The sequence below is a fragment of the Thalassobacillus cyri genome (genome assembly GCF_900107755.1).
GTDB classification, from domain to species: Bacteria; Bacillota; Bacilli; order Bacillales; family Halobacillaceae; genus Thalassobacillus; species Thalassobacillus cyri.
In genome coordinates this window covers 1-55,610 of record NZ_FNQR01000015.1, presented here as the reverse complement: position 1 = coordinate 55,610, position 55,610 = coordinate 1, and the positions used below count along the sequence as shown (strand labels likewise).

67 protein-coding genes, 1 other RNA gene, 1 pseudogene and 1 riboswitch (1 of these 70 running past the window's edge) are annotated in these 55,610 nt (G+C 40.9%); of the genes and pseudogenes, 30 read left to right on the top strand and 39 right to left on the bottom strand.

All coding sequences use genetic code 11. The features are described from left to right. Both BLV00_RS16090 and BLV00_RS16085 read right to left on the bottom strand, forming a co-directional pair. Positions 1 to 1,065, bottom strand: partial view of a 3-hydroxyacyl-CoA dehydrogenase/enoyl-CoA hydratase family protein gene (locus tag BLV00_RS16090; protein WP_093045992.1) — the beginning only. It extends 1,335 nt beyond the left edge of the window; 1,065 of the gene's 2,400 nt are visible here — the first part of the coding sequence; its start codon is at positions 1,063 to 1,065; its stop codon lies beyond the left edge, outside the window. Positions 1,066 to 1,353: 288 nt separating this feature from the next. Continuing rightward, positions 1,354 to 2,271, bottom strand: a complete 918-nt coding sequence (locus BLV00_RS16085) for a proline dehydrogenase family protein (protein WP_093045991.1) — start codon at positions 2,269 to 2,271, stop codon at positions 1,354 to 1,356. Positions 2,272 to 2,508: 237 nt separating this feature from the next. Here BLV00_RS16085 and BLV00_RS16080 point away from each other — a divergent pair, with 237 nt between their 5' ends. Both BLV00_RS16080 and BLV00_RS16075 read left to right on the top strand, forming a co-directional pair. Next, positions 2,509 to 2,769: a hypothetical protein gene (locus BLV00_RS16080; RefSeq protein ID WP_093045990.1), complete on the top strand. Its 261-nt coding sequence runs from the start codon at positions 2,509 to 2,511 to the stop codon at positions 2,767 to 2,769. 77 nt (positions 2,770 to 2,846) lie between these two features. Further along, entirely contained in the window at positions 2,847 to 3,116 is a 270-nt protein-coding gene (locus BLV00_RS16075; RefSeq protein WP_093046039.1) for a spore coat protein, read from the top strand. A 328-nt stretch (positions 3,117 to 3,444) separates the two neighbouring features. On the opposite strand, the gene copZ is transcribed toward BLV00_RS16075, so the two are convergent. The 4 genes from copZ to BLV00_RS16055 all read right to left on the bottom strand — a co-directional run bounded on the left by copZ (position 3,445) and on the right by BLV00_RS16055 (position 6,873). Beyond that, positions 3,445 to 3,651, bottom strand: a complete 207-nt coding sequence (gene copZ / locus BLV00_RS16070) for a copper chaperone CopZ (protein ID WP_093045989.1) — start codon at positions 3,649 to 3,651, stop codon at positions 3,445 to 3,447. A 32-nt stretch (positions 3,652 to 3,683) separates the two neighbouring features. Further along, positions 3,684 to 6,065 (bottom strand): heavy metal translocating P-type ATPase, encoded by a 2,382-nt coding sequence (locus BLV00_RS16065; protein WP_093045988.1) that lies wholly within the window; start codon positions 6,063 to 6,065, stop codon positions 3,684 to 3,686. A 15-nt stretch (positions 6,066 to 6,080) separates the two neighbouring features. After that, complete coding sequence (locus tag BLV00_RS16060; protein ID WP_093045987.1) at positions 6,081 to 6,395, bottom strand: metal-sensing transcriptional repressor; 315 nt, start codon at positions 6,393 to 6,395, stop codon at positions 6,081 to 6,083. Positions 6,396 to 6,489: 94 nt separating this feature from the next. Next, positions 6,490 to 6,873 carry a DUF302 domain-containing protein gene (locus BLV00_RS16055; protein WP_093045986.1) on the bottom strand — a complete coding sequence of 128 codons (384 nt, stop codon included), beginning with the start codon at positions 6,871 to 6,873 and terminating at the stop codon, positions 6,490 to 6,492. A 275-nt stretch (positions 6,874 to 7,148) separates the two neighbouring features. Here BLV00_RS16055 and BLV00_RS22065 point away from each other — a divergent pair, with 275 nt between their 5' ends. Then, on the top strand, positions 7,149 to 7,307 hold the full coding sequence (locus tag BLV00_RS22065) for a hypothetical protein (protein ID WP_176791645.1): 159 nt from the start codon (positions 7,149 to 7,151) through the stop codon (positions 7,305 to 7,307). Positions 7,308 to 7,368: 61 nt separating this feature from the next. Here BLV00_RS22065 and BLV00_RS16050 read toward each other — a convergent pair whose 3' ends face one another. The 5 genes and pseudogenes from BLV00_RS16050 to BLV00_RS16035 form a co-directional block, all read right to left on the bottom strand. After that, complete coding sequence (locus BLV00_RS16050) at positions 7,369 to 8,130, bottom strand: STAS domain-containing protein (protein ID WP_093045985.1); 762 nt, start codon at positions 8,128 to 8,130, stop codon at positions 7,369 to 7,371. A 128-nt stretch (positions 8,131 to 8,258) separates the two neighbouring features. Then, entirely contained in the window at positions 8,259 to 8,603 is a 345-nt protein-coding gene (locus tag BLV00_RS22405; RefSeq protein ID WP_245728994.1) for a cobalamin B12-binding domain-containing protein, read from the bottom strand. Between the two features lie 18 nt (positions 8,604 to 8,621). After that, positions 8,622 to 8,780 (bottom strand): B12-binding domain-containing protein, encoded by a 159-nt coding sequence (locus tag BLV00_RS22400; protein ID WP_245728993.1) that lies wholly within the window; start codon positions 8,778 to 8,780, stop codon positions 8,622 to 8,624. 15 nt (positions 8,781 to 8,795) lie between these two features. Further along, on the bottom strand, positions 8,796 to 9,158 hold the full coding sequence (locus tag BLV00_RS16040; protein ID WP_093045984.1) for a hypothetical protein: 363 nt from the start codon (positions 9,156 to 9,158) through the stop codon (positions 8,796 to 8,798). After that, a pseudogene (locus tag BLV00_RS16035) lies at positions 9,155 to 9,460 on the bottom strand (antibiotic biosynthesis monooxygenase family protein). Before BLV00_RS16035 ends, BLV00_RS16040 begins: the two are co-directional and overlap by 4 nt. Positions 9,461 to 9,756: 296 nt before the next feature. Between BLV00_RS16035 and BLV00_RS16030 the strand changes: the two are divergent. Next, on the top strand, positions 9,757 to 11,256 hold the full coding sequence (locus BLV00_RS16030) for an AbgT family transporter (protein WP_093045983.1): 1,500 nt from the start codon (positions 9,757 to 9,759) through the stop codon (positions 11,254 to 11,256). A gap of 131 nt (positions 11,257 to 11,387) precedes the next feature. Here BLV00_RS16030 and BLV00_RS16025 read toward each other — a convergent pair whose 3' ends face one another. Both BLV00_RS16025 and BLV00_RS16020 read right to left on the bottom strand, forming a co-directional pair. Then, on the bottom strand, positions 11,388 to 12,194 hold the full coding sequence (locus BLV00_RS16025; RefSeq protein ID WP_093045982.1) for a VLRF1 family aeRF1-type release factor: 807 nt from the start codon (positions 12,192 to 12,194) through the stop codon (positions 11,388 to 11,390). A 704-nt stretch (positions 12,195 to 12,898) separates the two neighbouring features. Then, a complete protein-coding gene (locus BLV00_RS16020) occupies positions 12,899 to 13,801 on the bottom strand; it encodes a glycine betaine ABC transporter substrate-binding protein (RefSeq protein WP_093045981.1) in 903 nt (300 codons plus the stop codon). A 315-nt stretch (positions 13,802 to 14,116) separates the two neighbouring features. Between BLV00_RS16020 and BLV00_RS16015 the strand changes: the two genes are divergently transcribed. Then, positions 14,117 to 15,583: a UDP-N-acetylmuramoyl-L-alanyl-D-glutamate--2,6-diaminopimelate ligase gene (locus BLV00_RS16015; RefSeq protein ID WP_176791642.1), complete on the top strand. Its 1,467-nt coding sequence runs from the start codon at positions 14,117 to 14,119 to the stop codon at positions 15,581 to 15,583. Positions 15,584 to 15,593: 10 nt separating this feature from the next. Here the strand turns inward: BLV00_RS16015 and BLV00_RS16010 are convergent, their stop codons facing one another. Both BLV00_RS16010 and BLV00_RS16000 read right to left on the bottom strand, forming a co-directional pair. Next, on the bottom strand, positions 15,594 to 15,965 hold the full coding sequence (locus BLV00_RS16010; RefSeq protein ID WP_093045979.1) for a VOC family protein: 372 nt from the start codon (positions 15,963 to 15,965) through the stop codon (positions 15,594 to 15,596). Between the two features lie 904 nt (positions 15,966 to 16,869). Further along, a complete protein-coding gene (locus tag BLV00_RS16000; RefSeq protein ID WP_093045977.1) occupies positions 16,870 to 17,052 on the bottom strand; it encodes a YfhD family protein in 183 nt (60 codons plus the stop codon). Between the two features lie 125 nt (positions 17,053 to 17,177). After that, a riboswitch (guanidine-I (ykkC/yxkD leader) is annotated at positions 17,178 to 17,274 on the top strand. Positions 17,275 to 17,322: 48 nt separating this feature from the next. Here BLV00_RS16000 and BLV00_RS15995 point away from each other — a divergent pair. Next, positions 17,323 to 17,664 (top strand): DMT family transporter, encoded by a 342-nt coding sequence (locus BLV00_RS15995; protein WP_093046038.1) that lies wholly within the window; start codon positions 17,323 to 17,325, stop codon positions 17,662 to 17,664. After that, on the top strand, positions 17,661 to 17,975 hold the full coding sequence (locus tag BLV00_RS15990) for a DMT family transporter (protein ID WP_093045976.1): 315 nt from the start codon (positions 17,661 to 17,663) through the stop codon (positions 17,973 to 17,975). Before BLV00_RS15995 ends, BLV00_RS15990 begins: the two co-directional genes overlap by 4 nt. Positions 17,976 to 18,017: 42 nt before the next feature. Here the strand turns inward: BLV00_RS15990 and BLV00_RS15985 are convergent, their stop codons facing one another. After that, complete coding sequence (locus BLV00_RS15985; protein WP_093045975.1) at positions 18,018 to 18,377, bottom strand: Lin0512 family protein; 360 nt, start codon at positions 18,375 to 18,377, stop codon at positions 18,018 to 18,020. Positions 18,378 to 18,699: 322 nt separating this feature from the next. Here BLV00_RS15985 and gvpQ point away from each other — a divergent pair, with 322 nt between their 5' ends. From gvpQ to gvpU, 12 genes are all read left to right on the top strand, one after another. After that, entirely contained in the window at positions 18,700 to 19,305 is a 606-nt protein-coding gene (gene gvpQ / locus BLV00_RS15980) for a gas vesicle protein GvpQ (protein ID WP_245728992.1), read from the top strand. A gap of 27 nt (positions 19,306 to 19,332) precedes the next feature. Further along, positions 19,333 to 19,626, top strand: a complete 294-nt coding sequence (gene gvpA / locus BLV00_RS15975; protein ID WP_093045974.1) for a gas vesicle structural protein GvpA — start codon at positions 19,333 to 19,335, stop codon at positions 19,624 to 19,626. Between the two features lie 83 nt (positions 19,627 to 19,709). Then, positions 19,710 to 19,994, top strand: coding sequence for a gas vesicle protein GvpO (gene gvpO / locus BLV00_RS15970; RefSeq protein WP_176791650.1), 285 nt, complete (start codon positions 19,710 to 19,712; stop codon positions 19,992 to 19,994). A 39-nt stretch (positions 19,995 to 20,033) separates the two neighbouring features. Continuing rightward, positions 20,034 to 20,963: a gas vesicle protein GvpN gene (gene gvpN, locus BLV00_RS15965; RefSeq protein ID WP_093045972.1), complete on the top strand. Its 930-nt coding sequence runs from the start codon at positions 20,034 to 20,036 to the stop codon at positions 20,961 to 20,963. 5 nt (positions 20,964 to 20,968) lie between these two features. Continuing rightward, positions 20,969 to 21,733 carry a GvpL/GvpF family gas vesicle protein gene (locus BLV00_RS15960; RefSeq protein ID WP_093045971.1) on the top strand — a complete coding sequence of 255 codons (765 nt, stop codon included), beginning with the start codon at positions 20,969 to 20,971 and terminating at the stop codon, positions 21,731 to 21,733. Next, a complete protein-coding gene (locus tag BLV00_RS15955) occupies positions 21,730 to 21,981 on the top strand; it encodes a gas vesicle protein GvpG (protein WP_093045970.1) in 252 nt (83 codons plus the stop codon). Before BLV00_RS15960 ends, BLV00_RS15955 begins: the two co-directional genes overlap by 4 nt. A 16-nt stretch (positions 21,982 to 21,997) precedes the next feature. After that, entirely contained in the window at positions 21,998 to 22,801 is an 804-nt protein-coding gene (locus BLV00_RS15950) for a GvpL/GvpF family gas vesicle protein (RefSeq protein ID WP_093045969.1), read from the top strand. A 14-nt stretch (positions 22,802 to 22,815) separates the two neighbouring features. Beyond that, complete coding sequence (locus tag BLV00_RS15945) at positions 22,816 to 23,076, top strand: gas vesicle protein (protein ID WP_093045968.1); 261 nt, start codon at positions 22,816 to 22,818, stop codon at positions 23,074 to 23,076. Next, positions 23,057 to 23,356 carry a gas vesicle protein K gene (locus BLV00_RS15940; RefSeq protein ID WP_245728991.1) on the top strand — a complete coding sequence of 100 codons (300 nt, stop codon included), beginning with the start codon at positions 23,057 to 23,059 and terminating at the stop codon, positions 23,354 to 23,356. Before BLV00_RS15945 ends, BLV00_RS15940 begins: the two co-directional genes overlap by 20 nt. A 32-nt stretch (positions 23,357 to 23,388) precedes the next feature. Further along, complete coding sequence (locus BLV00_RS15935) at positions 23,389 to 23,706, top strand: gas vesicle protein (protein WP_093045966.1); 318 nt, start codon at positions 23,389 to 23,391, stop codon at positions 23,704 to 23,706. A 39-nt stretch (positions 23,707 to 23,745) separates the two neighbouring features. After that, positions 23,746 to 24,348, top strand: coding sequence for a YtxH domain-containing protein (locus BLV00_RS15930; protein ID WP_093045965.1), 603 nt, complete (start codon positions 23,746 to 23,748; stop codon positions 24,346 to 24,348). A gap of 24 nt (positions 24,349 to 24,372) precedes the next feature. Continuing rightward, positions 24,373 to 24,744 (top strand): gas vesicle accessory protein GvpU, encoded by a 372-nt coding sequence (gvpU, locus tag BLV00_RS15925; RefSeq protein WP_093045964.1) that lies wholly within the window; start codon positions 24,373 to 24,375, stop codon positions 24,742 to 24,744. A 39-nt stretch (positions 24,745 to 24,783) separates the two neighbouring features. Here gvpU and BLV00_RS15920 read toward each other — a convergent pair whose 3' ends face one another. The 7 genes from BLV00_RS15920 to BLV00_RS15890 all read right to left on the bottom strand — a co-directional run bounded on the left by BLV00_RS15920 (position 24,784) and on the right by BLV00_RS15890 (position 30,680). After that, positions 24,784 to 25,338, bottom strand: a complete 555-nt coding sequence (locus BLV00_RS15920) for a carbonic anhydrase (RefSeq protein WP_093045963.1) — start codon at positions 25,336 to 25,338, stop codon at positions 24,784 to 24,786. Next, positions 25,328 to 27,007, bottom strand: a complete 1,680-nt coding sequence (locus tag BLV00_RS15915) for a SulP family inorganic anion transporter (protein ID WP_093045962.1) — start codon at positions 27,005 to 27,007, stop codon at positions 25,328 to 25,330. Before BLV00_RS15915 ends, BLV00_RS15920 begins: the two co-directional genes overlap by 11 nt. Further along, entirely contained in the window at positions 27,000 to 27,206 is a 207-nt protein-coding gene (locus BLV00_RS15910) for a hypothetical protein (RefSeq protein ID WP_093045961.1), read from the bottom strand. Before BLV00_RS15910 ends, BLV00_RS15915 begins: the two co-directional genes overlap by 8 nt. Before the next feature lie 76 nt (positions 27,207 to 27,282). Beyond that, positions 27,283 to 28,416 (bottom strand): MBL fold metallo-hydrolase, encoded by a 1,134-nt coding sequence (locus BLV00_RS15905; protein ID WP_093045960.1) that lies wholly within the window; start codon positions 28,414 to 28,416, stop codon positions 27,283 to 27,285. A gap of 115 nt (positions 28,417 to 28,531) precedes the next feature. Beyond that, positions 28,532 to 29,248, bottom strand: a complete 717-nt coding sequence (locus tag BLV00_RS15900) for an amino acid ABC transporter ATP-binding protein (RefSeq protein WP_093045959.1) — start codon at positions 29,246 to 29,248, stop codon at positions 28,532 to 28,534. Next, entirely contained in the window at positions 29,241 to 29,888 is a 648-nt protein-coding gene (locus BLV00_RS15895) for an amino acid ABC transporter permease (protein WP_093045958.1), read from the bottom strand. The genes BLV00_RS15900 and BLV00_RS15895 overlap by 8 nt, the downstream gene beginning before the upstream one ends. Positions 29,889 to 29,909: 21 nt before the next feature. Then, the gene (locus tag BLV00_RS15890; protein ID WP_093045957.1) at positions 29,910 to 30,680 is read right to left on the bottom strand and encodes a transporter substrate-binding domain-containing protein; all 771 of its coding nucleotides are present in this window, start codon (positions 30,678 to 30,680) and stop codon (positions 29,910 to 29,912) included. 189 nt (positions 30,681 to 30,869) lie between these two features. Here BLV00_RS15890 and BLV00_RS15885 point away from each other — a divergent pair, with 189 nt between their 5' ends. After that, entirely contained in the window at positions 30,870 to 31,319 is a 450-nt protein-coding gene (locus BLV00_RS15885; RefSeq protein ID WP_093045956.1) for a hypothetical protein, read from the top strand. Positions 31,320 to 31,360: 41 nt separating this feature from the next. Here the strand turns inward: BLV00_RS15885 and BLV00_RS15880 are convergent, their stop codons facing one another. From BLV00_RS15880 to BLV00_RS15855, 6 genes are all read right to left on the bottom strand, one after another. Then, on the bottom strand, positions 31,361 to 32,020 hold the full coding sequence (locus BLV00_RS15880) for a 3'-5' exonuclease (protein WP_093045955.1): 660 nt from the start codon (positions 32,018 to 32,020) through the stop codon (positions 31,361 to 31,363). 25 nt (positions 32,021 to 32,045) lie between these two features. Beyond that, positions 32,046 to 33,989: a DUF294 nucleotidyltransferase-like domain-containing protein gene (locus BLV00_RS15875; protein ID WP_176791639.1), complete on the bottom strand. Its 1,944-nt coding sequence runs from the start codon at positions 33,987 to 33,989 to the stop codon at positions 32,046 to 32,048. Further along, positions 33,955 to 35,634 (bottom strand): sodium:solute symporter family protein, encoded by a 1,680-nt coding sequence (locus tag BLV00_RS15870; protein WP_093045953.1) that lies wholly within the window; start codon positions 35,632 to 35,634, stop codon positions 33,955 to 33,957. The genes BLV00_RS15875 and BLV00_RS15870 overlap by 35 nt, the downstream gene beginning before the upstream one ends. Positions 35,635 to 35,689: 55 nt before the next feature. Continuing rightward, the gene (locus tag BLV00_RS15865) at positions 35,690 to 35,992 is read right to left on the bottom strand and encodes a DUF4212 domain-containing protein (RefSeq protein ID WP_093045952.1); all 303 of its coding nucleotides are present in this window, start codon (positions 35,990 to 35,992) and stop codon (positions 35,690 to 35,692) included. A 49-nt stretch (positions 35,993 to 36,041) separates the two neighbouring features. Continuing rightward, positions 36,042 to 36,227 (bottom strand): hypothetical protein, encoded by a 186-nt coding sequence (locus tag BLV00_RS15860; RefSeq protein WP_093045951.1) that lies wholly within the window; start codon positions 36,225 to 36,227, stop codon positions 36,042 to 36,044. Positions 36,228 to 36,472: 245 nt separating this feature from the next. Beyond that, positions 36,473 to 36,712, bottom strand: a complete 240-nt coding sequence (locus tag BLV00_RS15855; protein ID WP_093045950.1) for a hypothetical protein — start codon at positions 36,710 to 36,712, stop codon at positions 36,473 to 36,475. A gap of 138 nt (positions 36,713 to 36,850) precedes the next feature. On the opposite strand from BLV00_RS15855, the gene BLV00_RS22060 reads away from it, so the two are divergent. Next, the gene (locus tag BLV00_RS22060; RefSeq protein ID WP_176791636.1) at positions 36,851 to 37,009 is read left to right on the top strand and encodes a hypothetical protein; all 159 of its coding nucleotides are present in this window, start codon (positions 36,851 to 36,853) and stop codon (positions 37,007 to 37,009) included. Between the two features lie 135 nt (positions 37,010 to 37,144). Then, complete coding sequence (sspL, locus tag BLV00_RS15850) at positions 37,145 to 37,285, top strand: small, acid-soluble spore protein L (protein ID WP_093045949.1); 141 nt, start codon at positions 37,145 to 37,147, stop codon at positions 37,283 to 37,285. 48 nt (positions 37,286 to 37,333) lie between these two features. Here sspL and BLV00_RS15845 read toward each other — a convergent pair whose 3' ends face one another. The 3 genes from BLV00_RS15845 to ilvD all read right to left on the bottom strand — a co-directional run bounded on the left by BLV00_RS15845 (position 37,334) and on the right by ilvD (position 40,024). After that, the gene (locus tag BLV00_RS15845) at positions 37,334 to 37,768 is read right to left on the bottom strand and encodes a hypothetical protein (RefSeq protein ID WP_093045948.1); all 435 of its coding nucleotides are present in this window, start codon (positions 37,766 to 37,768) and stop codon (positions 37,334 to 37,336) included. 14 nt (positions 37,769 to 37,782) lie between these two features. Further along, positions 37,783 to 38,232 (bottom strand): DUF2243 domain-containing protein, encoded by a 450-nt coding sequence (locus tag BLV00_RS15840; RefSeq protein ID WP_093045947.1) that lies wholly within the window; start codon positions 38,230 to 38,232, stop codon positions 37,783 to 37,785. Between the two features lie 97 nt (positions 38,233 to 38,329). Beyond that, complete coding sequence (gene ilvD / locus BLV00_RS15835) at positions 38,330 to 40,024, bottom strand: dihydroxy-acid dehydratase (RefSeq protein WP_093045946.1); 1,695 nt, start codon at positions 40,022 to 40,024, stop codon at positions 38,330 to 38,332. 307 nt (positions 40,025 to 40,331) lie between these two features. On the opposite strand from ilvD, the gene murB reads away from it, so the two are divergent. After that, positions 40,332 to 41,252 (top strand): UDP-N-acetylmuramate dehydrogenase, encoded by a 921-nt coding sequence (gene murB / locus BLV00_RS15830; protein ID WP_093045945.1) that lies wholly within the window; start codon positions 40,332 to 40,334, stop codon positions 41,250 to 41,252. Positions 41,253 to 41,847: 595 nt separating this feature from the next. Here murB and BLV00_RS21735 read toward each other — a convergent pair. The 4 genes from BLV00_RS21735 to smpB form a co-directional block, all read right to left on the bottom strand. Then, positions 41,848 to 42,147, bottom strand: coding sequence for a catalase (locus tag BLV00_RS21735; RefSeq protein WP_143030738.1), 300 nt, complete (start codon positions 42,145 to 42,147; stop codon positions 41,848 to 41,850). A gap of 50 nt (positions 42,148 to 42,197) precedes the next feature. Continuing rightward, positions 42,198 to 43,169: a cation diffusion facilitator family transporter gene (locus BLV00_RS15825; protein WP_093045944.1), complete on the bottom strand. Its 972-nt coding sequence runs from the start codon at positions 43,167 to 43,169 to the stop codon at positions 42,198 to 42,200. Between the two features lie 482 nt (positions 43,170 to 43,651). Then, positions 43,652 to 43,992, bottom strand: a transfer-messenger RNA (tmRNA) gene (gene ssrA, locus BLV00_RS15820). Positions 43,993 to 44,118: 126 nt separating this feature from the next. Continuing rightward, positions 44,119 to 44,580: an SsrA-binding protein SmpB gene (smpB, locus tag BLV00_RS15815; RefSeq protein ID WP_093045943.1), complete on the bottom strand. Its 462-nt coding sequence runs from the start codon at positions 44,578 to 44,580 to the stop codon at positions 44,119 to 44,121. 242 nt (positions 44,581 to 44,822) lie between these two features. Here smpB and BLV00_RS15810 point away from each other — a divergent pair, with 242 nt between their 5' ends. Beyond that, positions 44,823 to 45,680: a GNAT family N-acetyltransferase gene (locus tag BLV00_RS15810; RefSeq protein ID WP_245728990.1), complete on the top strand. Its 858-nt coding sequence runs from the start codon at positions 44,823 to 44,825 to the stop codon at positions 45,678 to 45,680. Positions 45,681 to 45,733: 53 nt separating this feature from the next. Here BLV00_RS15810 and rnr read toward each other — a convergent pair whose 3' ends face one another. From rnr to secG, 3 genes are all read right to left on the bottom strand, one after another. Next, positions 45,734 to 48,037, bottom strand: a complete 2,304-nt coding sequence (rnr, locus tag BLV00_RS15805) for a ribonuclease R (RefSeq protein ID WP_245728997.1) — start codon at positions 48,035 to 48,037, stop codon at positions 45,734 to 45,736. A 62-nt stretch (positions 48,038 to 48,099) separates the two neighbouring features. Continuing rightward, positions 48,100 to 48,843, bottom strand: a complete 744-nt coding sequence (locus BLV00_RS15800; protein WP_093045941.1) for an alpha/beta hydrolase — start codon at positions 48,841 to 48,843, stop codon at positions 48,100 to 48,102. A 176-nt stretch (positions 48,844 to 49,019) separates the two neighbouring features. Beyond that, entirely contained in the window at positions 49,020 to 49,253 is a 234-nt protein-coding gene (gene secG, locus BLV00_RS15795) for a preprotein translocase subunit SecG (RefSeq protein ID WP_028783660.1), read from the bottom strand. 302 nt (positions 49,254 to 49,555) lie between these two features. Between secG and BLV00_RS15790 the strand changes: the two genes are divergently transcribed. The 6 genes from BLV00_RS15790 (at position 49,556) to BLV00_RS22580 (ending at position 55,372) form a co-directional block, all read left to right on the top strand. After that, positions 49,556 to 50,305: a DeoR/GlpR family DNA-binding transcription regulator gene (locus tag BLV00_RS15790; protein WP_093045940.1), complete on the top strand. Its 750-nt coding sequence runs from the start codon at positions 49,556 to 49,558 to the stop codon at positions 50,303 to 50,305. Then, complete coding sequence (gene pfkB / locus BLV00_RS15785) at positions 50,302 to 51,216, top strand: 1-phosphofructokinase (RefSeq protein ID WP_093045939.1); 915 nt, start codon at positions 50,302 to 50,304, stop codon at positions 51,214 to 51,216. The genes BLV00_RS15790 and pfkB overlap by 4 nt, the downstream gene beginning before the upstream one ends. Before the next feature lie 13 nt (positions 51,217 to 51,229). Next, the gene (locus BLV00_RS15780) at positions 51,230 to 53,116 is read left to right on the top strand and encodes a PTS fructose transporter subunit IIABC (protein WP_093045938.1); all 1,887 of its coding nucleotides are present in this window, start codon (positions 51,230 to 51,232) and stop codon (positions 53,114 to 53,116) included. 53 nt (positions 53,117 to 53,169) lie between these two features. Beyond that, positions 53,170 to 53,436 carry a phosphocarrier protein HPr gene (locus tag BLV00_RS15775; protein ID WP_093045937.1) on the top strand — a complete coding sequence of 89 codons (267 nt, stop codon included), beginning with the start codon at positions 53,170 to 53,172 and terminating at the stop codon, positions 53,434 to 53,436. Between the two features lie 4 nt (positions 53,437 to 53,440). Then, the gene (gene ptsP, locus BLV00_RS15770) at positions 53,441 to 55,156 is read left to right on the top strand and encodes a phosphoenolpyruvate--protein phosphotransferase (protein WP_093045936.1); all 1,716 of its coding nucleotides are present in this window, start codon (positions 53,441 to 53,443) and stop codon (positions 55,154 to 55,156) included. A gap of 93 nt (positions 55,157 to 55,249) precedes the next feature. Further along, a complete protein-coding gene (locus BLV00_RS22580) occupies positions 55,250 to 55,372 on the top strand; it encodes a hypothetical protein (RefSeq protein ID WP_281243058.1) in 123 nt (40 codons plus the stop codon). Positions 55,373 to 55,610: the final 238 nt, after the last annotated feature.

Genomic DNA, 55,610 nt, shown 5'->3' with positions numbered 1-55,610 from the left:
TGAAACAAGAGCTTTTAACTTTCGTTTCGACTCTTTTTCTTGTTTTGCCATCTCCGTAGATTGGGTCTTTAATTTTTTGCGTTCTTCATACTCAAGCGTTTCTGGATTCAACTCGTATATTTCGCTTCCTTTTTCTCCTTTTTTCTTAAGGAAGAATCCTTGCCCGCTCTTTGATCCCAGCCATCCTTTTTCCTGCATTTTTTTCATGAATTCTGGAACTTCGAATACCTTCTTTTCTTCTCCTTCAACTTTCTCATATACGTTATTCGCTACATGTATGAAAGTATCGAGACCCACTACATCAAGAGTACGGAATGTCGCGCTTTTAGGACGCCCGATCATCGGCCCCGTAACAGAATCAACTTCACCGACAGTGTAACCTTTTTCGAGCATTTCACGGACTGTGATGAGCAACCCATAAGTACCGATTCGGTTAGCAATAAAGTTCGGTGTATCTTTTGCTTCGACTACACCTTTGCCGAGAACATCCTCTCCAAATTTCTTCATGAATGCCACAACATCTGCATCTGTCTTCTTAGTCGGGATTACTTCCAACAATTTCAAATATCTTGGCGGATTGAAGAAATGGGTTCCTAGAAAGTGCTTCTGAAAATCATCCGAACGTCCTTCTGCCATCGCTTCTATAGAAATTCCTGAGGTATTGGAGCTGATGATTGACCCAGGCTTACGAAATTCATCGACTTGTGTATAAACTTTCTTTTTAATATCCAGATTTTCGACAACAACTTCGATTACCCAGTCCACTTCTGATAATTTTTCCATATCGTCTTCCATATTACCGACTTGGATCATATCCAGGTTCTCTTTACTTGTTAATGGGGAAGGTTTCTGTTTCAACAATCCCTGCTTGTTCATTGCTGCAATCCGGTTTCGTACAGCAGTATCTTCTAATGTTAATCCTTGCTTCTTTTCCTTGTCCGTCAGTTCACGTGGCACAATATCCAACATTAAAGTCGGAATTCCTACATTGGCCAAGTGAGCAGCAATACCGGCCCCCATAACACCAGAACCTAATACGGCTGCGCGCTTGATTTTACGATTCATTGAATTTCCCCCTATCTTTTTGAATGAATACTCATTCATTTTAGAGCTAAAAAAATAAGATAGTCACCTATCAACATCTATTCTTACTATAAATTATTTTCAGATATTTCGCAATCGTTTTTATAAAACTGAGGAAAAATTTTCTTTTAAAATTTAACAGGAAGGGCGTGCCACTTTTTGCTTACCTGGTTCTCTTTCGATCATAAGGGGAAACTGGAGAGGAAAACGACCCGCGTGCTGGTGCATGCCTCCCTGCGGGTCTTTCCAAAAAGTCCACTTACTTTCCCGTCATTTCTTCATTATACCTTTCAATACAAAGGCTACGTTGGCAGGCCGTTCAGCAAGACGACGCATATAAAAACCATACCAATCGTTTCCGTAAGGTACATAGACACGCATTTTGTAGCCTTCATCGACTAATTCTTCCTGACGCTCGACCCTTATACCGTACAGCATCTGGAACTCGAATAGGTCATTTGGGATATTATGTTTTTTCACTATCTCTTTTGTGTATTCAATCATAGCCTCATCATGGGTGGCTACTGCGGTATAGTTGCCATTCAATAAATGTTTCTTAATGATTTTTTTGAAGTTGTCATCCACGTCTTTTTTTTCCGGAAAAGCCACCTTAGGAGACTCCTTGTAGGCCCCTTTGACGAGCCGTAAGTTAGGGTTGTATTGATCGAGATCCTCGATATCCTCTACTGTCCGGTATAAATAAGCTTGCAGCACGGTACCGACATTGTCATATTCTTTACGGAGCTCTTTGAATATATCGATTGTTTTTTGGCAGCGCTCGAAATCTTCCATATCTATGGTCACAAAAACATCATGTTCTTTACCCGCCTGGAGAATCCGTCGCATGTTCTCCATTACCAATTCATGGGAGATATCCAACCCCATCGATGTCATTTTCAAAGATACCTGGGAATCCAGCCCGTTGCTGGAGATAGCTTTGATTGCTTCTATACATTCATCCGCAGCAGCTCGTGCTTCTTCCTGACTGTCAATGAATTCTCCTAAATGATCCACGGTGACGGCCATTCCTTTTGCGTTCAATTTTCGTATTGACTCAACCACATCAGCAATAGTCTCTCCTGCAACAAACCTCGCTGCCCCGAATCGTAAACCGTACCTTTTAGCCATTTTAGTGAAGAATTTATTTTTCGATAAAAATAGAAAGAAATTACGCAACAATTGCTCCATGATGTATCCCCCTACACCAGACTTTTTATCTAATTATGTGAAAATTTCAACTTGTAATCGTTATCACATTATTATTCTATCATTTTTCTCAGAAAGTGGGTAATATTTCGCAAAAATAATCGAAAAACTGGAAAAAATATTAGTTAATGTAAATATTACTCGATTTCTCCTTCATTTCCTCATAGTAAAAGCTGATTGGGACAAAATAATCCTGACAACTAACAAGGAGGTAATGTTATGCAACAGCAAAACCAGCCTGGTATGCAGCAGGCACAGCCTATGCCACAGCCGCCTAATATGGTAAGTGGAAAAGATCAACTTTATATTACGGATATGCTCTCCTGGAACTTGAACGCCTGCAAAAAAGCACACTTTTACGCCCAGCAGTGTCAGGATCCTGAACTGCAGGCTGCTTTGGAACAGGCAGGACAGATGCATCAACGTCATTATGATAAGATTTTGCAACATTTGAACGATCAATCCCAACCGTTAAACTAAGAGGAGTGAGATAAAAATTGAATCCACAAAGCCAAAAAGTTCAAAACCCTGAAACAAACGTACCTAAAACACCCCAAATGAATGAACGGGACTACGTCAATGATCAATTATCTACGGAAAAGTACATGACGGCCTCCTATAATGTAGCTTTGAATGAAGCGAGCAACCAAAACCTCTATAACGACTTGGCCACCATTTTCAAAGAAACACAGGATTGTCAGAGGGATATGTATAACCTCATGTTCAAAAAAGGCTGGTATAGTTTAGAAGCTGCTGATCAGCAAAAACTTCAGCAGTCTTATCAGCAGTTCAGCGGGTATAAAAACCAGCTCCCTTATGGAGGGTAGAACGAAAGCGCAAGCACCTTGCTTATCCCCGACAAGCTTAAGCCAACCCTCGCCGTGACGTTTTTTGTACTTTCATTCCAATTAAATTTAATAAAGGTTTAAAGTATAAGTAAAACTATGGCATTGGCATAAACCATTGGCGATAAGCCGAGTTTTCCTAATCACAGAGAGGAGTGGCTTAAGACCTCGAGCGGGTAGGCGCTGGAGCTGGATGCAGCACTAAAAAGGGTTATCGACAACCATCAATTTTTATAATTTCCTTAGACAATATAAAAATAAGGCTATCGTTTGGAGAGAAACCCCCTTCAAACGATAGCCTTTCTGTTCATTAACCAACTACATCGTAACCCTGATCTTCAATAGCATCTTTCATTCTTTCTTTCGTTACGAAAGCTTCATCGTATTTGACGTCTACTTTCCCGGCATCAAGATGGACTTCAACACCGTGTACACCTTCCAATTCTTCCAGTGCACCTTTCACAGCCTTTTCGCAATGGCCGCAAGTCATTCCATTTACTTCTAAAGTCATTTCCATATTCCAACACCTCTCCTCATAAAAACTATGATTTATAATTTAACTCGCTTCAATCGAAGTGAGTTAGAAACAACACTTACAGAACTGAATGCCATTGCCGCTCCTGCAATCCACGGAGCAAGCAAACCAGCAGCTGCAATCGGGATTCCGGCAGAATTATAAGCAAGTGCCCAGAATAGATTTTGACGTATATTTTTCATCGTCTTTTGACTCAACTGGACTGCCTTAGGAATCAATGTTAATTCACCGCCTAATATCGTAAGGTCAGCTGCCTCGATGGCGACATCTGTACCTGTGCCGATAGCAATACCTACATCGGCGATAGCAAGTGCAGGAGCATCATTAATGCCGTCCCCTACCATGGCCACTTTTTTATCCTGCAGCTGCAATTCTTTTACTCGTTCTGCTTTTTCTTCTGGTACTACCTCTGCAATGACCCGGTCAATGCCTAGCTGGCGCGCAATCGCTTGAGCTGTCCTTTCATTATCCCCAGTCAGCATGACCAATTCGATATCAGCTTCCTTCAGCTGTCTTAAAGCTTCCGGTGCCGATTCTTTGATTGTGTCTGCTACGGCAATGACACCTTCTACTTTATTGTCCACTGCTATCAGCATAGCAGTTTTTCCTTCATTCTCCCACTGTTCCATAGTTGCTTCATATGCTTCATATTCCACATCGAGCTTACGAATTAACTTCCTTGTGCCAATTTGTACTTCTCTACCTTCCAAAATGGCTTTGATGCCATGCCCTGGCACAGCTTCGAAGCTGGATGGTTCAATTAATTCAATACCTTGTTGGTCAGCATAAGATACAATTGCATCTGCTAATGGATGTTCGGAGCTTTTTTCAGCACTTGCTACTAATCGTAGGATTTCGGAATTCCCTTCATAATCAGTTACTTCCGGAGTCCCCTTAGTCAACGTGCCGGTTTTATCAAAAACAACGGTATCGATTTTATGCGTATTTTCTAAATGTTCGCCGCCCTTAAACAGGATGCCTTGTTCAGCGCCTTTTCCAGTACCAACCATTATAGAAGTTGGCGTCGCTAAGCCCAGGGCACATGGACATGCGATAACTAATACCGCAATCGATGCCACTAAAGCAGATGCAAAATCACCAGGCGAAACCAGCGTAATCCAAACAATGAATGTCCCTATGGCGATTGCTACAACGATGGGAACAAAATATCCTGAAATGACATCCGCCATCCGCTGTATCGGAGCTTTTGAACCCTGAGCTTCTTCAACAACTTTGATGATACCTGCAAGTGCGGTGTCTTTTCCTACCTTAGTTGCTTTCATTTGAATATTACCATTCTTATTGATGGTTGCTCCAATCAGTTTATCACCAGGGTCTTTCTCTACTGGAATGGATTCCCCGGTAATCATCGACTCATCCACCGATGTATTCCCTTTGATGATTTCTCCATCGACTGGAATTTTTTCACCTGGTTTAACAATTAGAGTATCCCCAACTGTGACACTTTCTAGTGGAACTTTTACTTCTTCACCATTTCGTAACACAGTCGCTTCTTTCGCTTGCAAATTCAACAGACTGGAAATAGCTGCTGTGGTTCGCCCTTTCGCTACAGCTTCAAAATATTTGCCTACAAGAATCAATGTTATAAGGATTGCACTTGTTTCAAAGTAAAGATGTGGTTCCATAGCGGGGTTTCCGAGCGACCGTACCGCTTCAGCAAGACTATAAAAATAAGCAGCACTTGTACCCAATGCAACAAGCACATCCATATTGGCACTTTTATTCCTTAGGCTCTTATAAGCCCCCACATAAAACTGCCAGCCGATGATAAACTGTACTGGAGTAGCTAGAGCAAACTGGAACCAGGGATTCATCAATAAATCCGGTATTGGCAATCCAAGCAGATGATCGAACATAGTCAAAAGCAACGGAAAAGAAAGTATAGCTGAAATGTAAAGTTTGATCCGTTTCTTTTTCAATTCCTCTTCTTTTTGTGAAGCTCTTTCTTCACGATCGGCTCTTAGAGTAGCATCATAGCCGAGCTTCTGAATGCGAGCGATAATGTCGTTTTCATTGATATCCCCGCTATATTCAACCGTAGCAGTTTCATTAGTAAGGTTGACCGTTGCTTGTTGCACGCCTTCCGTTTTGTTCAACACTTTTTCGATTCTTGCAGAACAAGCAGAACAGGTCATACCCGTAATATCAAACTCTGCTTTTTCGGTTTTTACCCCGTATCCAAGTTTTTCGATACGTTGCGAAACATCTTCCGGTGAAACTTTGTCTGGATCATAAGTGATCCTTGCATTTTCCATTGTCAAATTGACATTTGCTTCTACTCCATCCATTTTGTTCAATACTTCCTCAATTCTTGAGGAACAGGCAGAACAGGTCATGCCTGTGATATCAACGGATAAATTTTTATGTTCAGCCATAAGGATGCCTCCTTTCTATTTTGCGAATTGTTTCATCACTTTCATCAGTTCTTCAATAGATTCATCGCCATTACCGTCTTTGATAGCATGGCTGACACAATGCTTGGTATGGCGTTCCATCAATGAGAAACCAACTTGATTCAATGCTTTATCTATAGCTGAAATTTGCACTAATATATCAACACAATACCGATCATCTTCCACCATTTTCTGAATTCCTCTTACTTGGCCTTCTATACGCTTCAGACGATTCAAGACCTTTTGTTTTTCATCTTCTGTTCGTGGCTTGACCGGTTGCTTCCCACTATTCTCAGGTAAAGAGTTAGTCAATTTTTCCACCTCCAACGAGTCATACTTACACTATACCCCCGTATAGTATTTAAGTCAATTAAAAAAGAGCAGCAATTTGCTGCTCTTAGTTTGACTATTTCGCTTCATTGATTGCACTTACCATTCGCTCTTCTATAGCTTGTGCGATTTGATTCAATTCCTCATCTTCAACAAATTCAATCAGTTTCGTAGGTTTCGGCATCCCGATTTTTGTTGTGCCTTCACTTTCATGTACGACGATTTTACATGGAAGGAAATAACTTACCAATTCATTTTTTTCTAAAACTTTTTTTGCTTCAGTCGGGTTGCAAACTTCCAGGATCCGCACAGGTTTTTCAAAATCCAGACCTTTGTTATTCAAAGTCGCTTTGACATCAAAGTCCCAAAGCACTCCAAACTTATCATTTTTCAATTCTGCTTCTAGAGCTTGTACCGCTTCATCGATGCCTTTGTTTGTCTCTACTGTGTAATGGAACAACTTTATTACCTCCTTCAAGTTCTTTTCACTTACACATTATACCCTATTTGGTATAATTAAAACGAGTGATACACTTTCAATGCTGCATACTAATAAAAAAGCAAATAGTTGAAAGCGTGTCTATTGTGACCTAACATGACAGTGTAAAGAGGGGTGAAATGATGCAGATTACAGATGAAGCTAAAACTGATATTATTCAAATTTTAGAAGATAATGACGCTGAAGGGATCCGACTGTTCTTAGCAGGCATTGGCTGAGGTGGCCCACAATTAGGATTGTCCCTGGATGGGGCAGAAAAAGATGATAAGCTGGAAGTGATTAACGAAGTCAACGTTGCCATTGACCCTCATATTAAAGATATGACTGATTCTCTCCGACTGGAAAAGCGGCCCCACGGCCTGGTCTTAGCTGGCATTCCAGCAGGAGATTGTTAAGGAATATCTCTTGCTGGAAATTAAAAAACGTGGTACGTCAACTGGGTGACGACCGCGTTTTTTAATGACAATACTTTTGGACAGCCTGGTGCAGGGAACTGATGAACCGAAGACCAAGTTTTAATTGCAGTTGATTGATTCTTTGAGCATGATTCGGTTTGACACCGATGACTACAATTTCTATCCCCATGTAAGATAACGATTGGACAACATTCTGAAAAACGATCATTCCATCATGTTGGATTTCTCCGACAGCAGTTAAATCCACAAGAATAGTTTCTTTATCAGCCTGTTGCGCGGATTCAAGCAGATATTCACTTACTGTATACATTTTTTCTTCATTGAGATCACCAAACAATGGAACTAACGCAGTAGTTGAAGAGAGTTCAATAAAGGGAGCAGAAAGTCTATTATTTTCATCAATTGCTTCCTGAAGCTTTTCTTTTTCCTCTAACAATTCAAAATTAGTGTTATTCAATCGGGAGCGAAGCTTCCCTAACGATACTGTTATATCTGAAACCCGTTGATCTTTTGGAAGAATCATGAGTTCTGCCTGAAAATCATTTTTCCAATTGACATATAGATCCACTAATAGTGGATCAAGCTTTCGTTCCTGTTGATATATATTGATTTCCATTTTAATTTTATTTTTTGCCGGAACCACTTCTTCCTGAACCTTAGAAATACTTCCTTCGTCTAATAACTCTAAGAAATTCCCTGTTAAAGCAGAGAGTTCTTCCATTTCTTTGGTAAAGAAAAGTATTTCATAGTGTTTGTTTATTACAAGGTATGGAACAGAGAAAAAATTTTCAACTAGTTTCATCCATGACGCCCGCTTTCCCTTTAATATGCAGTTCTTCTAATTCACTCAGACCTTTTATTACATGTGTACGCTCTGTTTCAAAGCTGGATAAATCATATTTTTTAACAATTCTGCCGCCTATGATAATCCTAGGAGCCCAATTTAGTTGAATAAAAGTTTCCGTCATTTTTTTTTACCATTGGTAACCGGTAAGATAATGCGGCAGATATTCCTATTACATCTGGCTTCCACTGAGTGATTTGGCCCAATGCATGATCAATTGGTAAATTGGGCCCGAGATAACGTACGCGCCAACCTCTTTCGCGATAAAAACTGGCAACCATTTTCAGCCCTAAATAATGTTGTTCTTCTTCTACCCCTAATAAGACGACCTTCTTACGTTTTTGTTTTTTTGCTTTATCGACATAAAGCCCTGCATCGAGTCTGGATAGAACGAAGTCGCACACTGCAGTAGCTAGATGCTCATCTGCCACTGTGATTTCGTTTCTCTCCTATAATACCCCGATATGGTACATGGCAGGGGTAATAATATCTTCAAAAAGATATAACCTCGGATAATTAGTCAGGAGTTCATCCCCGAATTCCACTGCCTCATCTTCCTTACCTTGCAGTAAATACGCTGCCAATTCTTCCTCATATTTTTTGTTCATCTTAAGTCACCTCGCTTAGGACGGGGAATTCAGTTCTTTTATACCAGCGTGCAAATATTCCCGGTATACTTCACGCTCATCTGGCTGCTCAAATGAAACTTTTTCCATCCATTTAAGTAGTCTTTGGTAGTTATCTATAATCAGCTGTGTACCTACTCCTCTTGAAGTTAAAACGGTATTCAGCCATTTCGTGTTATCAAGAAAGAACGTGCTATTCCCCATCAGAAATGCCGTATCTAAATGATCCAAATGGTGATGATTATCCTCCAAGGTTCGTAATCTTCCTGATTCCCCGAACCTCTCGATCAGTTCTGGATAAGCCTGATATATATCATCAACTACCAATTCCACTAATTTTTGTTTTTCTGATATTTTCATGTGGCCACCACTTTATACCGTGACACCATTGGTACGATACCAGCCAGTTCTTGGTCAGGGTAGTTCTTTTCTAAATCATGAATGCGCTTAAAGTCTTCACTACGCACCCATTTCTAGTAGGCATCCTTTGTCTCCCATTCCATATGGACGGTAAGCTCTCCGGCACGCTTATCATTTTGCAGCAATTGAAAGGAAAGGAAACCGTCTGCCTGATCGACGGACTTACTTCTATTATTGTAAATTTCTATTAATTCATCAGCTTTATGATCAGGTACTGTTACAGTTGAATCTACGATATACATTACAAAAACGAACACACTTAAAAACTTATTATGGCAATCGTATCATAGTTGCAATCCTCTGTATAACGTAGGGTTTTGCGACTAAAACATACTTAAAAACTTCAGAACATGAAATCGTTATCATTGTTTCTGAATTAATTGAACATTTCTATTTTTTTCAAACATATTTAAATTATTTTTTTATGCTTATATACTAGTATTCGCCAAAAAAATACCAAAAACTGAAAAAACTTTCAGAATTTTGTTTTTTTGTTAAAGAAAGGAGTGTTAAAGATTGGCGACTAAAAGAAAGGGGAATGTTCCAACGATTTTTAGACGGAATCGAGTTTGTTGGTAATAAGCTTCCCCATCCAGTCACCTTATTTGCAATTTTAGCATTAGTAGTCATATTTGTTTCAGCCATCGTTTCCAGCTTCGGGATTAGCGTAGAGCATCCGGGAGAAGAAGGAAAAATGGTAGAAGTAAAAAGCCTGTTGAGTGAAGAAGGTATTCAGTATCTCTTCTCCAGTATGACAGAAAACTTTATCGGCTTTGCACCATTAGGTGTGGTCCTGGTTACTATGCTTGGTATCGGTATTGCTGAACGTACAGGTCTTATCAGTGCCCTGTTACGAGGTTTCGTACTATCCGTGCCGCAACGCTTGATAACATTCGGACTTGTCTTTGCCGGGGTTATGTCCAGTGTCGCTTCCGATGCAGGTTATGTCGTGCTTCCACCGTTAGGAGCCGTTATTTTTGCAGCAATTGGCCGTCATCCTTTAGCAGGTATCGCTACTGCTTTTGCTGGGGTATCAGCAGGTTTTAGTGCCAACTTGTTTTTATCCGCGACCGATGCAATGCTTGGTGAAATGACTTTTGACGCTGCAGCAATCATCGACCCGGGCTATGCGGAAACAATGAATATCGCAATGAACTATTACTTTATTATTGTGTCTGTATTCCTATTGTCCATAGTCGGCGCCTGGGTAACAGAAAAAATTGTGGAGCCGCGCTTAGGCGAATATAAGGGCGAATATCGCGAAGATTTAAAAGGGCTGACCGCCTTAGAAAAGAAGGGGTTGAAGTGGGCTGGTATTTCAGTCATTATCACCATAATTCTGATGGCGTTGCTAATCGTTCCTGCAGGAGCTCCGTTGCGTGGTGAAAATGGACAGGTCATCCAGTCTCCATTCATGAGCTCGTTAGTGCCGATTATTACTATTTTATTCTTCATACCCGGTTTATTTTATGGAATCGCAACAAAAGAAATTCGTAGCGATAAAGAGGTAGCGAACCAACTTTCTGATACGATGGCTGCTATGGGTATGTTTATCGTTCTTGCTTTTACAGCAGGTCAATTCGTGGCTTATTTCTCAGAAACTAACATGGGACTTGTCATTGGTGTATATGGTGCAGAATTCCTGGAAGCAGCCAACTTGTCTGGTATCCCATTAATATTAGGTTTTATCCTGGTTTCTGCTACAATCAATTTGTTCATCGGTAGTGCTTCCGCTAAGTGGGCGATGATGGCTCCTATCTTCGTACCTATTATGATGCAGCTGGGTTATTCACCAGAATTGACTCAGATGGCGTACCGTGTAGCTGATTCAACTACTAATATCATCACACCATTGATGACATACTTTGCAATCATCATTGCATTTGCACAAAAGTATGATAAGAAAATAGGCATTGGTACTATGATCTCTGTCATGTTCCCTTACAGTATCGTCTTCTTGATTTCATGGACAATCATGCTTATCGTGTGGATGATGTTCGGAATCGACCTTGGCCCTGGTTCCCCGATCAAATATTAGAAAGACTTGGCTTTTCTCCAAGTCCTTTGGAGAAAGACTAAGTATTTCCTTTACTTTAACCCTTTAACGAAAAGTAAAACTTTCTTGAAGAATTAAAAAATGCTTGCAGGAAATCCTGCAAGCATTTTTTATTATTGATTTACAACTTCATTGATGACTTTCATCTCTTCATGATCGAGCATGTTTTTATTAACAACATCGGTGATTTCTTTATTCATATTTTCTGTCAGGTCGGCAGCTTCCTCTTTGTCACCGACGACATAGATATACTCCCATTGATTATCCTTCGCAAGCTTGTCCAATTTAGGTGCAAGGCTCTTATACCAACGATAGCGGTTAGCTTCAAAGCGCTCCTGGAATTGTTCCTGCTTGGTACTCTTTCCACCTGACCCCATAGATGGCTGCGCACGGTGCGGACCAGTATGCTGTCTCCAATCTTCCGTATCAAGATCTAATTCGAACATTTGTGTCTCTCTCAAGGTCCCCAGTTCTGTATCCAGGATCTTGATAGCCTCTTTTTGAGTCAAAATAATCCCTGTTTTAGGAAACTGCTCATACATCTTTTTCAACTGATCTACTTTCGCTGTCTCTTCCCAGTGGAATTCAGTTTCGACTGGCATCTGGAAGCGTTCAGCAAACCATACTGTATCATCCGCAGTAGCGAAGATGACCAGACTCTTAGCAAAATTCTGCTCATTTTCGTGGACGTAATTTTCTACTTTTTCTTTTACTTCCCAGAAATTTCGTTTTTCATCGGAATCCCCATCTTCCTTCAAATAGCTCTCGAAATTATTCAAACCATTTTTTAAGTGGATTTTCCACTCTCCACCCTGTTGATCCGGATCAGATGGGTCTGTATTTAAATACATGCTGAACACACGCTGTGGTTTTTCTAAATAAACACTTTCCAGCTTTTTGATTTCTTTATTCATATCCATAAGGCTAAATCTACTCCTTTATTAAATACTGATTATCTATTACGTATGTAACCGCGATAACTTATGCTCAAACCTGCTTACTTAAATTTCACATAAAAAAGCACCACTCGAGATTGAGTGGTAGATAGAGGATACGGACTTACAGCTGGTAAATGTTTCCTCGTCCATCTACATATATCGTTTTAATGATAGAACGATTGAACTTCCCCCATTTCGTGTCTCCCCCTTAACATTAGCAGTTATGTGATAGAACAAGGTGACAGGCCTATTCTACCAAGAACAAGCGCAAGCGCCTTGCTCACCCCCGACAAGCTTAAGTCAAGCCTCGCCGTTACGTTTTTGTACTTTCATTCCAATTAAGTTTAATTAAGGTTTAAAGTATAAGTAAAACTAAGACTTTCGCCATAAAACATCGGCGATAATCCGAGTTTTCCTAATCACAGAGAGGATTTACTTAAGACCTCAAGGGGGTAGGCGCTGGCCGATGAAAACGCCACGTCCTCAAAAAAGACTTTGTCTTTTTCTGCGAAGTACTTTCAAAGAAGTAGTTCTAGTGTGGCGACATCGGCACTAGCACGTCCTGTGCGTCGGAGCTGGGTGCGGCTCACTACAAAATGTTGTCCACAACCATCATTTTTTATAATTTCTTAAACTACCAAAAAAGACCTGCTCCCTTACTCGGGAACAGGTCTTAGGATGGTCAGTTATTCGGTACCGCCAGTCCATTCTTTAATTAAATCGCGATGGTCTTCAATCCATGTCTTTGCGCCTTCTTCAGCGGATTCAGCTTCATTGATTTCTGCCATCAAACTTCCTAACTGATCGTCATTAAGCATAAATGCGTCAAACCATTCAACTACTTGAGGCTGGTCCTCTTCCAAACCTAGACGGGCTGCGTAAGAAATGTTCTCAGAGTCACCATAAATGTTTTTAGGATCCTCTAAAATTTTCAAATCCATTTCAGAAAAGGTCCAGTGGGGCTTCCAAAGCGTCACAACAATAGGCTCTTCATCTTCCATGCTATTTTTTAATTCAGATATCATGGTAGGTTCAGATGATGCCTGTAAAGAATAGTCCAAATCGTATTCCTTGATGACTTGGTCGGTTAAATCCATGATACTGGCTCCTGCATCAATTCCTACAATCCGTGAATCAAACTTCTCTTTATGATCGTTAAGATCTTCAATGGAATTTACTTCTTCTACATAGGATGGAACGACCAATGCTAAATCGGTGCCTTTATACCAGGTTTCTCTCCAATCAATCTCATCTTTGAATTTCTCATAAAAAGGCTTATCCGTGTTCGGAAGCCAAATTTCCATACCGATATCAAGATCACCGGCAGATAAAGCTTCATAAAGTGCCCCTTTTTCCACATTCTTTAATTCCACATCGTATCCTTTTTCTTCCAATATAATTTTCCACATGTTAGAAACTGCCACATTTTCAGCCCAGTTATTCATTCCAATGGTAATAGTGCCTTTTGCTTCTCCTTCACCGCTGGTATCTCCACCGTTTTCGCCACCCGATTCATTCCCACCGCAAGCAGCTAATATAAGTACAAGTGACAATAATAAAACAGATAAGTATTTACGCAGATTCTTCATATTTTTTCCTCCTTTTAATGTTATTGTGATATAAATCTTCTAAAATAAACCAACTAACAAATTTTTCATCTAATGTTTCACACGGTTATTGATTGTAACACAAAATTCATACAGTTTAAACAATATAAAGTGTACAGAACGCAAAAAGGATTACAGTAATATTTCTTTGACTAAATTTTTATTACAATTGCTGATGAAATCAATATAAAGAGATAAAATAAGGAGAGGAATCAAATGTAGGAGTTTGAAGGGTGAAGAATTTGTCTATACAATAGTAATACATCCACCCACGAACCATGAAGGAGATACATGCGCATGAAAGCTGCTGAACTAATTACTAACATCGAACATCATATTGCAACCAGCTCATCAGCAATGTCTATAGACATTGTTGATATTTCCTGCGATTCACGTAAAGTAGGACCAGGAACGTTATTCGTAGCGATACCCGGTCATAATACCGATGGCCATAATTACATAAAAAGTGCTGTAGATGGAGGCGCATCACTCGTAATTGGTGAAAAAGAAATTACGGACGCTTCTATTCCTTATATTAAGGTTAAAAATAGCAGAAAAGTATTGGCTCAGGTAGCTAAAAGCTTCTATATGAAAGACAAGCCTTTCCCTAAACTGATTGGGATAACTGGTACGAACGGAAAAACAACCACCACTTATATGTTGAAAAGTATTTTTGAACAGGCTGGATACTCGTGTGCTACATTTGGGACAGTCTCTTATATTGTAAATAGTGAAGCCCATGAATCAGCTAATTCAACACCTGATCCCTTGACGTTTTATAAACTTCTATCACAAAGTAAAGATGACGTCGCTATTCTGGAAGTATCTTCACATGGAATTAGACAGGGGAGGGTTCATGGTCTCTTCTTCGATCATTTAGTATTTACAAATTTGGCACATGACCATCTGGATTACCATGCAAGCATGGAAGATTATTTTGAAACAAAAGCCAGTTTATTCCAGCAAATGAAATCTGACGGGACGGCAGTCATCTATACCGGGCAAGAATGGGGAAAAAAACTGGCCGCAAGATTGAAACATCAGGGAAAGCAAGTTTATACAGTGGATTCATCGGAATCGGATGATATGATCATAGAGCCTGAAAGGGGACAACTGATTCATGATGATAAGCGAATATCCCTTACTCTTCAAATGCCGGGTGTGCATAACTTCCATAATGCATCTTTTGCAGCTTTTACTTCCTATTTAGCAGGAATAGCGTGGGATTCCATCACTGAGACATTAGCACTGAAACTGCATGTTCCAGGACGATTTGAGGAATATAAACATCCAAACGGTGCAACCATTATCGTCGATTATGCTCATACAGCTGACGCGCTGGAAAATATTTTTCATACAGCTGAAAAGGAAGGTGCACGGCGTATCATCCATGTATTCGGATTCCGGGGCGGGAGAGATCGGACCAAGCGTAAAGAAATGTTGAGTATCAGTGCTTCGACCGCTACACGGTATATATTGACCGGAGATGATTTATACGGCGAAAAACCTGAAGCGATGGAAAAAGAATTAAAAGATTTGCATCACACCCATGGCACTACGTCAGGGAAGGTCATTTACGATCGCACCAAAGCAATTAAACACGCTTGGGATAATGCCAAACCCGGTGATTGGATCATTATCACCGGGAAAGGACATGAAGCCTACGAACAAGCTTATAAATATCCAGTTGATTCTGATATCCATTGTGTTGAGTTCCTCGATAGGTTTTCAAGGAATCCTCAAAAGAAACTAATACAGAGTTGACTTTGTTTCGTCAACTCTGCCATTCCAATATTTCTATCCTGTTACCGAAAGGGTCTTCTAAGTAAATACGTTTTGCATTTGGCAGCTTATCATCTTTTTGATACGCTGCCTCCTTTTTGCTCAAGTGACTCATCAGTTGATCGATATTTTTAACAACTAAGGCTGGATGAGCTTTTTTGGCAGGGCTAAAATCTTTTTCTATTCCAATATGTATCTGCTGAATTCCACACTGGAACCAGACTCCTCCTCTTTTCTTTAATGCTTCGGGCTTTTCAACCTCCTCCATCCCCAATAATTCTGCAAAAAACTTCCTAGCCTGATTTTCACTTCCCTCAGGAGCTGCTAGTTGGACATGGTCGACTCCTTCAAAAACAAATGGCATATTAAATCACCTCATTTCCTTAGGTTCTGTTAAACGTGGTTGTTTATTTTTCATAAAACGCTTATTCCATTATAGGGCCGAAAAGTCGAAGACTTGATTTCGAGATATTGGAGGAGATTAGGGTCCTTGGGGAAGGATTCGCTTTCTAGATCCATCACCTAGACACTCGCGACATAAGCAGTCCATCAACGGGAAGAAAGAACCCTTCCCTTTTGCTGTTCTGCTTATGCGTGTCGTTTCTCCCAAGGTGATTACGCATTAATTTCTTTCCGCGGGGAAGACGGCAAGCCTCCTCGAGCTAAAGCTCTGCGGGGTCTTGCCAGTCTATCCTTTCCCGCAGGAGTCTCACCCTTCCCCCATGCCCCTTGCCACATAAGATAATCGAAATCGCCTTTAATGTACAATTTAATCTCGGAAAAAACCCTGTCATAATGCTGAATTTATTGTATTTTCTGCTTCAATAGCACATCATTCTTGGCAGCCAGTTTCGAGATACTAAACTCTGTATGGTGGTTGGGAAAACGGTGAGACTCCTCGGAAATGCTACGCATTTCCTTCGTGCGGTGTGTATTCAAGATGTTTATTCAAAGTCCTGTGGGATGAATATGATTGGTAAGATCCCACAAGGCGAAGCCTGAGGAAGCTCACCACATGCCACGGAAAGCGATCCGTTTTCCAAGCCACCATAACCGCAACCTAAAGTCTCGAAACTGAGTCTTCAAAAAAAGGAGCTTTACTGTAAAATCAGCACAAAGGTTTAACAGAACCTTACCTTTTAACTTCTTAATTCTTATTTCGTTATCGATAAGGATAAATCCTTCTTCCCAGCCAGACACAGGAAAAGGTCCGATCTCCTCCCTATCCATAGACAGGTGTTGAAGAGATCGGACCTATTGACTATTTATTATTTCTTGTCCATACGATTATCTGCTGCCCGTGCGCGTGCTTGTGCCTCTTTGTCTTCGTGGTCAGCGAATTCTTCTGAAAAATCAACATCACTTGCATGAGCTTTCTTCGCATACTTCGGCGTCTGCGGAAGTGAGGAATCATTTTTCCCATTCGCTTTACGATGATCATCTCTACCCATTATTTCCACCCCATTTCCTTTTTCATTAGAGTTATTATGTGTAGGATACAACAAAATAGTCGGATGCCATATTTCTCTTTACATCGTTAGCCTTGAAATTCACTTACATATTAGTGATAATTATAATAATTGCTCTCTAGGGTTCCGCATGCTTAAATTGGTCAGGTCCGAGAGGGAGCACACAGCTAAGCTGTGACACGGAGGGACAAAAGCCCGGGAGATATCCACAGAGGTATCTCTCTTTTTTTTATGAAGAAATGGGGAATGAAAATGACGGGAACATGGTTGAAAATAGTTCTGGCTGCCGGATTTGAAGTTGGCTGGGTCATCGGGCTGAAACATGCTGATAGTATATTGGAATGGACAGCTACAGTGATAGCTATGGTTGTCAGCTTTTATTACTTAGTTACTGCCGGACGGACTCTTCCGGTGGCAACAGTTTATGCAGTATTTGTAGGGTTGGGGACAGCGGGTACTGTACTGTCAGAAATCTTGTTCTTTGGTGTTCCTTTTCAACTTTCTAAAATTTTATGGATCGTCCTATTGCTTGTCGGTATCATAGGATTAAAGACCGTGACGGCAGATACAGCTGAGGAAGGTAGAAAGCAATGAGTTGGATTTACTTAATTATTGCAGGTGCATTTGAAATGAGTGGGGTTGTAATGATCAATAAAGTTAACCGTGATCGGAAGTTGACTACCCTATTATTCATGCTTCTTTTGATGGCCTCCAGTTTTTTGTTCCTGAAACTTGCCATGCAAAAACTTCCGATGGGGACAGCTTATGCAGTATGGACAGGAATCGGCACGGTTGGCAGTACCATTCTGGGGATGGTCTTCTATCAGGAACCAAGGGATTGGAAACGTGTTTTCTTTATTACTGTCATTATCATAGCGACAATCGGATTAAGGATGGTTTCATAGAAAAGGCTGCCCCAGTGTGAGGCAGCCTTTTTGAATCCTTCATCAATATCCTACTTCGATGGATGCGTTCACCATGTACATAAGATCGTTATTGTCATTTTTATCCTCTAAAATGATTCCACTGGTGGTAGCCATTCCGCCATCCACCACCTCGACGGAAACACTTCCGTAGGGAATCGCTTTTTTTACTTCATCTTCATTTAATTTCTCCTGGTCGCGAGGGATGGCCAGTTTGACGTTCACCTTCATATTGTCCATAGATTTTTCTGGCAAAGCCTCTTCGATACCTGGCATAGAGTTGAAGTTGATGGCATCCTGAATCGCTCTTAAAGACGCTTTTGTTACGTTCTGTCCGTGCACATCGATACCCATACCTGTCTGGATGAAGAGAATTTTATCCATAATTTCATACTCCTTTCGATTCATTATTATTCTTTTGAACTAGCTATATTTGTCACATATCCGTTATCCGGGATGATAAACCTCTTCACAGTCAAAATAATACTTTTGTAATATCTGTAACAATACATTCCTTACACCTAATTTATAGCCTATATTGGCTGTTATCCTCTTATTTTTCCTTTAATAATAAAGGATAATATATCCAACAAAAATATAACACTAAATTTGACCTAGTTTTTATCCATATAGATGGGGTATCAACAACAATATGGGTCATCCACAATTTCATCATTTTGGGAAAACTTCCAAAAGGAGGTCGTGTATGAGCAAAACGGATAAAGTGAAAGAAAACGCAGGAACAACCAGCTTAGCTGGGGGGCTTACCCTTGCTGCTTCTTCCTTTCTGCTTCCCAAAGTAAGGAAGAAGATGAAAAAAGGGGTAAAGCGATCCACTGAAGTTGTGGAAGATAAACTCCCGAGAGTAGCCAGAATCGTAGATCGAGCTGATGACCCTACAGAATTAAAAGAAGAAACACAAAAAGAAGTAAAAAGTGAAATTGCCGATCAAATGAAAGAGAATTTCAAGGAAAACATGCAGGATAAAGTAAACGAAGCTTCAGAGAATTTACAGGAAGCGAAAGAAGAAAACGCTGAAAAAGTGCATTCCAACGCTGAAACTGTACAGGAAAAAGCACAAAACGCGTTGTTAAAGTTTAAAGATAAACTTGCCGGGGTAAAAGAAGCTGGTGAAGATTTTCAAGAGGAAATGAAAGAAAAAACTAATGGAAAATCAGGTAACAAGATAAAAGGGGTAAGTGATATCAAAGGCGCAAACGATATCAAAAGTGCAATAGACATTAAGAGTTCTACTGACATCAAAAGCGCTAATGATATTAAGCACCCTTCAAATACAAAAACTTCCAGTTAGTATTAAAAAAGAAAGGGGTAATTGAAAATGGCAGTACAAAAATCAACAGATAGCAGTAGCTTGGCAGAGGTTATTGACCGAATTTTAGACAAAGGGATCGTCATTGATGCCTTTGCACGAGTCTCAGTCGTAGGTATTGAATTAATTACCGTAGAAGCACGTGTTGTAATTGCAAGTGTGGATACTTGGTTGCGTTATGCGGAAGCGGTTGGACTTCTACGCGATGAGGTAGAAGAAGAAGGTTTATCAGACCGTCTCTCTTCCCGAACAGACAGTCCATCCAATTCTCAAAATAATGAGCGTAGTGAATTCAGTATTTAATGGTTCGGAGTCAGAGCATACCTCTGACTCCATCCTATGTTATTAACTATTATTAAATAAAGGTGAGGGTGATTGTGAGTCTTATGAAAGTAATGGATGAAGTTAACCAATTTTTCACTGAAAATATAGCACCTCCCCATAAAATAATCTCTGTCCGCAAACATAAGGAAGAGGACAGAGAAGAAAAACAAGAAGGCTGGAAAGCAATGGTCGAAGTCATTGAAGAAAAAGAATATATGAAAAAGTATGCCAATGATCAAATGATTGGCCTCTATGAAGTGTTTTTAGATAAAGATGCAGAAATCACGGGGTTTTCCAGAATAAGTTTACGATATCGCAGTGACTTGGAAGAGCAGCAGTCATCATGATAGTCGCCTGGATCTCCGATGTTCTTAGGAGGATGACGAATGACCGTATTGAAAGAAGCGAAACAACAGCCCCATATCAATAATGAAGTATATAAACACTCTGCTTATTATCAGGGGCTGATCAAACGATCACTAAGGTATCTTTCTTCCGGTTATCCGGTGCATTTCACAGGACCATCAGGAATCGGAAAAACAACACTGGCTCTTTTTATCGCCAAACAACGTAAACGCCCTGTCATGCTTATAAATGGAAATAAGGAGTTATCAAATGAGGATCTGATCGGGGCTTTTACTGGGTACCAAAGCAGTAAAGTAAAAGATAATTTCATTAGAACTGTTTACAAAACAGAAGAAAACGTAACAGAATCCTGGACAGATGGAAAGCTGCTCGAAGCTGTAAAAAATGGATATACTCTGGTATATGACGAATTCACCAGGTCACAACCTGAAGCTAATAATATTTTCCTTTCTATATTAGAAGAGAGAATACTCCCTTTGTATGGAACTAAAAGAAAAGACGCCTTTATCAGGGTTCACCCTGATTTTTCGGTAATTTTCACAAGTAATCCAGCTGAGTATGCAGGGGTATTCCAATCTCAGGATGCTTTATTGGATCGAATGATCACATTACCATTGGATCACATGGATCATCAAGCGGAAGTAACTGCAGTTACCAGTAAAACGAGTTTGTCTCAAAAAGCAGCTGAAAAGATTGTAAATTTCGTAGTTACAGCAAGGGAACTATGTGAGAGTAATGATCAGCTCCAAGGGCCGAGTCTTCGTGCTTCCATCATGATTGCAGAAATGGCAGAAAAGCATGACATTTCTATTGATGGTGAAGATGAAGAGTTCCAGGAGCTTTGCCTTGATATTACTTGGTTTCCATTACAAACTTGTACACCAAAGGATCAACAGCCAGAAATGAGAGAAAAGCTTTTAGAAGCTTGTAAAAAAATCAAGGTTGGGTGATATGAATGGAAAACGAAAAAGGAATTTATATATTTTGTGCCATACAAACGAATGAAGAACATGACTTTGGAACGATCGATTTCGAGGGTGACACACGAAAGGTTTATACTATTCACTACAAAGATGCAGCTATGGTCGCAGCGGAAATGCCAATGAAAATCTATCACCCCAGTAAAGAGAATTTAATGATGCACCAAAACGTCATTTCCGATGTAATGAAAAAAATGGATACAGTTGTTCCAATCAGTTTTGGAAATGTTTTTAACTCTAAAGAGGATGTCATCGCTTTATCAGAAAGCTTATACCCTCAATTCGAGGAGCTATTTCCGAAAATAAAAGGTAAAATTGAATTAGGCTTGAAAGTCATTGGTAAAAAAGAATGGCTTCAAAAAGAGATCAATAAGGATCCTGAGGTTACGAAGCAAAAACAAACGGTCAATAAGAAAACCGAAGCAGCAGGGTATTTTGATCGAATCGAGCTTGGTGAAATGGCATCGAAGTTTTTCCAAACCCTTCAAAAGGATATCGAAAAAGAAATTCACGAAGAGTTAAAAAATATCGCTGTAGCTGCTGTAGTAAATGAACCCATCGGTGAAAAAATGTTATTGAATGGTGCCTATCTAATAGATAGTAACCAGGAAGAAAAGTTTGATGAAAAGGTTAATGAATTACACGATAAGTGGAAAGATAAGGTCGATTTCAAATATACGGGGCCTTGGCCAGCATACAACTTTATCAATATAAAATTAAAAGTGGAGGAAAACGCATGATTCACAAGTTATTCACTTCCCCATTGAATCTGGTTGTTAAGGTCGGAGAGAAGGTAAAAGAAGAAGTGGATAAAGAACTTTACGATTTAGATACCATCCAAAAAAAGTTAGTACACCTTCAGATGATGTATGAACTGGATGAGATTTCTGAAGAGGCATATAAAGTACAGGAAGATGACCTTTTAATTAGGTATGAAGAAGCAAAAAGACGCGAAATGGAACAATGGAATGAATTGACTAAGCGTTGAAAGTGAGGAAGCACTAATGGCAGAACTAATTTATTTATACGGAATCATACCAACAAACGAAAAATCAACTACACCTCTTCCCTCTTTCAAAGGTTTAGATGACGAGCATGATGTACACACCCTCTCCTTTGATGGAATTGATGCAGTCGTATGTAACTTGGAAGAAAGTGAATATAACCAATCTGCATTGGAAGAAAAAACATCAGATGTAGAGTGGCTTCATGAAAAGGCATTCCACCACCATGAAGCAGTCACCAAACTGCATGAAAAATATACCATTATCCCTATGAAGTTTAGTACGATTTATTCAGGGTATGAGAGTTTAGAGAGCACAATAAAAGAACATCACAAAAAAATGTCTGATTTACTGGCATGGCTTTCAGATAAAGAAGAATGGAACTTGAAAATATATTGTGATAATGAGGCGCTCCGGGAGCGTACATCTGCTCACAATTTGACTATAGAAGAAAAGAAAAAAGAAATTGACCAAATGTCACCTGGAAGACAATATTTAGAAAAACGCAAGCTGGATCATCTTATCGATCAGGAGTTGGAGAAGGATAAAGAAACCTACTCCTCCCGCATCCATGATCAGTTGGCTTCTTATAGTGAAAAAACGGATATAAAGAAAAACTGGAGTAAAGATGTTACAGGAAGATCAGATGAAATGTGCTGGAACAGCGTCTATTTGCTTAAGGAAGCGAATGTAGAGGATTTCTTAAGCCAGGTGAAGCACCTGCAAGAGGTATGGAAAGAAACTGGGTTCCAATTTGAGCTTACCGGACCTTGGCCCGCTTATCATTTCGCCAAACTGACATAAAGTGAGGGGGATTCATGGCACAGAGAAAAGAGTTTGAAAATAAAGATGTTGCACTTATTGATATTTTAGATGTGGTTTTGGACAAGGGTGTAGCCATCAAAGGAGACATTATTATATCTATTGCTGGTATCGACTTAGTTTATCTTGACCTGAAGCTCTTGATTTCTTCAGTAGAAACACTTGTCCATTCGAAACTTGACTCAGATGGCCTATTATCCTCCAAACAATTTGATAAAGAAAAGGAGGAATTGGATCGTGTCACAAACGAAACTTGATCATCGTCCTGAAAAAAGTGGCAGAATCAACTTGGATCCACAAGGCGCCGAACAAGGACTGGCACAACTTGTCCTGACAGTCATCGAACTGCTCCGGCAACTGGTCGAACGTCAGGCTATCCGGAGAGTTGATGGAGGTACACTAACTGAGGAAGAAATTGAAAGGCTTGGAGTGGCTCTTATGAATTTGGAAGTGAAAATGGATGAACTTAAGGAAATTTTCGAGCTTCAGGATGAAGATTTAAATATCGATTTAGGTCCTCTTGGCAATTTACTTTAACTACTAAGAGCACTTTCAAGGAGGTGTCGAACATGGCAATAGAACAATCCACCCAATCTAGTAATCTGGTAGATGTACTGGAAACCGTATTGGATAAAGGTGTTGTCATTGCAGGAGATATCCGTGTAGGTATCGCAGATGTGGAACTCTTATCAATCAAGATTCGATTGATTGTAGCCTCTGTCGATAAAGCGAAAGAAATCGGTATGGATTGGTGGGAAACAGACCCATACCTTAATTCCAAAGCAGCAAATAAAGAGGATGAAAAATTGAAAGAAGAAAATGATCAACTGCAAAAACGAATTGATGCGCTGGAAAAGAAAATGGCGCAAGACAATCGTTTAGTATAAATTAATAAATATTTTATTATATTCAAGGAGGAATTAATCATGGCAGAACAAAAAACACAACTCAAGGAAGAAGCAAAGAATCAGACTGAGAAAGCAAAGAATGAAGCAAAAAACCAAACTGAAAAAGCAAAGCAGTCGATGCGAAGAAAAGATGTTATGACTGGCACACTAGTAGGCAGCGTTATCGGAGCAGCAACCAGTCTGCTTTTCGCTCCAAAAACGGGTAAGGAATTACGAAATGATATTTCTACCCAGACAGGTAATGTAGTAGACAAAAGCAAGCAATTTGGAAACTCTACTAAAACCAAATTTAATGACTTGAAAACCAGCACAACAGAAAAGTCTCAGCAGTTGACAAGTAAATTCAAAAAGAACAAAGATGAAGAATCAAATGAAGAAGAAAACCAAGATCAGACTGCAGATGGTCAGAATGAAGCTGCTGCTACTACAGAAACAGCATCTCCTCAAAAACAGCAAACGGAAGAAAACAATCAAGAACAAGACGGAGATAATCAAGAAAGCAATAGTGCAGAGAATAAACAAAAAAACAATAAGAAAAACACTACTCAATCTAAGAATAATAATAAACAGCAAAACGAAGGTGAAACTACCCTAAAGTCAAACGACGATACAGCAAAATAAACCAGTCGTGAGGAGGTAGAAGGTATGAGTGATGATGTGCTGGCCATGTATGTTAAAGCTGCAAATAAACATGATTTCTCATTAGCTATTACGCTTAATGTAAATGGTGCACTTGTAACAGGAACTACTATTTCCGCCCAGAGTTATTTCAAAAAAGTAAGCGAAAACTTTCAGGATGGAAATGACGTGGCTCAATCATTAAGCGAACAACTACAGGGTGCCAGTGAAAGTGCAGCTAAAAGCAGTGATGAGGAAGCTAACTTCATTCACTTGGAAGAAGCACAAGTTTATTGCGGTGACAGCAACCCAACACCCTCTAAAGGAAAATTCTTATGGCGAGGAAAGCTGTCTGAAGTAGAGGGCTTCTTTCTCGGAACCATTGCAAAAGATAAATAAATAAAAAGGATGAACCGTAATTAGGTTCATCCTTTTTTGTTACGTGTTCAATTCTTCTAATTTCCCAGTTTCCAGGTGGAACAAGTACCCTGCCAATTCCGTATCTTTTCCATATTTCTTATAAACAGGATGTTGCTTCATCTTTTCTATCTGTTCTCTGATATTTGCTTTTACAAGCTCATTTAATTCGTCTTGTGGCGAACGGTTTTGTGACTGAAACCCTTGCCTGATTCCCTTAATCCAATCCTTCAAAAAAGGTTCCTCATTTCCATCCTTAGCAGCGGCTACCCCGCCACATCCAGTATGACCTTGAATGATGATCTTTTTTACATTCAAATGAACCAGTGCATAATAAAGGCTGGCAGCTAAACTTTCATCATTTACGTTCACTTGATTAGCGATATTGCGATGAACGAACATTGTCCCTAATGGTGTTTCAGAAATGACCGAGGGACTGACACGGGAATCGCTACATGCCACGACAAAAAAATCTGGTGCCTGTCCTTCCTTCAACTTATCGAAATAAGCCGGGTCCTCTTTCAATAGCTTATCCATAAAAGTTTCGTTGCCCTTGACTAATTGATCAGGAGACATGGAATGACCCCCTTGAAGGCTGTAATGCCTGGTGAAGTGTCAAATACTCTATTTTTTCTCCATATTTTTCTTTCCACCCGGCCCGTTTCAATAAATCCATCACTGGACCTTTCACATGTGCCAAATGAAACTCTATCCCGGCTTCTTTATACTCATCGATTAACTTTTCCAATTCATCGATAGCTACTGCATCAATCGCGTTTACGCCTGAGAAATCAAGCACAACACGGTTGACAGCATCTTTATCGCTGATTTCTTTCCGTAACCGCTCTTCCAGGAAAGCTAAATTAGCAAAATATAAGGAAGCATCAATACGGAAAACCAGCGTATCTTTGAACATCTTTGCATTTTCATATCGATCCACGTTCTTGAATATATCTTCTTCTTCAATATACCCAAGCTCTGCTGTGTGCGGGTAAGCACTGCGCCAAATAAATAACAATAGCGACGCACCTGCCCCAATTAAAATTCCGGCCTCGATGCTGGTAAGCAATGTGGCAAAGAACGTTATGACCAGCACCCATCCATCGGATTGTTTAATGCGGAAGAGGTGTTTTGCTTCCTTTACATCAATCAGACCGAAAACTGCTACCATGATGATAGCCGCTAAAACGGCATTAGGCAGATAATAGAATAAATCGGTGAAGAACAGTAGCGTAAGCATGATCAATAATGCCGTGATTATCGACGCAAGGCCGGATTTTGCACCAGCCTGGTAGTTGACGGCTGTACGTGAAAATCCCCCAGTAACCGGTGAAGCGGAAAAGAAGGAACCGACAATATTGGCAGCCCCTAAACCAGTCAGTTCCTGGTTTGAGTCTACTTTATATTTTTCTTTAGATGCAATTGTTTTAGCTACAGCTATCGACTCCATAAACCCGACAAATGAAATTGTCAAGGCAATCGGTAATAAGGCCGTTATAGAGTCTACACTGAAAGCGGGCAGACTGAAGGCTGGCAATCCACCTGGAACTTCACGGATGATACTGACCCCACGCTCTTCCAGGTTAAAGAAATAAACCACTAATGTGCTTCCTACAACAACCAACAGTGGAGCAGGGAACTTAGGAAATTTCTTTTTAAAGTAGATTAAAACAATAATACTTCCAATTCCTATCGCGAATGTAATCCAATTGATGATACCAATTTTTTGGAACGCATCAAATAAAAGCAGGAACACATTCTTTCCACCTTCAAGCTTGATGCCCAACAGGTGTTTCAACTGGCTGAAACCAATAATTAAAGCGGCTGCGGAAGTAAATCCACTTATCACGGCATGGGAAAGAAAATTCACGATAAACCCTAACCGAAACAATCCCATACTCAACTGAATGGCCCCTACCATCAAAGACAGTAAGAGAGCATATGCGATGAATTGATCCGAGCCAGGCTCAGCTAACGTTGACACACCTGAGAACACAAGCAACGAAACCATTGCCACCGGCCCTACTGCCAGTTGACGGGATGACCCTAATAGAGCATATATAATCAATGGAATGGTTGAAGCATACAACCCAATGACAGGTGGTAGTCCTGCCAGCATAGAATAGGCCATGGCTTGCGGAATCAGCATGATCGCTACAATCAATCCAGCTGAAAAGTCACTTTTCAAAAAATCTTTATTATAATGGGCTATCCAATGGTCATTGGGCATTAAGTTTTTAAGCATCTAATCCCACCCCCCTTTCATTCGATTTATCATTATCCTTATAATATTCAAAGGTTGTCCCTAGCAAAGGGTGGTTTTCTTTCTTATAATGCTTGGCAGGACATTCTTTTACGATAATATGCTTGTTTACTTCATTAAGATCTATTTCTAATGACAATTGGCATATCGGACATTTTTCTCTGATTCGTATTTTTTTCATGTCCTTTTCCTCCCAAAAGTTTAATCGTCGTCTCTTTATATTTTGATTATCTTTTGTTTTTATACCTCAGCTATTATTAGCTGGTATGGTGGACAGCACAACGGTTAGGCCCAATTTCTAATTCTTGCTGTCTCTCTTGAGTAGCTTTTTCCGTGCCTCGGTTCAGAGCGATGATTTCTTCAAAGTTCGGAGGTGTTTCAGAGCTTGCAGATTGCGCAACGAACTCGACAAAATCATTTTCACTTTGGTTGATCATCACTTCATTCTTACTGCGGATGTCGCCAAGTTTTTCTCCAATAAAGCCATCTTTATTGATTTCTTCTTCCAAGTCAGCATAGTGGGCTGGCAGCACAATGACATCATCCGCAATTTGCGATACTTTGTTGTAAATGGAATCATAAAGATCTTTCGCCCACTCTCTTACCTTGCCACCTAAGTCTGGGCGTCCCAAGCCGCTTACAAAAATCGTATCTCCAGAGAATAGCAGCTTGTCATTAACAAAAAATGAAACTGAGCCTGGTGTATGACCTGGAGTTTTTAGTGCAATTACTTCTAGGGTTACGTTCTCGAACTCAATCTTTTCGTAATTTTCAAGGGGTTTAAAATCAAAGATTGCACCTTCACTTTTCATCAAATAGTAGTTGGCTCCAGTCATTTCAGCTAGCTGACGTCCTCCTGAAATATGGTCAGCATGCAAATGGGAATCAACAATATGGGTGATTTTCACTCCATCTTGTTCAGCAGCCGCCCTATATTCATCCACAAATCTAGCTGGATCCACAATAAGTGCTTCATCCCCGGAGACTACCATATAAGAAAGACATCCCTTTCCGGCACGAATGAATTGAAAAACCTTCATATCATCATCGTGGTAAACTTCTGTTTTATATAACTGTTCACTCCAGGACTTCATGCCCCCAGCTAGATAAGATGTATCAAACCCCTCTTCACTTAACATTTCTGCTACCATTTTAGAGGATCCTTCTTTTGCACAGACCACAATGATCTCTTTGTCAGCTGGAACTTTATCCACTATACCCCCAACCCCATCAATTAACTCGAAATAAGGGATGTTCAAGTATTCGATGGCGCTTCCTTCCACTTTCCAGTCTTCGAAATCCTTCTCATTCCTAACATCAAAAATAAATAATTCTTCCTTGTTTAATACCTTCTCCAATAGTTCTTCACTTGTAATTGCTTTCATAGCCATTTTTAAGCATCTCCTTTTTTAAAAATTATATTACCATAACCCCTATGGGTATATTACAAAAGAAAACGTTTTCTGTCAACACAAAAAGAATGCCGACACTCGTCGGCATTCTTTTTTAAAGTACTTTATGAAGAAAGTCTTGGGCGCGAAGAGTTTCTGGCTTACTGAAAAATTTACTCGGAAGCGCTTCTTCCACGATTGATCCATGATCCAGGAAAAGTATTTTATCAGCGACCTCTCTCGCAAAACCCATCTCATGGGTGACTACTACCATTGTCATACCTGTATGGGTAAGTTTCTTCATTACATCCAATACTTCTTTGACCATCTCTGGATCAAGAGCGGATGTAGGTTCGTCGAAAAGCATGATTTCAGGCTTCATGGCAAGAGCCCGGGCGATCGCCACACGCTGCTTTTGACCACCTGACAAATGGTTAGGATAAGCACCTTTTTTGTCAGATAATCCTACTGATTCCAAGAGTTCCAATGCTTGCGATTCAGCTTCATGCTTATCTATCCCTTTTACATGAATAGGAGCAAAAGTAAGATTGTCTATTACGGTCAGGTGTGGAAAAAGATGAAAATGCTGAAAGACCATCCCGGTTTTGACTCGTATCTCATTCAATGACTTATTTGATATGGGCACCTCCGAAACTTTCACCTCTCCTGCTGTAGGTATTTCCAGTCCATTTAAACAACGAAGGAAAGTGGATTTCCCTGAGCCAGAAGGACCGATGACAGCCACTACTTCTCCTTTTACAATCTCGGTGGATATTCCATTCAATACCTTTGTATCTTTAAAAGATTTATCGAGCTTCGTTACCTTAATCACTAAAACTCATCCTTTGCTCCAATTTTGCCCCGAAAAAGGTCAGTATTCTTACCATTAAAAAGTAAATGACCAACGCCACCGTCAGCGGACCTAAATAATTGAAAGTATCCGCCGATACAATCTGCGCCCGTCGCATTATATCCATGGCTCCTATGACCGAAACGACCGCTGACTCTTTCAAAAGTGTGATGTATTCATTCATCAAAGCAGGCAGGATATACTTAATTGCTTGCGGCAGGATGATTTTTCGCATCATGGTTCGATAAGGAACATTTAAAGCTTTAGCTGCCTCGAATTGTCCCTTATCCACTGCCTGAATTCCAGCCCGGATGATTTCAGACACGTAAGCTGCCGAATTTAGTGAGAAGGCAATTACACCGGCTGCAAAAGCTGTAATATCCCATGGTGTCACTTGAGGAATGACAAAATACACATAGACAAGCTGAAGGATAAGCGGTGTGCCTCGGAAAAACGATGTATAAGCATCAGCAAGAACCTTCGATATACTCTTCTTTCCAAGTTTAGCCAATGCAAGCAATACCCCGATTAAAAAACCGAGAATTCCAGAAACAATTACAAATTGTAGTGTTACACCTATTCCTTTTATAATAAATGGAATAGATGGCAGGATGTCACTCATGTTGCATACAACTCCTTCTATTTACTCGCCGCCAAACCATTTTTTAGCCAGCTCATCAATCTCTCCGTTTTGTTTCATCTCTTGCAAATGTTTGTTGTACTGCTCTGTCAAATCGCTTCCTTTTGGAAAAGCGGCAGCTGCCCCTTGTACCTCTGACTCATCTTCAATGATAAATTCAGTCAGTCCTTCATTTTTTTCTAAGTAACCTTTTGATACAGTAGTTTCTACGATTGCTGCATCAATTCGTCCTGCTTTCATTTCCTGGATTAGTTGCGGAATCGTATCTCGTGCAGTCACCTGCATGCCTTCGACTTCTTTTTTCAATTCTTCCGCAGTTTCTTCCTGGATGGATCCCAATTGAATGCCTAGTTTTTTGCCTTTCAAGTCATCCACTGCCTTGATATTATCAGCTTTCTTACTCACAATAGCGTCATTAGCAACATAGTAGATATCAGAAAAATCCACTGACTTTTTCCTTTTTTCTGTCGGTGTCATACTTGCCATTACAAAGTCGACTTTATTACTGTTTAATGCTGCAATCAAACCATTGAAGTCCATATTTTTTATTTCTAATTTATATCCCATTTTATCCAGTACTCGCTTGGCAATATCAATATCAAAGCCAATAATCTCTCTACCGTTTGCCGTGTCGATATACTCGAATGGTTTATAATCTGCTGAGGTTCCCATAACTAATGTTTTTTGGGCACTTTCCGCTTTTTGCTCTTCGCCGGCACACCCTGCAAGCAATAATCCCGTCAATACTAAAATGATTGCTGTAAATTTCTTCATGTTGAAATAACCCCCTATGTATTTTTATTACACAAAAAGTATATTAATACATAAAACACCCCTTAGTCAAGATTAATTTTGATTTATTATTCAATACAATGCATAAAAATAGAATTAACCCTGTTGTATCCACTGATTGATGAATTATGCTATAATGAGCAAACAACTTGAGAAGAAATGAGGATTGCTATGCTTAGTTTTGAACAGAAAATATCTATTCTGGAAGGGTTCACGGAGTTGACTCGTAAGGATGTCTCGCTTGGGAGAGTGAACTTTCATTTCTACGGGAGCGTATTCGATAAAACCATTGTCGCTTACCACATTCATCCAAATGGCAACGGTTTTGTTTATACAGGAGACATGGAAGGATTTGCATCTAATCAAAAGGGTCTGGTCAATGTAAGGGATTATGACGAAACAGAGCTCCGAAATATTGTTAAAGCTTCTATTGCTAACTTATCGAGTGATGCGGAAATATCCCACCAGCAAGTATGGAAAGGCCCAGAAAATGAGTCACTACTCCTTGTCCAGGAAGACTATTTTTGGAACATTTATACTAACGATATGTTAGAGGAGAGTTTTGAAACATATAATGAAGCGGAAGCTTATTTAAAGGAAGAAGGCTTCATCCGACAATAAGAAAAAGACGAACTCTTTTTAGAAAGTTCGTCTTTTTCTTATTAGTAGAACATTCTGTTTTTAACAGCTGTGACTTGCAGTAGGGATCCCCATGTTCTATGCCCTCTATCTTGTATCCTTGCGATCGCTTCACAAAAAAGGTGCGCAGTAGTCAAAGCATCGCCTAAAGCGGTATGACGTTCGTATACCTTCGTATTCAACATATCTGCGTATTCAATCAGATCTTTTCTACCTTCCGTCGGATACAAGTATTTCAATAAACTGAGGGTATCTACTGCTCTCGGCTTGGGAAATTTATACCCTGCCCTGGATATTTCACATTTCATTAAGGTGAGATCGAACTGGATATGATGACCGATGAGACAGGTAGCTTTATTTGCTTCCGCTTCTTGAAAAAAATCGCTGATTGCATGATAAGCAACTGGTGCACTCTCCACGTCACCATCATGTATACCTGTCAACTTGACAATTTGTTCAGGTATCGTCGTGCCGGGGTTTACATAGGTCTGGAACACTTTCTTTTCTTCTACAACTAATTGTCGAACCGGCACCGAGGCTATTTCAATCATGCGATCTTGCTTTTGAACATGAAAACCTGTCGCTTCTGTATCAACGACTTGAAAGTTGATATCTTCCAGCCTTGTCGATAAGGGAATCTCATCTTCCAAAGTAAAATGGAATCGTTTCGCTTTTTTTATCATAGCTGTTTTTCTCCTCTCATTCCCCTTAAAGCGAGTACCGGCTCAACATCGTTGTTTGCAGTTTTCTCATTTCTTTTAAAGCTCGAATCAGCTTTTCTTTGTCACGTGTGGACAACTGAGAAAAAGTTACAATAGAAGACGGGGCCTTACCAGCTGAAATACTTTCCCATTTTTGTTTAATATATAGGTCCAGCACTTGAGACAAAGCGTGCTTTAAATCCGTAGCCAGCCAATCCGTGATGATGTCTTTTTCAACTAAAGCCTGCAGCTTTTCAATCGTCGTGCCTTCTAGAATATGATTGGAAAGGGAAAGGATCTGTAAAGCATGATGAAATGGAAATAAGACTTGTTTTTTCAGGTCCAGCTGCTTTCGTTCTATTCTTAAAAGGGCTCTAATTGGCTGTTCTAAACTAGGAATTTGGTTTTCTTTTTCTACCTGGGCCAATCGGTATAAAAAGATGCTTGATCTTTTAAGGTCTTCCCGTACCATCCGAATGAATTCCGTATGCAAATCATCCGAACCGTAAAGCTTCCGGAAGGAAAAAAAGTTCTGTGCCAACAGCAGAGTATCGTTTGTGGACCTCATCGCCCACTTTCTTAAAGTTTCGTTCCATTTTGTCAACGACCCACGCCACATCGGTTCACTGGCCATCATCTTTCCTTTACATCGTTCGTACCCAGCTTTTTCAAGATAGTCGGTTATTTCTTCTCCCAGTTTTGCAAAATAATTATCCACTTCTTTTTGATGTGGCTCCGCAACGTCTTCATAAACGAGGAAATGGTCCTGGTCTGTCAAAACAAACTGTTCCCCTCGACCAGCACTCCCCATCTGGTACCAGGCAAATGCAGAAGGAGGCTCCCCTGCTCCTTTATGTTTCAAGGTATCGATGGCAATCGTTACTGCCCGCTTCGTCAGCCGGTCGTAAAGCTGGGTCAAAACATCCAGTACATGTAAGGATGGAACATTATCACGTATCAGCAATGCCAATATGTCATAAATTTCTTTTTTGACTTCACTTAAATGCTCTGCCTCTGTCTCTTCGACTTTCTTGATTGCCGAGAACATTTGACGGTTTTTCTTCCGCAGAAGGTCAGCCATGGTAATCATACCGGCTACCCTTCCTTCCCCATCCACGACTGGCAGATGCTTGACTCCTCTTAATATCATTTCAGATAGAGCATGATAGTAATAATCGGAACGATGAATTTGGTAGGGGTGTTTAGTCATGATTGTGCCAGCATGTTCACTGACCGACTTATTACTGGCAACTACTCGGTTCACAAAGTCCTTCTCCGTAATAATTCCATCTAAACGGCCATTATCTGTGATAACAATGGAACTTGCTTTTTTTGCTATCATCTTTTCAGCGGCCTCTTGTATCGTCACATAGCGATCGACAGCAGTCGCAGGTTTAGTCATAATATCCTGGACACGCAATAGGAATGGATCACTCTCACCCAATTCGTGGGCAAGCCTGACCTGCTCTGCCAATGACACGTATACATCCTTCAGTCTTGAAACAACCTGATGGAGGAAATAATCACGGATATTTTCGTGACGCCATAACCTTTTCAGCACCCCATAAGGGATATAAAGACCCACAACGGTTTCAACAGCCCGGATTTCAACCATGTAGGCATAAGCATCCTCATTACTAATTCCGAGAAAATTGCTGAGGCTGCCCAGACCAAGAATCCCTCCCTCTTGGACAACCTCCAGCACTTCTCCTGCTTCTTGGTCTTCAGCGGCCGCATAAACCTCCGCTGTACCAGAAGTTATGACTAAAATTCCTTCTCGACGTTTTTGAGCGTGAGCAATAACTGCTCCATCAGGATATAGTCTTTCTTCACATTGCTCATATAACTCCCGGTAGTAATCATCTGTCAATTTTTGAAAAATCGGTTGATGCCGAAGTTTTTCCCGGACACGATAACTACTTGGTGGAGTTTGGTATGTCTTCTGTGTCATCCATCCAGACCTCTCCATCTCTATATGTCATTTGTTCCGGATAACGAAGATCAATGACTTCTTCTTGCACTTCTTTAACTGGTTCTTTTGTAGCCAGAGAAACTATAATATTCGTTAAAATGGCAGCACTGGCTCCAAATACACCTGCGCCAGTGTCAATAATGCCTAAAATCGTGAACCCACCAAATTTAGCGGCGAATATATAACCAAGGGTAACAGATAAACCGACCACCATTCCCCAAATGACACCTGGACCGTTTGACCGTTTCCACCAGACACCGAGTAATAAGGCTGGGAAGAACGATCCGGAAGCTAACGCAAATGCCCAAGCTACAATCTGAGTAATAGCCCCTGGAGGATTTAATGCAACCAGGCCGGCAACAACAGTTGCGATTACAATTGACCAACGTCCGACAAGAAGACGTTTTTTCTCACTGGCATTGGGATTAATCGAGCGGAAATAAATATCATGGGATAATGCAGCTGAAATAGCAATCATCAAACCACCAGCAGTAGACAATGCCGCTGCCATTGCCCCAGCTGCCATCAGCCCAATTACGAAAATACCAAGGTTTGCGATTTCAGGTGTTGCCATTACAACAATATCGTTACTGATTACAATTTCCTGCCACTGTAATATGTTGTCCCCATTCGTATCAGCAACAGATAGCAGACCAGTGTCTACCCACGATGCGGTCCATGCTGGCAAGTCGTTGATTGAGGATCCTGCCACCTGTGTCATTAAAATGAATCGGGAAAAAGCTGCATATGCAGGAGCAGACAAATAAAGTAATCCGATAAATAACAAAGCCCATGCACCACTCCAGCGAGCGGCTTTCATGGTAGATACGGTATAAAAACGAACAATGACGTGTGGCAGGCCAGCTGTACCAGCCATCAATGTAAACATTAAAGCGAGAAATTGCCATTTTGTTCCTTCGGTAAATGGTACAATATACTCTGTAATTCCGAGATCCTGGTCAAGTGCTCTCATTTCATCAACGACCTGGCCGTAGGATACCCATGGCATCGGATTACCCGTCAGTTGCATGGCCATAAAAATGACAGGAATCAAATAGGCAATAATCAATACAACGTATTGTGCCACCTGCGTCCAGGTAATCCCTTTCATTCCACCAAGTGCAGAATAGAAAGCAATTAGAACAACACCGATCAAAGTCCCTACCGCAGCATTCACTTCCAGAAGACGTCCAATAACCACGCCAGAACCAGAAAGCTGGCCAACAGAATAAGTGAAACTGATAATGATTGTAGCAACTGCCGCAATCAGCCTTGCAGTATTGCTACGATACCGATCCCCGATAAATTCAGGAACGGTATAACGTCCGTATTTTCTAAGCTGGGGAGCAAGCAAGAATGTCAGTAACAAATAGCCGCCTGTCCACCCCATTATATAAGCTAAACCATCATAGCCAAGAATCATGACTGTCCCTGCTAACCCGATGAAAGAAGCAGCACTCATCCAGTCAGCACCGATTGCCATACCATTGAATACAGGAGGAACGCCGCGTCCAGCTACATAAAAGTCCGATGTAGCCTTCGCTTTGTTATATAAGGCGATTCCTATGTACAGGCCGAATGTGGCAACTATTAGTGTAAGAGAAACAAGAAATTGTGCATCCATACGTTGACCTCCTTAAAATCTACAACTGGATCTAAATCCTTATCTTTTTGTGGAATTAATGATCATATGTTTTGCCTGCACTAATGGATTCGTTTCTTTTTGCATCAATGCCATACTTTTTATCAATTTTATCGCTGACTACAGCATTGATGAAAAGCAGGATAATGAAAGTCAAAATAGCTCCTTGAGCGCCCATATAATAATGTAAAGGAAAACCATTGAAGGTGATTTGAGATAATGGCTCCGCAAATAAAACTACTCCATAAGAAACAATAACCCCGATAGTTAAATAAATGATGATCATTGTTGTTCTGGCACGAAAATAAGCATCTGCCACACTTTTTTCGATTTTCTTCATGTTTGGTCACCTCCCTTCAAAGTTCCATTAACCCTTAAGCTCAAGCCGTTTAGCCGCGCAGGTTAAAAATGAAACGGATCGTTTCCCAAAATGGTACCGGTATCATGATGATTTTTACCAGCATAAATATAAACACCGAAAGAAACGGTACAACCAGAAAAATTGGTCTTTTCTTGTTTAATGCGATAACTACAGACAAAACTGTAATCGCTGCGAATATTAAAACCCATGTCATGCGTTTAACCACCCTTGAAAGCGTTATCAAAAGATTTGAATCTTATATGTATTTATTCAAAAACCAAAAAATGACCCTCCCATACTTTAATCCATTAGTAAATGACAGAAAATTATTTCTATTGTTATTATTCTAAAGTTACAGTTTATTTGTCAAGTTATACTTGAATTCCAATACATTGCAAAAAGGCATAAAAATACCCCAAAAGAGCAATCTTATGGCTCTTTTGGGGTAAATGAACTTTTTTAGACTTTTTCAACAACATAAGCTTTTTTCTCTCGATAATATTTTTCTCCTTCTTGAGAAGAATGTTCAAAAAAACCTTCAAACTCATGGATCACTTTATATTCGCGATCTGGCTCTGTGAATAATTGACTGCCATTGTTAGAAAGAAGCAATACGTCCTTTGTTGACACGAAACTATCCAGATCTTGAGCGGAATAATTATTCCCTGGTTTTAGTGTATTGAATCCACGGTTAGTCATAAGACAATCCACCTTCCTTTTTTTAACAGGAGACGGCTAAAACATGCGTACGTCGGTTACGCATGGAAATAGTTCACACACATGTTGGGGACAAACAGACGCAAACTAAGGATGTAAAGGGAAGGGGGTGTACGAACAGTGCAAAGACGAAATATCCAATGGCTTCCCATCATTGCATCTGTAGGTATCGGAGCGGCAACTTACAGCATGATGACCGGCCAAGGCGGGCAATTGCAGAATATGATTCCAAGTTTGACGAACATGGCTGGGCAGAACCAACAAAACAAGCAAGGGTAACTTGGCCTTTGGGTCAAGATTAAATAAAGGAAACGAACTCTCCTGTTAGGATGGGTTCGTTTCTTATCTTTATACGGCAATTTGCAGGATAAATGCATGGAATAATTGGCAGGCTAAGGATTGGAGGTGAAGAAGATGAGCAAGAAAACGACAAATAGAAGCAAGGGGCAAGCTGCTCCTAATATAAACCCTCAAGGACTTACAGAAGATAAAGCCGACCAGCAGCCCGATTCCCAGTTAGAACAACGAGCAAAAAAAAGCAACACAAAAATATAGTAACAGTAAAAACAAAGGAGCACTTACCCGCGCTCCTTTTTTCTATATTCATCCGGATACATGGACTTCTACCTGATCAGAAACTTCATTACCCTGGTGTAAAAGACGTTGATGATTATTCAAGACCAGTGCTACCTTGATTGCATTTTTGCCTTTGGGAAGTTCTAAGTTAAAATAATCACCGTACAACCGGTTTATCTTTACACCATTAATATATACATGACCATGGCCTTTTTGAAAGTCAATCACTGATGAACCAGCCTGCTCCGGTGTGAATGTAAAATACTCTTTATCGACTTGCAGCAGCCATGAGTCATCAGACAATTTGTCAACACTGATCTGAACTTCTGGAACCTCCACTCCCTTTGGAATTTCAACTGCAGGATGCCCAGAAGAATGTAAATGTTCATTGGTGCTGGTGAAATAGAAGAAAAGAACTAAGAACAACAAAAACAAACTGGAATAGCTCCATAAATTCCTCACGGCATCTCCCTCTTTCACTGACTTGCCACGCGTGCCCGTCGTTTAATCATCAAGCCGATAATCGCTAACAATAAACCAGAAGCAAGGAAGGCCAGGTCGTAAAGGAGTGGATTTTCAGATAATGGCCTTACTCGATGAACTTGGAGAATATGATGGTCGATAATTCCTTCGATTAAGTTGAAGACCCCTCCACCGATGAACATTCCTCCGACAAATAAATGACCACTTGTCCCTAACTGGTTATTTTTTGCATCAAAAAATATTTTAAAACCTCCCCAGATAAGCATGGCAGAAAATGCTGCTGTAAAGAGTCCATCTGTAATAATCTCCATACGAATATTTCCACTATCAATCATGTGGTGCCACTGCAACAGCTGATGAAATACAATTCCATCCACTGCTCCCAGGATCCCGTGTCCTAATATCAAAGCGGCAAAAAATAAATTTTTATCTTTTTTGTTCATAATAATCCCACCTATACGATCACTGCTATCGGTCTGTCCAATACAGGAGGATTTTATACATATAAAAAGAGCCAGCCCTTAGGCTGACTCTCTTGTATTAATCCAGTTCCAGGTCTGTTACAGCACCTTTTGCAGATGATGAAACCAAACGCGCATACTTTGCCAGTACACCCGTTTTGTGTTTAGGTTCCGGTCTCTCCCATTTCTGACGACGTTGTTCGAATTCATCTTCTGTTATATCAAAATTAATTTCTTGTGTTTCACTGTCAATCGTAATGGTATCCCCTTCTTCCAGGAGTCCGATTGGTCCTCCAACAACGGCTTCAGGGGAGACATGGCCGATGACAAAGCCATGAGATCCACCTGAGAAACGACCATCTGTCATCAGAGCCACTTTACCACCAAGCCCTCTTCCGACGATCATCGAAGTGATTGAAAGCATTTCTGGCATGCCTGGTCCACCCTTCGGTCCAACATTGCGAATGACCAGCACATCCCCTTCTTTAATCTCGCCGCCTTCAATCGCTTTAGTAGCGTCTGCCTCACTATCATAAACTCGTGCAGGACCCTCAAAGCGGCTGATTTTCAAGCCTGACATCTTAGCAACGGCCCCTTCAGGTGCCAGGTTGCCCCGCAGCACAACAAGCGGCCCCTCTGGTTTAATCGGTTTATCAAGCGGCAGAATCACTTCCTGCCCTTCTTTTAATGGTGGAGCTTCCGCCAGGTTATCAGCTACTGTTTTGCCTGTCACCGTCATACAGTCGCCATGCAGCAAGCCATGCTCATGAAGTAATTTCATCACAGCCGGTACACCGCCAGCCTCATAAAGATCCTGCATGACATATTTTCCGCTCGGCTTCATATCTGCAATGAATGGTACATTCTTTCGTACACGCTCGAAATCGTCCAGCGATAAATCGACGCCAGCTGAATGAGCCATCGCAGTTAAATGCAAGAGAGCATTAGTAGAGCCTCCCAGTGCCATAACAACTGTGATTGCATTTTCAAAAGCTTCTTTCGTCATGATATCCCTTGGATATATTTCTTTCTCCAACAACTCAACCACTAATTCACCGGCTTGTCGGCATTCTTGTTCTTTATAATCATTCACCGCCGGCGTGGAAGATGAACCTGGGATACTCATTCCTAAAGCTTCAACTGCGGATGCCATGGTGTTCGCTGTGTACATGCCGCCACAAGCTCCGGCACCTGGGCATGCATTGCATTCTACTCTGTGAAGCTGTGCTTCATTTATTGTGCCTTCCTGATATTGACCTACCGCTTCAAAAGAAGAAACAATATCAATATCTTTTCCATCCAATTTTCCTGGCTGGATTGTCCCTCCATAAACATAAACAGAAGGTATATTCATCCGCCCAATTGCCATCACACAAGCCGGCGTTGTTTTATCACATCCGCCGATGGCTACGACTCCATCAAGTCGTTCAGCATTTGTCACTGTTTCAATTGAATCGGCAATCACTTCCCGGCTAGGCAAGGAATAATGCATCCCTTCATGCCCCATCGCAATACCATCAGAAACAGTAATGGTGTTGAAAATCATTGGCGCTCCGCCATTGTCTGAAGCACCACTTTTAGCTTCTCGTGCCAGACGATCGATATGTACGTTACAAGGAGTGACTTCGCTCCAAGTACTCGCCACACCAATCATAGGTTTTTTGAAATCTTCATCTTCAAATCCCACTGCTCTAAGCATTGAGCGGTTCGGAACACGGTTAACGCCTTCACTGATCACTTTACTACGAATGCGTAAGTCTTTTTTGTTTTCCATCGGCTACACCTTCCTACTCAGATATTTAAGTCAGACGATTAACCTGAATCGAGACTATTATTATGTAATGATACTAATTTGTCGCCTGCTTCGCAATTAATTTTCTGAATATATCAAGTTTTTACATAATTAAAGCGCTTTCTTTATTGTCAGCACGCCTATATAAAAAATTTGACAGTTATGTGAAGGAGAAGAGGCACTGAAACTTGAACGTAAACACCTTGTAACTTCACCTGGGTACCGCTCATATGCTAATATATTAGAATGACTGGTGACGATCATAATTTTTTTAACGGGAATGATGTGCATGGAAAATAAACAGAAAATATATGATAAATTGATGGAGATTGTAAAAGAAAAAAATGTGAAAGTCGATGAAATGCTGAGAGACCATCTATATACCAAACTTGGCGGAAAAGCCGATTTCTTTATCACACCGACCACTTATGAAGAAGTACAAAATGTGGTCAAGTTTTCAAATGAAGAAAATGTGCCTTTCACCCTGCTCGGTAACGGCTCAAATTTGATTATAAAAGATGGTGGCATCCGTGGGATTGTCATCAATTTAAAACATCTTGATGTTATTTCCGCAGAAGGCAATACTGTTGTAGCACAAAGCGGAGCACGGATAATCGATACTTCCTACTACGCTTTGAAAGAACACTTATCAGGCTTAGAGTTTGCCTGCGGGATTCCGGGGACGGTCGGAGGAGCCCTGTATATGAATGCGGGGGCCTACGGAGGAGAAATCAAGGATGTACTCGACTATGCCTACGTGGTCGACAAAGAAGGAAACCTCGTTAAACGACTGGCTTCAGAACTTGATTTAGATTACCGTACCAGCAACATTCCTGACAACGGAGATATTGTACTCGAGGCAACTTTTAATTTAAAGCCTGGAAATTATGAAGAAATCAAAGCTGTTATGAACGACTTGACGTATAAACGGGAGTCCAAGCAGCCTCTCGAATATCCATCCTGCGGGAGTGTCTTCAAACGGCCGCCAGGCTATTTTGCCGGCAAATTGATTCAGGACAGTAAACTCCAAGGTACCAGCATCGGTGGCGCTGAAGTTTCTAAGAAACACGCAGGATTCATCGTTAATAAGAACAATGCTTCTACAACAGACTATATTTCTTTGATTGAACATGTTCAACAAACGGTAAAAGAAAAATTCGGGGTCGATTTAGAGAGGGAAGTCCGGATTATCGGAGAAGACCCTGAGTAAATGATAACTGCACATCCTGGTATGTGCAGTTTTTCTTTTTTCTTTTCGGCAAAAGACTACAATGCTTCTGATTTCTCAACTACATATTACACCCAGTCGTCATTAAACGACACTTTTCCGCCCGGTCAGCTCGATGTTTGTAGAAAGTTTTATTGTTTAACCTTCAGCAAAAGGCGGTATAAAGCTTATATATAGAACTTTATATGTTCTCAGCCTCCACATCACCATGATGATCTCCAAGACATTCCAAACTAATTAAGGAGAGAAAATTCATGAAAATCAAAGTGCGTAGTTGGCAGATGTTAACCAAGCAAGATAAACTGTTTATTTTAAAAGCAGTCAGTCAACGGTCCAGGGTGATGAAAAGTGCTTGATCATAGAGATAACAAAATCAATACTTATAGTTCTCAAATACTTACCCATTCTTAAGCTTCCGTGACAAAACATGAACAGTCACGGAAGTTTTTTATACTTTATGAAGGTCTAATTTTGTTAAAGGCATCAGTTAAATAGATAAATGCTATTGTACTAAGGACTTGGCAAATCTTCCCCTTTATACCTCTTGTATTTTTTCCTTTTTTTGGAGTTTTGTCTACTATTGCACTACATCTAACTGCCCAATCATTAAAAATATTGATTTTCCATTGATAATTGTTATCATTATTTCAGGATAAAAATACTCAATATGAGGTGGTACTTTTATGACCGATAATAAAAATAAATTGACGACAAGGCCATGTGCCCCTGCACCTTTTGCATGCACAACACGCACAGGCACTCCTACAGCATTACTATAAAGTCGATCCTGAATACGGTCAGCATGTCGCAGAAGGTCTGGACTTGGCTGTAAAACAGGAAGTATGAGAAGATGTTGATTATCAATTAAACCTATCAATTATCAACTAAAAAGGAGGTTCTCTATAAGAGAGAATCTCCTTTTTTCAATTATTTATTTTTTCCCTCTTTCATTTCCCAATTTTGTATCTGATCAGTTTCAATAATCGCGATGACCACATCATCTACATCAGGATCCGCCAAGATGCTGTCCCTTACCCTGTATTTGATATCATCCGCTTCCGCTAACGTCATTCCTCCTCTTAACTCGATAGCGCTATCGACATGGTAGTCGTCCCCTTCACGGATGATACGAAGCCTTCGGATATCCTCTACGTCTTTATCGGTAAGTATGATGGAAGCAATCCTATTTTCTACAATCTCAGGCGCAGCAGCACCAATCAGTCCCAACGTGTTTTCATAGCCCAGCATCAATGCGATGATAATCAGCAATACACCGATCAGCATGGTTCCGATTCCGTCAAGTATATATAAGCCAGTGAAATGAGCTAAAACCACGGATATAAGGGCCAAAACCGCTCCTGAAGTCGCAATGATATCTTCATAAAAAACAAGCTTCGTTGGTGGGGATGCATATTTGACATTTTTGAATGATGCAGGAATTACCTGCAGTCCCGAGGCATCGGCTCGTGATTCTTTGACTACTTCTTTCATTGCTTTTATTAGAATTAAACCATCGACCGTAATTGATGCCAGTAAAATCAACACGTTAAGCCAAAGACTTGTTGATGCCTTCGGGTGCTGGATGATTTCCCAGCCTTTTAAAATCGTTTCATATGCCATGATGCCAATGATAATGACAGCGGCCAGAACGAATAAATTGACTACCCGTCCGAATCCCGTCGGAAATCGCTTGGTCGGCTCTTTTTCTGCAAGGGCACTACCAAAATACACAAGCCCCTGGTTAGTAGCATCAGCGATGGAGTGGATGGCAGTAGCCATCATAGCCCCGCTTCCACTTACTGCCGCAGCTATGCTTTTGATGATCGCAAGGCCAGTATTCCCCAGAGCAGCAACACCTGAAGACTTGTTACCTTTTTTCAGAAGTTCAATGAAAGCCACATGTTCAACTCCTTTAACTAACTATGGACATAATATTATTATTAGCTGCAACAACGGATTAATGTATTATATAAAATATACATACTGTATTATAAAAATGTGTAAGTATATAACCGTTTTCCCTATATTCAAAAAGAGAAACAAAAAAATTTGAACATAAAAAATAGACCAGCTTCAGCTGGTCTATTACGTAGTTTGATGGAGACGGTGGGACGTGCGCTTCCATGCTTTCGTCATGGCACTGACTATATCTTGAACCTGTTCATTCAGGTCCTCTGGCGTTTTATGTGAACTTTAGACTTCCTTTAAGGAGAGTTCACATCCTAGTACTACCAAAGCAAGTTGGCAGCCTATGAGTCGATACACGGCTGTTGGATCACTCCACATACCGCTCGGTATTGCCCTATCACGATAGGTGACTTAGGTTTCACCGATAAAGCCAGATTTTCACTTATGTGTTGCCACATAAGGCGACTATTAACTAATCGAACCCACGTCCAGAGATATCGGCACTCAGGCTTCTACAAGCGTAGTCGGTATATTATGCTTCGCTACCTGTTCAGCCTACCAACAGGCTTCCCAGGCGCTAGCCTGATTAGTCTCTTCGTTTCTCCTCAGGCGGTGGAGAAACGCGTAGTCCGCTTCAATTTGGGACCCTTCAATCTGGCACACGGACAATGCCAGGAAGGATCAGCTCAAGTCAGCTTACGCTGCTAGAGCTAGGTTATCGTTAGATTCGCCAGTTATATTTAGGCAAATGACGTTTTACGAGCCGTCGCCTCGACTTGCAACCTGAGCTCGACCTATCCCTGTCGAATCCGTAACGTCCCCGTTAGGATTAAAATAGGCAAGCTATTATTTGATTTTGCTTGTTGTCTTCATCGACAAATCCTATTATAACACACCTTCATACATAATCAAAAGAGATGCCTGACAGCATTACCATAATTTAGTATCTCTCTTTCAATGCCCGGTCGATGTCCCGCTTCATCTGCTTTTCTTTCAATACCTGACGTTTATCATATTTCTTCTTACCTTTACCGAGGCCCAGCAATACTTTTGCAACGCCATTCTTAATATAGACCTTTAGGGGTACCAAAGAATAACCCTCTTGCTGGGTTGCACCAATTAAACGGTCGATTTCTTTACGATGAAGGAGCAGTTTCCGCGTCCGTGTCGGTTCATGATTATACCTGTTTCCCTGTTCATAAGGAGAAATATGCATGTTGTGCAGAAACACTTCCCCTTTACGGATGGTTGCAAAACTATCCTTCAGATTTACCCGTTTCGCTCGAATCGATTTAATTTCTGTTCCTTGCAGAACCATGCCGGCTTCGAAAGTTTCTTCTATAAAATAGTCATGACTGGCTTTTCTGTTTTGTGCTATGGCATTTCCTTTTCCTTTTGGCATAATGGTTCCTCCTCTATTTGCCGTAAAGATTATTGTATCAAAGAAGTGCGGTTATTCCAATAAAACAGGCATGGTAATAGACAACCACAATCGGCATATGAGATTATATTTTTGAAAATTTCTTCTAGAAAAACTTGGATTATCGCCAAGTACTTATGGCGAAAGCCTTAGTTTTTTTCTTATACTTTAATCCTTTAACAAGGTTAAACTATCTTAAAGTATAAAAAAGGGGGCGGGGACATTTGGAAAGACAAGTGCTGGATATCAGAAAGCTGGAGTGGGAGGATTTAGATAACCTTAAACAAATGGATACAGGAATTGAAGATGATTATGTCCTTCGTATCTTTCCCAAGCTTATAGAGTCGAAAGAACATGAGATTTTCGGCTTATTCCAAGGGGAAGCATTAGTGAGTGTAGCAGGTTACACCATTTTTGCTGACAAATTTGCCATGCTTGGGAGGATGCGTAGTGATCGACGATATACCGGGAAAGGTTATAGCACGGAAGTGATGACCTTCATTGCCGAATTATTAAGGAAAGACCCGGATATCCATTGGATTGGCGCTAATACACAAACCCACAATTATCCCGCCCAGCGCGTAATTGAAAGATCGGGAATGAAACCTGGACCTGTCCACTATTATGCGATATTGAAAGCAAAAATAGATCATTTGGGCACAAAAGGGCAGCTATGGAAGAAGATCGATGGGCTTGCCTCGAAAAGGATCCTGTTATCTTCCCTTGATTATAATGCTCTTGATGCCTTTCCTTACGAGTGCTATTACCCGCTGCCGTTTGATAAGGGACTATTCACAGATGATTACTTAAACGAATGTACTTTTTACATAAACCCGGCAGAAGACAGATTTGTCATTTTCCGTAACGATTGGAAAGGCGATCTTCATACACATGTAAAATATTTTTGGGATGATCATTTTCAGCAGCCAGGCTTTTTTGAAACTGTTTATCAGAATTGGGCTGAAAACCCGGAAGCTGCTGGAGCCTGGGTTGATTTTTCCGAAACTGGATATAAAAACATCCCTGATCCTTCTCTCTTTGAAGTGCAAAAACCTTGGCTTCTCTATAGTAGATGGATTTAACTTTACACCAGAGAGAAAAGCTGCCGGCATTACCGGCAGCTTTTTGTATAGAGTTACTTCTTCTTTTTATTTTTCTTTCTTTGTTTCAGCCCTTTGTTGTTATAAAAAGGCTTTTTACTTTTATCTTTACCCTTTTCTTTCTTCTTCCCACTCTTGTTTTCAGAAGTACGATTGGCGCTTCTAGTTTTGATTACTTTCGGCTTTGCGTCCGGATCACGTTCTTTGCGTGGTTTCATCCCGACAATTTCAAAATCGACTACACGCTCTTCCAAATTCACGTTCGTCACACGGACGGTCACTTCATCACCTATTCGGAAGACATTGCCGGTCCGCTCACCAATCATTGCATATTGCCGTTCTTCAAAATGATAATAATCGTCCGTCAGATAACTGACATGGACAAGGCCTTCTACTGTGTTCGGCAATTCAACAAACAACCCAAAGCTGGTAACAGAACTGATGACACCTTCAAATTCTTCACCGATTTTATCTTGCATATACTCCGCTTTCTTCAAATCATCTGTTTCTCGTTCCGCATCAACGGCTGCCCGTTCCATTTCAGAGGAATGACGTGCAATTTCTGGCATTTTCTCTTTCCAATGCTGCTGTGTTTTCTCATCCAGTTTCTTTTCTACCAAATAAGTCCGGATTAAGCGATGGACGATCAAGTCTGGATAACGCCTGATTGGTGACGTGAAGTGTGTATAAAAATCAGTTGCCAGACCAAAGTGGCCGATGCTTTGCGGATCATATTTCGCCTGTTGCATCGAACGGAGCATCAATTTAGAAATAATCATTTCTTCCTGTGCACCCTCGATACCCTCCAGCACTTTTTGCAGTGCTTGTGGATGAATTTCGTTAGCGGTACCGCGCACCACGTATCCAAGGTTTGCAACGAACTCAAAGAAATGCTGGAGTTTATCCGGGTCTGGATCCTGGTGAATCCGTTGTATAAACGGCACTTCCATCCAATGGAAATGCTCTGCAACTGTTTCGTTGGCAGCCAGCATGAATTCTTCAATCAATCGCTCAGCAATAGAGCGTTCACGCAACTTTACATCAATTGCTTTACCTTGTTCATCAACAATGACACCTGCTTCTTTGAAATCGAAATCGATAGCTCCGCGTCCCATACGTTTTTTTCTTAATGTTGCAGCGAGCTTTCCCATGTCAGTGAACATCGGGATAAGCTCCTTATACCGCTCCATTAATTCAGGATCTTGTTCCTCCAATATCTTATTTACATCTTTGTAAGTCATCCGCTCATTGGTCTTAATGACACTCTGGAAGATTTCATGATTGACTACCTCACCGCTTGAATCAATTTCCATTTCACAAGACAGCGTCAATCTGTCCACTTGCGGGTTCAAGGAACAGATCCCATTGGATAACCGATGCGGGATCATAGGGATTACACGGTCGACTAGATAGACACTTGTCGCTCGTTCAGCAGCTTCCTGGTCAATGGGCGACCCCTCTTCCACATAGTAGGAAACATCTGCGATATGGACACCAAGCTTGAAGTTTCCATTTTCCAGCCTTTTGACCATGACAGCATCATCTAAATCCTTCGCATCTGCCCCGTCAATCGTTACAATCATTTCATCGCGTAAGTCACGGCGATTTTTGATTTCATCCGGTGAAATTTCATCCGGAGTATTCTTTGCCTGTTCCAATACTTCCTCAGGGAAATCAAGTTTGATTCCATGCTTATAAATAATTGAAATGATATCGATTCCCGGGTCATTCTTATGGCCTAGAATTTCCTCTACTTCCCCTTCGGCACTCATACGGTCTTCTGGGTACTTAGTGATTTTCACAATTACCTTATGTCCGTCCGCGGCTCCATTAGCCGCTCCTTTTGGTATGAAAATATCGTTAGGTATCCGTTTATCATCTGCAATGACAAACCCAAAGTTTCTACTTGGCTGATAAGTACCGACTACTTTGTCCGTAGCCCTCTCCAAAATACGAATGACTGTTCCTTCAGGCCTTGCTCCTGATTCGTCTCTTTTCTCAACACGAACTAGCACTTTATCATTATTCATGGCAGAGTGCAGGTCAGAATGGTGAATATAAATATCATCTTTTCCTTCTTCGTCCGGTATTAAAAATGCAAACCCTTTTGCATGCATCTGAATCCGACCGCGTATCAAGTTCATTTTTTCCGGCAGGCCAAAACGGTTTTTACGTGTCCGTACTAATTCCCCTTGTTCTTCCAACTCATTCAGTGTCTTCATGAGGTCTGAAAAGTCATCGGCTCCATCGAGCTCAAGCGTTTCTTCTAATTCTTGCACTGATAGTGGTTTTGATGCTGATTCCTGAAAAAAGTCCAATACTTTGTTTTTCAATTCCATACTCAAAACGCTTCATCCTCCTTTATCGTTCCGTGACATTCCGACCTTGATTGGATATCTTATCAGTCCCAGTCCAACGATTCTAAAAACTCGAGTACATCCTGGTGGAGCTTATCTTTTTCCTGGTCCATCGTGATGACATGCCCCGAATTCTCATACCATTTGATATCTTTTTGATCGGATTCCACGTTCTCATATATATAATTAGCGCTGTCTTTGTTGATCATTTCATCTTTAGCGGCCTGGACTACGAAGGTCGGCGTATAAATGTGGTCGATATGATCATGGACTTCATTGATAAACTGCCCCAGCTGCTTGAACATATCTTGTGACTGATCCATCAGCTCTTCTATCTCCTGCTGGATAGTCTCCTTGTCTTTACCCTCTAACTGTTTATATTCTTTTGCTTTGAAGCGAAATCCTCCCGTCAATTGTTCTTCATTATCAAAGAACATCGGCGCACACATTGGAATGACTCCTCTAATCTTTTCTGTATAAGCAAGTTTCAGTCCAAGTACTCCTCCAAGAGAAAGACCAGCGACAGCGATTTTTTCATATCCTAAATTACGCAGATGATTCAAGGCTTGCTCCACATCTTCCCACCATTGATCCGGCGATGCCTTCGTCAATTCTTCTGGAGGCAGGCCATGACCACGATAAATGGGTGCATGACTAGTATAACCATGTTTCTGCAGAAAGCGTCCCATCATACGGACATCAGCGGAATGTCCTGTGAATCCATGTAGTAACAATACCGCACGCTCTCCTTCTTCAAACGTGAACGGCTGTGGTTGTTTGATTTTCATAAGTCAGTTCTCTCCTTACTTTTGTAATTCCCTATATCAGTAGTTTTCATTCTCATTTAATCAGCCTTTTTATTTTAGCAAACTGCTTCTTATCGTTCACCATGTTTGCTTAAGAGGCCGTATATCAAGAAAACAAGAAAGCCGCGCTAAATAGCGCGGCTTTCTCCTTATTTTAGTTAACTTAACACATAAGCAGCTAAAAATGCGAAAACGAAGAATAGGACTCCAGTAACAATAGTAGCTTTGTGGAGTACAGCATCGATTCCTCTTGCTTTTTGCTTACCAAATAACTGTTCAGCCCCACCGGAAATGGCACCTGAAAGGCCTGCGCTTTTACCGGATTGAAGAAGAACTAGAACGATCATGACAAGTGTATCGATTGTTAATAACGTGATTGCGAGTGTTTGCATGATGTGACTGACACCTCCTAAGAACGCACAAATACATAATGTAAATGTAGCACATATTCCCATTCCGGGCAAGATAATCTCAATGTTTCAAGCGACAAATCGGGAGAGTTTAAAATGCTCGTTTTTTCTTTAAATATCTTTATCCAGCTATTGCATGTATTAATAACCGTACATGTGAATGTTTTTGGTTGATATTGTTCACAATCATGACATATTTTGATTGTTTTTGATTGATTTTGATTGAAAAATGAAAGGGCTTCCTTTATGATGTAGGTAGGATATTTTGAAAGGAGTGTCAGCCAATGTTGACTCCTGAACGCCATCAAATGATTCTGAAGCTGCTCCAGGATAGAAAAACAGTCAAGATGAAGGAGTTGGTTGAAGCTACCAAGGCTTCAGAATCTACCATCAGGCGCGATCTCAGTTACTTAGAGGAACAAAAAAAGCTCCGTCGCGTACATGGGGGAGCTTCCATAAAGAGTGCAGCTAGTGAAGAACCGAGTCTACAGGAAAAAAGGACAGTTCAGCTGGCTGAAAAGCAAGCCATCGCCGAATATGCGGCAAGCCTGGTACGGGATGGCGATAGTATCTTTCTTGATGCAGGTTCGACCACATACGAAATGATTCCTTTATTGGCGCAAAAAAATGTATTGGTCGTCACCAACGGGCTTTCCCACTTGGAAACCCTGACCAGTTATGACATAGAAACGTATGTTGTCGGTGGCCGGATCAAACGAAAGACACGGGCAGTTATCGGAGCACACGCTGTCGAAAGCTTAAAACATTATCGTTTCGATAAATGTTTCCTCGGTATCAACGGGGTTCATCCCAAAGAAGGATTTACTACTCCAGATCCTGAGGAAGCTGTTGTAAAGAACACCGCCCTTCAGCTGTCCGGGGAAACTTTTATATTAGCGGATGCATCAAAATTCCATGAAATTACTTTTGCAAAAGTGGCAGATATTCAGGATGCAGTCATCATTTCTGATGCACCGGAAGATTTATTGCCATCATTTAAAGAACTAACAGAGGTAAAGGTTGTGACATCATGATATATACTTGTACGCTGAACCCGTCCATTGACTACATTTTGCATGTAGATCAGTTTGAACCTGGAGGATTGAACCGCGCTGAAAAAACTTTCTATTACCCGGGAGGTAAAGGAATTAATGTTTCCCGAGTGTTGAACAAGCTTTCTACCCCCTCCACCGCTTTAGGGTTTGCCGGAGGATTCACTGGACAGTTCATCCGTTCTTTCTTAGATGGAGAGGGTGTTTCCCACCATTTCATCGAAACCGATGAACCCTCTCGCATCAACGTCAAAATGAAATCCGGTGATGAAACAGAAATCAACGGACCTGGGCCATCCATCACTTCTGCCCAGCAAACAGAATTATTAGCTTCCATAGAAAAATTATCCCCTGAGGATACCTTAGTGATTGCAGGAAGTGTTCCCGCTTCCTTGGATAAAGATATTTACTTGACAATCGCCAGCATATGCGAACAGAAAAATATATCATTCGTGGCTGACACCTCAGGTGCTGCCCTTAAACAGCTGGTCGGGTCACCAGTAATGCTTTTGAAACCGAACCACCACGAGTTAGGCCAATTGTTCGACACAGTAATCATCTCGAAAGACGATGCGGTCCTATATGCCAGAAAATTGGTGGATGAGGGAGCCCAGAACGTCATTGTCTCCATGGGTGGTGATGGAGCTGTCCTAGTTGATTCAAAACAGGCTTTATACGCTAATGTACCGCAAGGAATAGTCAAAAATTCTGTGGGTGCCGGTGATTCGGTAGTAGCCGGGTTCTTATCAGCTATAACGACTGGGAAGAGCCTCAAAGCATCTTTACGATATGGCGTAGCTGCCGGAAGTGCTACAGCATTCAATGATGATCTCTGCAATGAAAAAGAACTAGAGTCACTACTGAAAGATATTGAAGTTATCGGGTTAAATTAAAGGAGGCAATTCGATGAAAATCACAGATTTATTGAAAAAGGATACGATCCTATTGAACCTTTCCGCTCGTTCTAAAGCAGAAGCTATCGATGAACTTGTAGGTAAACTGGATCAAGCTGGCCGTTTAAATGATAAACAAGGGTTCAAAGATGCCATCTTAGAACGTGAATCACAAAGTACAACAGGAATAGGTGAAGGAATTGCTATCCCTCACGCTAAGACTAGTGCTGTAAAAGAACCAGCCATTGCATTTGGCCGCTCATCAGAAGGGCTTGATTATGAATCCCTTGATGGCCAGCCGACAAACTTATTTTTCATGATTGCGGCTTCGGAAGGTGCGAATAAGACACATCTGGAAACTTTATCCCGCTTATCTTCTTTTTTAATGGATAAAAAATTCCGCACACAACTTGAGCAAGCGAATACAGAAGATGAAATCATAGAAGCAATCAATGCCAAAGAAGCAGAAGAAGATGAAGGTGAAGTGGAAGCAGAAGGCACTGATAGTCGAATTTTAGCGGTCACTGCCTGTCCTACTGGTATCGCACATACCTATATGGCGGCTGATAAATTAAAAGAGACTGCAAAAGAAAAGGGTATCAATATCAAAGTGCAAACCAATGGATCAAGCGGAGTCAAAAACCGTTTGACTGAGCAGGATATTCAAGATGCGGACGCAATCATTGTAGCGGCAGATACCAAAGTTGAAATGGAAGGTTTTAAAGGAAAGCCTGTTATCGAAGTGCCCGTCGCAAAAGCCATCCATGAACCTGAAAAACTGCTGGATCGAGCCGTAAGAAAAGATGCACCGATCTATCAAGGTGATCGCAGTTCATCTGACCGTTCTACCAATGAAGGAAATCAGCGTTCCGGTATATACAAACACTTGATGAACGGTGTTTCCAATATGCTTCCATTTGTTGTAGGCGGCGGGATCTTGATTGCCATTTCCTTTTTGTTCGGAATCAATGCAGCAGACCCGTCCAGCGATGAATACAACCGTTTTGCAGAAATGCTCAGCATTATCGGCGGGGACAACGCCTTCTTCTTACTTGTTCCAGTGCTGGCTGGTTTCATTGCATCCAGTATTGCGGATCGTCCCGGGTTTGCTCCTGGTATGGTCGGTGGTTTAATAGCGATCACTACTGGTATCGAAGGAACTAGCGGTTCTGGTTTTCTTGGTGGTTTGATCGCAGGTTTCCTTGCTGGTTACTTGACTCTTGGAATTAAAAAAATGCTTGAGGGCTTGCCTGACATGCTTGATGGCTTAAAAACCGTGTTATTTTATCCGGTGCTGGCTATTTTCGGTACTGGGATGATCATGCTTCTTATCAATCCCCCATTAACCAGGATTTACAGTGGTGTACTGAGCTGGTTAGAAAGTATGGGCGGTACGAACCTGGCTGTCGTAGGATTACTGTTAGGCGGCATGATGGCCATTGACATGGGTGGACCAATCAATAAAGCGGCCTATACGTTCGGACTGGCGATGATTGACGCACAGAACTATGAATTTATTGCGGCTATCATGGCTGGTGGTATGGTTCCTCCACTAGCTATGGGTATCGCTACTTTGATTTTTAAAAACAAATTCACACCACAGGAACGAGAAGCAGGAAAGACAGCACTTCCTTTAGGTGCATTTTTCATTACAGAAGGGGCCATTCCATTCGCAGCTGCTGACCCCGTACGCGTCATCCCATCTCTAGTAGTAGGTTCTGCTGTTGCTGGCTCTCTTACTATGTTGTTCGGAATTCAGTTATTTGCACCCCACGGAGGCATTTTCGTCTTCCCTCTAGTCGATGGTGGTTGGTACCTATACACTGTTGCCATCCTAATTGGAGCTTTTATCAGTGCCTTCATTGTAGGATTCTTGAAAAAAGACCTGCAAAAAGCTTAAAATGGTATAGTTAAGGTATGAACAAAGAGAACACTTTTGAGGAGGAATAAATCATGAAAGAAAAAACTTTTACGATTACATCGTCTGACGGCGTACATGCACGCCCAGCTACTGTACTTGTTCAGAAAGCAGGAAACTTCGAATCTGACATCAACCTGCATTATAAAGAGAAAGCTGTAAATTTAAAATCCATCATGGGAATTATGAGTCTTGGTATCCCATCCGGAGCAGAAGTGAAAATTACAGCTGAAGGCAACGACGAAGAAGAAGCGATTCAGAAATTAGATGAAACATTGAAAAACGAAGGCCTGGGGGAATAACAACATGAGTCACATCAAAGGGATTGCTGCTTCCAGCGGTATCGCTATCGCAAAAGTCTACCGTTTAGAGGCTCCCGACCTTTCTTATGAAAAAACTAAGATTGACGTACCGGAAAACGAAGTCAAACGACTGCACGAAGCATTAGACATTTCCAAGTCTGAACTTGAGAAAATCAAGGAGCATACAAAAAACTCACTTGGTGATGAGCATGCAGAAATCTTTTCCGCTCACCTGCTAGTGCTGAGCGATCCTGAATTGATTCAACCGATTGAGGATAAAATCAAATCTGAAAATGTCAATGCTGAGGCTGCTTTAGATGAGACAGCTAATATGTTCATCGATATGTTCAAAAATATGGACAATGAGTATATGCGCGAACGCGCAGCTGATATCCAGGATGTCACCAAACGCGTGATGGCCCATTTACTTGGTGTAACATTCCCGGATCCCGCTTTGATCAATGAAGAAGTTGTCATCGTAGCGGACGACCTCACACCTTCTGACACAGCTCAATTGAACAAACAGTATGTCAAAGGGTTTACGACAGATATCGGTGGTCGTACTTCTCACTCTGCTATCATGGCACGTTCTTTAGAAATTCCTGCAGTAGTGGGAACAAAGGAAATTACCAGCAATGCTCAAAAAGATGAAAAAATTATTGTTGATGGAATAGACGGTGACGTCATTGTCAATCCGACGCAAGAAGAATTGGATACTTATCAACAAAAAATGGTTGATTTTGAAAAACAAAAACAAGAATGGGCGAAATTGAAGGATGAGCCAACCACCACTGCTGATGGTGCACACGTTGAATTAGCAGCTAATATTGGAACGCCAGAAGATGTCGAGGGTGTTCTCAATAATGGCGGCGAAGGTGTCGGACTTTACCGCACCGAATTCCTTTATATGGGTAAAAGCCAGCTACCAACCGAAGAAGAACAATTTGGTGCTTATAAATCTGTGCTGGAGCAAATGGGAGACAAGCCTGTCGTCGTCCGTACATTAGACATCGGTGGTGACAAAGAATTGGATTACCTTGACCTTCCAAAGGAATTGAATCCATTCCTTGGTTTCCGTGCCATCCGTCTGTGCCTGGAACGCGATGACATTTTCCGTATCCAATTGCGAGCGCTTTTGCGTGCCAGTGTTCATGGTAACTTGAAAATTATGTTCCCGATGATTGCTACACTGGAAGAATTCCGCGAAGCGAAGAACATGCTTGATGAAGAAAAGGTGAAACTCAAAGAAGAAGGCCACAACATTTCCGATGATATCGAAGTTGGTATCATGGTTGAAATCCCAGCAACTGCGATGATTGCACGCCAGTTTGCCAAAGAGGTTGATTTCTTCAGTATTGGAACAAATGACTTGATTCAATACACAATGGCTGCAGACCGTATGAATGAACGGGTTTCTTACTTGTACCAGCCATACAATCCAGCTATATTGAACTTGGTCAATAATGTCATCGAAGCTGCTCATGCAGAAGGAAAGTGGGCAGGCATGTGTGGTGAAATGGCTGGTGACTCAATCGCTATTCCTATCCTGCTTGGACTGGGACTTGACGAATTCAGTATGAGTGCAACTTCTATATTACCTGCACGTACACAATTGAAAGATCTTTCTAAGGAAGACATGGCTTCTTTTAAAGAAACACTTCTCTCAATGGGGACATCCGATGAAGTGGTCGCTTTCATTAAAGAAAAAACAAATCAATAACGGTAATTTGAAGCATATTGTGCATAATAAATAAAAGAAGGAGATCAGCTCTCCTTCTTTTTCATTCATCTTTATTATGAAAGAAGTGTTACCATGACTTTTACAATTATCATGATTGTTTCCGTGGTCATTGTTTTGGGTATTGCAGCAGCTTTCGGATTTGCAATAAATTCCGGCAGGAAGAACCTGATACAAAGAGCTGATGCACTATTATGAAATAGTTATATTGATCAGAAAAACTAATTACCTTTAATGAAAAGATATACAATAACAGCACAAAAAAGACAAACTCAGGTTTGATAGCTCTGAGTTTTTCTTTTTGGTAATTATTTCCTTTTCGTTTCACCTCTACTCGTTTTTGCAGTGCACCCCTATTGTTGGACACTCATCTGACAATAGGAGGTGCTCTTATGAGCCAGTATACCCCCGAAGAAAAACTACACATTATTAAACG

Coding starts and splice junctions, on each gene's coding strand:
- BLV00_RS16085 (WP_093045991.1), bottom strand. CDS start 2,271: ATGGAGCAATTGTTGCGTAATTTCTTTCTATTTTTATCGAAAAATAAA.
- BLV00_RS16080 (WP_093045990.1), top strand. CDS start 2,509: ATGCAACAGCAAAACCAGCCTGGTATGCAGCAGGCACAGCCTATGCCA.
- BLV00_RS16075 (WP_093046039.1), top strand. CDS start 2,847: ATGAATGAACGGGACTACGTCAATGATCAATTATCTACGGAAAAGTAC.
- copZ (WP_093045989.1), bottom strand. CDS start 3,651: ATGGAAATGACTTTAGAAGTAAATGGAATGACTTGCGGCCATTGCGAA.
- BLV00_RS16065 (WP_093045988.1), bottom strand. CDS start 6,065: ATGGCTGAACATAAAAATTTATCCGTTGATATCACAGGCATGACCTGT.
- BLV00_RS16050 (WP_093045985.1), bottom strand. CDS start 8,130: ATGAAACTAGTTGAAAATTTTTTCTCTGTTCCATACCTTGTAATAAAC.
- BLV00_RS22400 (WP_245728993.1), bottom strand. CDS start 8,780: ATGAACAAAAAATATGAGGAAGAATTGGCAGCGTATTTACTGCAAGGT.
- BLV00_RS16040 (WP_093045984.1), bottom strand. CDS start 9,158: ATGAAAATATCAGAAAAACAAAAATTAGTGGAATTGGTAGTTGATGAT.
- BLV00_RS16030 (WP_093045983.1), top strand. CDS start 9,757: ATGTTCCAACGATTTTTAGACGGAATCGAGTTTGTTGGTAATAAGCTT.
- BLV00_RS16025 (WP_093045982.1), bottom strand. CDS start 12,194: ATGGATATGAATAAAGAAATCAAAAAGCTGGAAAGTGTTTATTTAGAA.
- BLV00_RS16020 (WP_093045981.1), bottom strand. CDS start 13,801: ATGAAGAATCTGCGTAAATACTTATCTGTTTTATTATTGTCACTTGTA.
- BLV00_RS16015 (WP_176791642.1), top strand. CDS start 14,117: ATGAAAGCTGCTGAACTAATTACTAACATCGAACATCATATTGCAACC.
- BLV00_RS16010 (WP_093045979.1), bottom strand. CDS start 15,965: ATGCCATTTGTTTTTGAAGGAGTCGACCATGTCCAACTAGCAGCTCCT.
- BLV00_RS16000 (WP_093045977.1), bottom strand. CDS start 17,052: ATGGGTAGAGATGATCATCGTAAAGCGAATGGGAAAAATGATTCCTCA.
- BLV00_RS15995 (WP_093046038.1), top strand. CDS start 17,323: ATGACGGGAACATGGTTGAAAATAGTTCTGGCTGCCGGATTTGAAGTT.
- BLV00_RS15990 (WP_093045976.1), top strand. CDS start 17,661: ATGAGTTGGATTTACTTAATTATTGCAGGTGCATTTGAAATGAGTGGG.
- BLV00_RS15985 (WP_093045975.1), bottom strand. CDS start 18,377: ATGGATAAAATTCTCTTCATCCAGACAGGTATGGGTATCGATGTGCAC.
- gvpQ (WP_245728992.1), top strand. CDS start 18,700: ATGAGCAAAACGGATAAAGTGAAAGAAAACGCAGGAACAACCAGCTTA.
- gvpA (WP_093045974.1), top strand. CDS start 19,333: ATGGCAGTACAAAAATCAACAGATAGCAGTAGCTTGGCAGAGGTTATT.
- gvpO (WP_176791650.1), top strand. CDS start 19,710: ATGAAAGTAATGGATGAAGTTAACCAATTTTTCACTGAAAATATAGCA.
- gvpN (WP_093045972.1), top strand. CDS start 20,034: ATGACCGTATTGAAAGAAGCGAAACAACAGCCCCATATCAATAATGAA.
- BLV00_RS15960 (WP_093045971.1), top strand. CDS start 20,969: ATGGAAAACGAAAAAGGAATTTATATATTTTGTGCCATACAAACGAAT.
- BLV00_RS15955 (WP_093045970.1), top strand. CDS start 21,730: ATGATTCACAAGTTATTCACTTCCCCATTGAATCTGGTTGTTAAGGTC.
- BLV00_RS15950 (WP_093045969.1), top strand. CDS start 21,998: ATGGCAGAACTAATTTATTTATACGGAATCATACCAACAAACGAAAAA.
- BLV00_RS15945 (WP_093045968.1), top strand. CDS start 22,816: ATGGCACAGAGAAAAGAGTTTGAAAATAAAGATGTTGCACTTATTGAT.
- BLV00_RS15935 (WP_093045966.1), top strand. CDS start 23,389: ATGGCAATAGAACAATCCACCCAATCTAGTAATCTGGTAGATGTACTG.
- BLV00_RS15930 (WP_093045965.1), top strand. CDS start 23,746: ATGGCAGAACAAAAAACACAACTCAAGGAAGAAGCAAAGAATCAGACT.
- gvpU (WP_093045964.1), top strand. CDS start 24,373: ATGAGTGATGATGTGCTGGCCATGTATGTTAAAGCTGCAAATAAACAT.
- BLV00_RS15920 (WP_093045963.1), bottom strand. CDS start 25,338: ATGTCTCCTGATCAATTAGTCAAGGGCAACGAAACTTTTATGGATAAG.
- BLV00_RS15915 (WP_093045962.1), bottom strand. CDS start 27,007: ATGCTTAAAAACTTAATGCCCAATGACCATTGGATAGCCCATTATAAT.
- BLV00_RS15910 (WP_093045961.1), bottom strand. CDS start 27,206: ATGAAAAAAATACGAATCAGAGAAAAATGTCCGATATGCCAATTGTCA.
- BLV00_RS15905 (WP_093045960.1), bottom strand. CDS start 28,416: ATGGCTATGAAAGCAATTACAAGTGAAGAACTATTGGAGAAGGTATTA.
- BLV00_RS15895 (WP_093045958.1), bottom strand. CDS start 29,888: ATGAGTGACATCCTGCCATCTATTCCATTTATTATAAAAGGAATAGGT.
- BLV00_RS15890 (WP_093045957.1), bottom strand. CDS start 30,680: ATGAAGAAATTTACAGCAATCATTTTAGTATTGACGGGATTATTGCTT.
- BLV00_RS15885 (WP_093045956.1), top strand. CDS start 30,870: ATGCTTAGTTTTGAACAGAAAATATCTATTCTGGAAGGGTTCACGGAG.
- BLV00_RS15880 (WP_093045955.1), bottom strand. CDS start 32,020: ATGATAAAAAAAGCGAAACGATTCCATTTTACTTTGGAAGATGAGATT.
- BLV00_RS15875 (WP_176791639.1), bottom strand. CDS start 33,989: ATGACACAGAAGACATACCAAACTCCACCAAGTAGTTATCGTGTCCGG.
- BLV00_RS15870 (WP_093045953.1), bottom strand. CDS start 35,634: ATGGATGCACAATTTCTTGTTTCTCTTACACTAATAGTTGCCACATTC.
- BLV00_RS15865 (WP_093045952.1), bottom strand. CDS start 35,992: ATGAAGAAAATCGAAAAAAGTGTGGCAGATGCTTATTTTCGTGCCAGA.
- BLV00_RS15860 (WP_093045951.1), bottom strand. CDS start 36,227: ATGACATGGGTTTTAATATTCGCAGCGATTACAGTTTTGTCTGTAGTT.
- BLV00_RS15855 (WP_093045950.1), bottom strand. CDS start 36,712: ATGACTAACCGTGGATTCAATACACTAAAACCAGGGAATAATTATTCC.
- sspL (WP_093045949.1), top strand. CDS start 37,145: ATGAGCAAGAAAACGACAAATAGAAGCAAGGGGCAAGCTGCTCCTAAT.
- BLV00_RS15840 (WP_093045947.1), bottom strand. CDS start 38,232: ATGAACAAAAAAGATAAAAATTTATTTTTTGCCGCTTTGATATTAGGA.
- ilvD (WP_093045946.1), bottom strand. CDS start 40,024: ATGGAAAACAAAAAAGACTTACGCATTCGTAGTAAAGTGATCAGTGAA.
- murB (WP_093045945.1), top strand. CDS start 40,332: ATGGAAAATAAACAGAAAATATATGATAAATTGATGGAGATTGTAAAA.
- smpB (WP_093045943.1), bottom strand. CDS start 44,580: ATGCCAAAAGGAAAAGGAAATGCCATAGCACAAAACAGAAAAGCCAGT.
- rnr (WP_245728997.1), bottom strand. CDS start 48,037: ATGGAATTGAAAAACAAAGTATTGGACTTTTTTCAGGAATCAGCATCA.
- BLV00_RS15800 (WP_093045941.1), bottom strand. CDS start 48,843: ATGAAAATCAAACAACCACAGCCGTTCACGTTTGAAGAAGGAGAGCGT.
- secG (WP_028783660.1), bottom strand. CDS start 49,253: ATGCAAACACTCGCAATCACGTTATTAACAATCGATACACTTGTCATG.
- BLV00_RS15790 (WP_093045940.1), top strand. CDS start 49,556: ATGTTGACTCCTGAACGCCATCAAATGATTCTGAAGCTGCTCCAGGAT.
- pfkB (WP_093045939.1), top strand. CDS start 50,302: ATGATATATACTTGTACGCTGAACCCGTCCATTGACTACATTTTGCAT.
- BLV00_RS15780 (WP_093045938.1), top strand. CDS start 51,230: ATGAAAATCACAGATTTATTGAAAAAGGATACGATCCTATTGAACCTT.
- BLV00_RS15775 (WP_093045937.1), top strand. CDS start 53,170: ATGAAAGAAAAAACTTTTACGATTACATCGTCTGACGGCGTACATGCA.
- ptsP (WP_093045936.1), top strand. CDS start 53,441: ATGAGTCACATCAAAGGGATTGCTGCTTCCAGCGGTATCGCTATCGCA.
- BLV00_RS22580 (WP_281243058.1), top strand. CDS start 55,250: ATGACTTTTACAATTATCATGATTGTTTCCGTGGTCATTGTTTTGGGT.